52 protein-coding genes and 3 pseudogenes (1 of these 55 running past the window's edge) are annotated in these 55,428 nt (G+C 61.8%); 20 read left to right on the forward strand and 35 right to left on the reverse strand.

Annotation, left to right across the window (positions count from 1 at the left end; all coding sequences use genetic code 11):
• The 4 genes and pseudogenes from AACY13_RS08985 to AACY13_RS09000 all read right to left on the reverse strand — a co-directional run.
• Positions 1–315 carry the 5' portion of a MepB family protein gene (locus AACY13_RS08985; protein ID WP_339460864.1) on the reverse strand. 255 nt of this gene lie to the left of the window's left edge, so the window shows 315 of its 570 coding nt (coding positions 1–315); the start codon lies at positions 313–315; its stop codon lies beyond the left edge, outside the window.
• A gap of 51 nt (positions 316–366) precedes the next feature.
• Positions 367–561: pseudogene (locus tag AACY13_RS08990) on the reverse strand (transporter); the annotation flags it as partial.
• Positions 562–805: 244 nt separating this feature from the next.
• Positions 806–1,480 (reverse strand): DUF3313 domain-containing protein, encoded by a 675-nt coding sequence (locus AACY13_RS08995; RefSeq protein ID WP_339460866.1) that lies wholly within the window; start codon positions 1,478–1,480, stop codon positions 806–808.
• A gap of 40 nt (positions 1,481–1,520) precedes the next feature.
• Positions 1,521–2,786, reverse strand: a complete 1,266-nt coding sequence (locus AACY13_RS09000; RefSeq protein WP_445262546.1) for an OmpP1/FadL family transporter — start codon at positions 2,784–2,786, stop codon at positions 1,521–1,523.
• Between the two features lie 96 nt (positions 2,787–2,882).
• Here AACY13_RS09000 and AACY13_RS09005 point away from each other — a divergent pair, with 96 nt between their 5' ends.
• Positions 2,883–3,011 carry a hypothetical protein gene (locus tag AACY13_RS09005; protein ID WP_339460868.1) on the forward strand — a complete coding sequence of 43 codons (129 nt, stop codon included), beginning with the start codon at positions 2,883–2,885 and terminating at the stop codon, positions 3,009–3,011.
• A gap of 22 nt (positions 3,012–3,033) precedes the next feature.
• The gene (locus tag AACY13_RS09010; RefSeq protein WP_339460870.1) at positions 3,034–4,170 is read left to right on the forward strand and encodes an AraC family transcriptional regulator; all 1,137 of its coding nucleotides are present in this window, start codon (positions 3,034–3,036) and stop codon (positions 4,168–4,170) included.
• 117 nt (positions 4,171–4,287) lie between these two features.
• On the opposite strand, the pseudogene AACY13_RS09015 reads toward AACY13_RS09010, so the two are convergent.
• A pseudogene (locus AACY13_RS09015) lies at positions 4,288–4,577 on the reverse strand (RND family transporter); the annotation flags it as partial.
• A 73-nt stretch (positions 4,578–4,650) separates the two neighbouring features.
• Positions 4,651–5,265, reverse strand: a complete 615-nt coding sequence (locus tag AACY13_RS09020) for a DUF3237 domain-containing protein (protein WP_339460871.1) — start codon at positions 5,263–5,265, stop codon at positions 4,651–4,653.
• Positions 5,266–5,485: 220 nt separating this feature from the next.
• On the opposite strand from AACY13_RS09020, the gene AACY13_RS09025 reads away from it, so the two are divergent.
• From AACY13_RS09025 to AACY13_RS09080, 12 genes are all read left to right on the forward strand, one after another.
• A complete protein-coding gene (locus tag AACY13_RS09025) occupies positions 5,486–6,367 on the forward strand; it encodes a helix-turn-helix domain-containing protein (protein ID WP_339460873.1) in 882 nt (293 codons plus the stop codon).
• Between the two features lie 125 nt (positions 6,368–6,492).
• Positions 6,493–7,389 (forward strand): vitamin K epoxide reductase family protein, encoded by an 897-nt coding sequence (locus AACY13_RS09030; protein ID WP_339460875.1) that lies wholly within the window; start codon positions 6,493–6,495, stop codon positions 7,387–7,389.
• Positions 7,284–7,673 carry a phosphoribosyltransferase family protein gene (locus AACY13_RS09035; protein WP_339460977.1) on the forward strand — a complete coding sequence of 130 codons (390 nt, stop codon included), beginning with the start codon at positions 7,284–7,286 and terminating at the stop codon, positions 7,671–7,673. Before AACY13_RS09030 ends, AACY13_RS09035 begins: the two co-directional genes overlap by 106 nt.
• Positions 7,674–7,831: 158 nt before the next feature.
• Positions 7,832–8,365, forward strand: coding sequence for an iron transporter (locus AACY13_RS09040; protein WP_339460876.1), 534 nt, complete (start codon positions 7,832–7,834; stop codon positions 8,363–8,365).
• 44 nt (positions 8,366–8,409) lie between these two features.
• Positions 8,410–8,736 (forward strand): cupredoxin domain-containing protein, encoded by a 327-nt coding sequence (locus AACY13_RS09045; protein ID WP_339460878.1) that lies wholly within the window; start codon positions 8,410–8,412, stop codon positions 8,734–8,736.
• Positions 8,737–8,758: 22 nt separating this feature from the next.
• Positions 8,759–9,613 carry an FTR1 family iron permease gene (locus tag AACY13_RS09050; protein ID WP_339460880.1) on the forward strand — a complete coding sequence of 285 codons (855 nt, stop codon included), beginning with the start codon at positions 8,759–8,761 and terminating at the stop codon, positions 9,611–9,613.
• Complete coding sequence (locus AACY13_RS09055; protein ID WP_339460882.1) at positions 9,601–10,974, forward strand: 4Fe-4S binding protein; 1,374 nt, start codon at positions 9,601–9,603, stop codon at positions 10,972–10,974. The genes AACY13_RS09050 and AACY13_RS09055 overlap by 13 nt, the downstream gene beginning before the upstream one ends.
• 144 nt (positions 10,975–11,118) lie before the next feature.
• Positions 11,119–11,793 carry a Crp/Fnr family transcriptional regulator gene (locus tag AACY13_RS09060; RefSeq protein WP_339460884.1) on the forward strand — a complete coding sequence of 225 codons (675 nt, stop codon included), beginning with the start codon at positions 11,119–11,121 and terminating at the stop codon, positions 11,791–11,793.
• Positions 11,794–11,885: 92 nt separating this feature from the next.
• On the forward strand, positions 11,886–12,329 hold the full coding sequence (locus AACY13_RS09065) for a putative zinc-binding protein (protein WP_339460885.1): 444 nt from the start codon (positions 11,886–11,888) through the stop codon (positions 12,327–12,329).
• Between the two features lie 172 nt (positions 12,330–12,501).
• A complete protein-coding gene (locus tag AACY13_RS09070; protein WP_339460887.1) occupies positions 12,502–12,642 on the forward strand; it encodes a hypothetical protein in 141 nt (46 codons plus the stop codon).
• A 51-nt stretch (positions 12,643–12,693) separates the two neighbouring features.
• The gene (locus AACY13_RS09075) at positions 12,694–13,377 is read left to right on the forward strand and encodes a Crp/Fnr family transcriptional regulator (RefSeq protein ID WP_238044504.1); all 684 of its coding nucleotides are present in this window, start codon (positions 12,694–12,696) and stop codon (positions 13,375–13,377) included.
• A 32-nt stretch (positions 13,378–13,409) separates the two neighbouring features.
• The gene (locus AACY13_RS09080; RefSeq protein WP_339460891.1) at positions 13,410–13,601 is read left to right on the forward strand and encodes a DnrP protein; all 192 of its coding nucleotides are present in this window, start codon (positions 13,410–13,412) and stop codon (positions 13,599–13,601) included.
• 109 nt (positions 13,602–13,710) lie between these two features.
• On the opposite strand, the gene AACY13_RS09085 is transcribed toward AACY13_RS09080, so the two are convergent.
• From AACY13_RS09085 to AACY13_RS09110, 6 genes are all read right to left on the reverse strand, one after another.
• Positions 13,711–15,552, reverse strand: coding sequence for a nitric oxide reductase activation protein NorD (locus AACY13_RS09085; RefSeq protein ID WP_339460893.1), 1,842 nt, complete (start codon positions 15,550–15,552; stop codon positions 13,711–13,713).
• A gap of 241 nt (positions 15,553–15,793) precedes the next feature.
• Positions 15,794–17,224, reverse strand: coding sequence for a cbb3-type cytochrome c oxidase subunit I (locus AACY13_RS09090; RefSeq protein WP_339460895.1), 1,431 nt, complete (start codon positions 17,222–17,224; stop codon positions 15,794–15,796).
• 3 nt (positions 17,225–17,227) lie between these two features.
• Positions 17,228–17,668 (reverse strand): c-type cytochrome, encoded by a 441-nt coding sequence (locus tag AACY13_RS09095; RefSeq protein WP_339460897.1) that lies wholly within the window; start codon positions 17,666–17,668, stop codon positions 17,228–17,230.
• A gap of 334 nt (positions 17,669–18,002) precedes the next feature.
• Entirely contained in the window at positions 18,003–18,260 is a 258-nt protein-coding gene (locus AACY13_RS09100) for a cytochrome C oxidase subunit IV family protein (RefSeq protein ID WP_339460898.1), read from the reverse strand.
• Positions 18,261–18,273: 13 nt separating this feature from the next.
• Positions 18,274–18,861 carry a cytochrome c oxidase subunit 3 gene (locus tag AACY13_RS09105; RefSeq protein ID WP_339460899.1) on the reverse strand — a complete coding sequence of 196 codons (588 nt, stop codon included), beginning with the start codon at positions 18,859–18,861 and terminating at the stop codon, positions 18,274–18,276.
• The gene (locus tag AACY13_RS09110) at positions 18,845–19,624 is read right to left on the reverse strand and encodes a CbbQ/NirQ/NorQ/GpvN family protein (RefSeq protein WP_339460978.1); all 780 of its coding nucleotides are present in this window, start codon (positions 19,622–19,624) and stop codon (positions 18,845–18,847) included. The genes AACY13_RS09105 and AACY13_RS09110 overlap by 17 nt, the downstream gene beginning before the upstream one ends.
• A gap of 388 nt (positions 19,625–20,012) precedes the next feature.
• On the opposite strand from AACY13_RS09110, the gene AACY13_RS09115 reads away from it, so the two are divergent.
• The gene (locus tag AACY13_RS09115) at positions 20,013–20,333 is read left to right on the forward strand and encodes a c-type cytochrome (protein ID WP_339460900.1); all 321 of its coding nucleotides are present in this window, start codon (positions 20,013–20,015) and stop codon (positions 20,331–20,333) included.
• A 119-nt stretch (positions 20,334–20,452) separates the two neighbouring features.
• Here the strand turns inward: AACY13_RS09115 and AACY13_RS09120 are convergent, their stop codons facing one another.
• The 15 genes from AACY13_RS09120 to AACY13_RS09190 all read right to left on the reverse strand — a co-directional run bounded on the left by AACY13_RS09120 (position 20,453) and on the right by AACY13_RS09190 (position 38,371).
• Positions 20,453–21,196: an SDR family NAD(P)-dependent oxidoreductase gene (locus AACY13_RS09120; protein WP_339460901.1), complete on the reverse strand. Its 744-nt coding sequence runs from the start codon at positions 21,194–21,196 to the stop codon at positions 20,453–20,455.
• A 302-nt stretch (positions 21,197–21,498) separates the two neighbouring features.
• Entirely contained in the window at positions 21,499–22,689 is a 1,191-nt protein-coding gene (locus AACY13_RS09125; RefSeq protein WP_339460902.1) for an NnrS family protein, read from the reverse strand.
• A gap of 194 nt (positions 22,690–22,883) precedes the next feature.
• Positions 22,884–23,054, reverse strand: coding sequence for a twin-arginine translocase TatA/TatE family subunit (gene tatA, locus AACY13_RS09130; RefSeq protein ID WP_339460904.1), 171 nt, complete (start codon positions 23,052–23,054; stop codon positions 22,884–22,886).
• Positions 23,055–23,087: 33 nt separating this feature from the next.
• On the reverse strand, positions 23,088–23,627 hold the full coding sequence (locus tag AACY13_RS09135) for a nitrous oxide reductase accessory protein NosL (RefSeq protein WP_339460905.1): 540 nt from the start codon (positions 23,625–23,627) through the stop codon (positions 23,088–23,090).
• Between the two features lie 85 nt (positions 23,628–23,712).
• Complete coding sequence (locus tag AACY13_RS09140; protein WP_339460906.1) at positions 23,713–24,543, reverse strand: ABC transporter permease; 831 nt, start codon at positions 24,541–24,543, stop codon at positions 23,713–23,715.
• Positions 24,540–25,466, reverse strand: a complete 927-nt coding sequence (locus AACY13_RS09145; RefSeq protein WP_339460908.1) for an ABC transporter ATP-binding protein — start codon at positions 25,464–25,466, stop codon at positions 24,540–24,542. The genes AACY13_RS09140 and AACY13_RS09145 overlap by 4 nt, the downstream gene beginning before the upstream one ends.
• A complete protein-coding gene (locus AACY13_RS09150; protein ID WP_445262558.1) occupies positions 25,463–26,725 on the reverse strand; it encodes a nitrous oxide reductase family maturation protein NosD in 1,263 nt (420 codons plus the stop codon). The genes AACY13_RS09145 and AACY13_RS09150 overlap by 4 nt, the downstream gene beginning before the upstream one ends.
• A 300-nt stretch (positions 26,726–27,025) precedes the next feature.
• Positions 27,026–28,945 carry a TAT-dependent nitrous-oxide reductase gene (nosZ, locus tag AACY13_RS09155; protein WP_445262547.1) on the reverse strand — a complete coding sequence of 640 codons (1,920 nt, stop codon included), beginning with the start codon at positions 28,943–28,945 and terminating at the stop codon, positions 27,026–27,028.
• A gap of 69 nt (positions 28,946–29,014) precedes the next feature.
• The gene (gene nosR / locus AACY13_RS09160) at positions 29,015–31,207 is read right to left on the reverse strand and encodes a transcriptional regulator NosR (RefSeq protein WP_445262548.1); all 2,193 of its coding nucleotides are present in this window, start codon (positions 31,205–31,207) and stop codon (positions 29,015–29,017) included.
• 279 nt (positions 31,208–31,486) lie between these two features.
• On the reverse strand, positions 31,487–32,734 hold the full coding sequence (locus AACY13_RS09165; RefSeq protein ID WP_339460911.1) for an acyl-CoA dehydrogenase family protein: 1,248 nt from the start codon (positions 32,732–32,734) through the stop codon (positions 31,487–31,489).
• Positions 32,735–33,138: 404 nt separating this feature from the next.
• A complete protein-coding gene (locus AACY13_RS09170) occupies positions 33,139–33,579 on the reverse strand; it encodes a CopD family copper resistance protein (RefSeq protein WP_339460912.1) in 441 nt (146 codons plus the stop codon).
• A gap of 169 nt (positions 33,580–33,748) precedes the next feature.
• A complete protein-coding gene (gene hemN / locus AACY13_RS09175; RefSeq protein ID WP_339460914.1) occupies positions 33,749–35,137 on the reverse strand; it encodes an oxygen-independent coproporphyrinogen III oxidase in 1,389 nt (462 codons plus the stop codon).
• Positions 35,138–35,410: 273 nt separating this feature from the next.
• Positions 35,411–36,109, reverse strand: coding sequence for an anaerobic ribonucleoside-triphosphate reductase activating protein (locus AACY13_RS09180; RefSeq protein WP_339460916.1), 699 nt, complete (start codon positions 36,107–36,109; stop codon positions 35,411–35,413).
• Positions 36,106–36,273, reverse strand: coding sequence for an anaerobic ribonucleoside-triphosphate reductase (gene nrdD, locus AACY13_RS09185; protein WP_339460918.1), 168 nt, complete (start codon positions 36,271–36,273; stop codon positions 36,106–36,108). The genes AACY13_RS09180 and nrdD overlap by 4 nt, the downstream gene beginning before the upstream one ends.
• Before the next feature lie 76 nt (positions 36,274–36,349).
• Positions 36,350–38,371 carry a ribonucleoside triphosphate reductase gene (locus AACY13_RS09190; protein WP_339460920.1) on the reverse strand — a complete coding sequence of 674 codons (2,022 nt, stop codon included), beginning with the start codon at positions 38,369–38,371 and terminating at the stop codon, positions 36,350–36,352.
• Positions 38,372–38,724: 353 nt separating this feature from the next.
• Between AACY13_RS09190 and AACY13_RS09195 the strand changes: the two genes are divergently transcribed.
• Complete coding sequence (locus AACY13_RS09195) at positions 38,725–39,186, forward strand: methyltransferase family protein (RefSeq protein ID WP_339460921.1); 462 nt, start codon at positions 38,725–38,727, stop codon at positions 39,184–39,186.
• A 196-nt stretch (positions 39,187–39,382) separates the two neighbouring features.
• Here the strand turns inward: AACY13_RS09195 and moaA are convergent, their stop codons facing one another.
• From moaA to AACY13_RS09235, 8 genes and pseudogenes are all read right to left on the reverse strand, one after another.
• Entirely contained in the window at positions 39,383–40,375 is a 993-nt protein-coding gene (gene moaA, locus AACY13_RS09200) for a GTP 3',8-cyclase MoaA (RefSeq protein WP_339460922.1), read from the reverse strand.
• 213 nt (positions 40,376–40,588) lie between these two features.
• Complete coding sequence (locus AACY13_RS09205) at positions 40,589–41,548, reverse strand: peptidylprolyl isomerase (RefSeq protein ID WP_339460923.1); 960 nt, start codon at positions 41,546–41,548, stop codon at positions 40,589–40,591.
• Positions 41,549–41,870: 322 nt separating this feature from the next.
• Complete coding sequence (gene narI / locus AACY13_RS09210) at positions 41,871–42,674, reverse strand: respiratory nitrate reductase subunit gamma (protein ID WP_339460925.1); 804 nt, start codon at positions 42,672–42,674, stop codon at positions 41,871–41,873.
• Positions 42,667–43,422 (reverse strand): nitrate reductase molybdenum cofactor assembly chaperone, encoded by a 756-nt coding sequence (gene narJ, locus AACY13_RS09215; RefSeq protein WP_339460926.1) that lies wholly within the window; start codon positions 43,420–43,422, stop codon positions 42,667–42,669. The genes narI and narJ overlap by 8 nt, the downstream gene beginning before the upstream one ends.
• Before the next feature lie 2 nt (positions 43,423–43,424).
• On the reverse strand, positions 43,425–44,963 hold the full coding sequence (narH, locus tag AACY13_RS09220; RefSeq protein WP_339460928.1) for a nitrate reductase subunit beta: 1,539 nt from the start codon (positions 44,961–44,963) through the stop codon (positions 43,425–43,427).
• 11 nt (positions 44,964–44,974) lie between these two features.
• On the reverse strand, positions 44,975–48,745 hold the full coding sequence (locus tag AACY13_RS09225) for a nitrate reductase subunit alpha (protein WP_339460929.1): 3,771 nt from the start codon (positions 48,743–48,745) through the stop codon (positions 44,975–44,977).
• A 104-nt stretch (positions 48,746–48,849) separates the two neighbouring features.
• Positions 48,850–50,265, reverse strand: coding sequence for a NarK family nitrate/nitrite MFS transporter (locus AACY13_RS09230; protein ID WP_339460931.1), 1,416 nt, complete (start codon positions 50,263–50,265; stop codon positions 48,850–48,852).
• Positions 50,204–51,548 (reverse strand): annotated as a pseudogene (locus tag AACY13_RS09235) (MFS transporter). The gene AACY13_RS09230 and the pseudogene AACY13_RS09235 overlap by 62 nt, the downstream one beginning before the upstream one ends.
• A 236-nt stretch (positions 51,549–51,784) precedes the next feature.
• Between AACY13_RS09235 and AACY13_RS09240 the strand changes: the two are divergent.
• The 4 genes from AACY13_RS09240 to AACY13_RS09255 all read left to right on the forward strand — a co-directional run bounded on the left by AACY13_RS09240 (position 51,785) and on the right by AACY13_RS09255 (position 55,290).
• Complete coding sequence (locus AACY13_RS09240; protein ID WP_339460934.1) at positions 51,785–53,584, forward strand: HAMP domain-containing protein; 1,800 nt, start codon at positions 51,785–51,787, stop codon at positions 53,582–53,584.
• On the forward strand, positions 53,581–54,219 hold the full coding sequence (gene narL, locus AACY13_RS09245; RefSeq protein ID WP_339460935.1) for a two-component system response regulator NarL: 639 nt from the start codon (positions 53,581–53,583) through the stop codon (positions 54,217–54,219). Before AACY13_RS09240 ends, narL begins: the two co-directional genes overlap by 4 nt.
• 521 nt (positions 54,220–54,740) lie before the next feature.
• Positions 54,741–54,959 carry a hypothetical protein gene (locus AACY13_RS09250; RefSeq protein WP_339460936.1) on the forward strand — a complete coding sequence of 73 codons (219 nt, stop codon included), beginning with the start codon at positions 54,741–54,743 and terminating at the stop codon, positions 54,957–54,959.
• A 64-nt stretch (positions 54,960–55,023) separates the two neighbouring features.
• Complete coding sequence (locus tag AACY13_RS09255; protein WP_339460937.1) at positions 55,024–55,290, forward strand: hypothetical protein; 267 nt, start codon at positions 55,024–55,026, stop codon at positions 55,288–55,290.
• Positions 55,291–55,428: the final 138 nt, after the last annotated feature.

Consider the following 55,428-nt stretch of genomic DNA (forward strand, 5'->3'; position numbering starts at 1 on the left):
GGCGACGCCATCGGCGATATCGAGGGGTGAAATAACGCCGCCCGAGATAGGCCGCTTCCATATCGTGACAAACTGCCCAACCTTGCTCGGCGTTGTTTTAGCCACGCGAAAGACAACCGCATGTCCGTCGAGGCCAAAGCGGGAGGCTCCATACTCGGAGCTCTCAGTCTCGCGTAGCGGCGCAGCCGTCAATCTCATTTCCGCCGGTTTGTATACATGCTCAATGGCAGTTATCAGCTCGCAGGGAAGATGGTTGGGGGAGGAACCTGCCGCGCAGGCATAATTTATCTCTGGCTCAGTTAAATCGAACTTCAACAGCAATAACTCCTAAACCACGTCAGGCTATCCCGTCTCCTTGAAACAGCTTCACTTAGGAAAGAGCAGCGAATACGCCACTCGAAAACCCCAGCCATGCGCCCCATTCTCGGTACTATCCGCCCAATATCGCGGCCCAACCTGAAGCCTCATAGGCTGCTGGCCGACTTTAAAGAGTTGCGTCACGAACAGGTTGATCGGCACGCTCCACTCCCTAGCCTCCCAGTTATAAGTGGACTCTGTATGATCGCGTAGTTCATCACGATAGGCAGGCCGTAGATGTAGCCCTCCTCGGCGATCTGTTTTGCTTCCTGTGCAGAAAGCGTATCGGCAGTTTGGGCGTGAATCTGCATTGGCGATAGAAGCAAGAGCAATGCAAGCGCTGACATGCCCGATTTGAGTGTTGCGGGCCCTATCATCATGGTGTAAGTCCATTTCTGAGCTGTGTTGAATATCGCGCAAGAAATCCCGGCAGCCGCTGGAATGACGGCTACTGGAGGACCGCCTGCATGTCGCCGGTCATCGCTTTGATGGCTGCCTTGAAGTCATTGGCCGTGATCGGCTGGCTGGCGTTCTTCAGCTCTTCGCCAAAGACCTTGCGTACGGCTTTGGCGACCGGCATTCCGCTACCGCTGTCAACAAGATCGGCCTCGATGTACAGCTCGGTATTCTGATCGCGATGACCAGTGGCCGCCTGGGTCGCGCCGATCACGGCAGCTACCGGAACCACTTCGTACCATTTCATGCCTTCATTGGAGGCGCTCACACCAGTGATCGCCGCACGCAGAACCAGGGCACGCTCGCCGCTGCGCACGTCCTGGGCACTCGTAACTACGCGGTAATTCTGCGACAACGCCTCTTTGGCACTCGTGCTCGTATAGGCTTGCAGTTCCTGCAACGTTTTCAGGTCGACGCGCTCATTCGGCTTAGGCTCCGGATACAGTTCGAGGCGCTCGAAGACCACAGCAGAGTAGTCCGACGGTTTGAATCCTGGGGCTTCCCATCGCAACACCTTCACCCCGCTCGCCGAGGTGGCTGCTTGCAAGCCGCTATAGTTGGGCAAGAAGCCGGAGTACTGTTCTTGCTCGGTAATTTTCGAAACGCACCCGGTCAACAGCAAACTGCTCAGTGCAACACCTGCCATCCATTTATGAGACTGGTTCATGTAACGATACTCCTTGCGTTATGAAGTGCTACGAAGTGGCTCAGAAGCGCCAGGTCATGTTACCTGTCAGGGCTTGAATCCAGGCATTGCTGAACTCACCCGACACGCGCTCGCCCGTCAAGGGCTTTTGCTGATCGACCGGCATGTCGCCCATCCAGACGGCGACCCAGCTGAAGTTCAGGTCTGTATCTTGGTCGAGCGAGTAGGTGAGACCGGTCGCAAACCGCCAGGCGTCCCCCATCGGTACCGTCAGGGTCCGATTGCTGTCGGATACCGCCGAAGTGTCGTAGGCAACACCGAAGTTCCAGAGCAAGTCGGGGTTCATCTGGTATTGCGCGCCCAACGCCAACTGATAGGTGTCGTCGTACTGCGCATCGATGCGGGTTGACCGGGAACCCGCCGCGGACGTATCCACCTCCAGGCCGATATCGCCGAATTGCGACCAGTCCTGCCAATTGACCGAGGCCAGCAACGCCCATTGCGGATCCAGTTGCTGGTACAGGCTGAGCGTGGCCGTTTGCGGTACGTTCAAAGAGAGCTTGGTGTTGAGGCCATCGAGCCGGCTTACCAACGGGCTGCTGGCGTTCACATCCAAACGGTCTTCGAAGTCCAGGCTGATCTGACTGGTATAAGTCAGGCCGATACGGGTGCCTGCTTGTGGCGCATAAATCACCCCCACATTGGCCCCATAGCCCCAGGTGCCGTCCTTGAACGTGTATTGGCCATCGGCACGATCCGTCAGACCAAGAGGCGACTGATCGATCGCTGCTTCGGACTCCAGCATGCCGTACATGGCCTTCAACCCGATACCCATGGACCACTGTTCGTTGAAGCGGTACGCCACGCTGGGCACCAATGACAAGCCAGCAATGCTCGCACTTTGCACGAAATAGCGCCCGGACCAATCGTCGTCGTAGTTTTCCGCGAGGCCGAAATCACCATAGGAACCGAAACCAACGGACCACTGCTCATCCAACTGGTGACTGATAAAGAAACTGCCCCCGGGTATGGGATCGAGCACATTGCCGCTGCCGGAACCCGATGTAGTGGTTGCCGAGTCCCGGTTGAATGTTAGGTCGCCAAAAAGAACCTGGGCACCAGCACTGACTTGAGTACCGGCCAGATAGCTCAGGCCAGCGGGGTTGCTGGCGATAGTCGACGGGCCTTGCGCGCGGGCGGCTGAACCGGCATTGGCCAGGCCAGTATTATCGGTGCCGATTTCGTAGAGCATCAGCCCGCCGGCTACTACTTGACCAGGCAGCACCAGGAAAGCCGCCGACAAAACCATATAGAGACGTGAGTGCATCTGGCCTTATCCTTAACTAACGTGGGTGCTTTCGAGCGCCAGTGCAGCCCGCTACCCGACAGCATCCTGGAGCAATCGCCCCTTGAACGAGCCAGGATGACAGACTGGCTGGCTGGCGGACTGGCAGGCAAGTTGCCCCAAGTCTATGGCATCTTCCTCGAAGTACAGCTTGCAATTTCGGACAGCCTGACAAGAAACTACGGCATGGAAGCAACCCAAGAATAGACCACGGATGGTAAGGCAATCCATGCGATCCAAAAATGCTATCCATTCAGTGGCGCAACGTGAGCTCGCCACTGCTGTCGGGGACACGAGCACTGCAGTCGTCCCGTTCGAGTCGCCAGATCAAAGCCCCCTGCATTTCCCCTTGATACTCAGCAATCCCGGTGAGATGCCTACCAGCCCGGTAAAAAGCCTCCCGCACGTCATCACCGCACTGGGCGGCAACCCGCAGCGCGTATTCAGGGCTGCCGGCATAGACTTGGATGCATTCGTCAATGACTACGACCAGCGCCTCGGCTACGACGAAACGATCCGCCTGCTCAATACCGCCATTCGACATACGCAATGCTCCAGCCTCGGCATTCTGGTGGGGCGACGCTTCAGCCTGAAAGACCTGGGGCCAATCGGCCGGCTCATGCTTTCAGCCAGCACAGTGCAAGAGGCCTTGCACGATCTGGTCATGCACTCAACGCTGCATGACCGCGGCGGCGCGCCGTTGCTGCTCCCCTTGACTGACCAGTTCAGCCTGCTCGGTTATGTGATACACCAGCACGATCTGACCGACCCGAGGTCACTCATGGATGCGTTGGTCATGATTGGTTTCCAGACTTTTCGGGAGTTATTGGGGCCCGACTGGACGCCCGTCCGGGTGCAACTGGCCTACCGCAAGCCCTCGGACTCCGCGGCCTATGGCCGAATATTCCGTTGCCCGGTGCAGTTCAATGCGAATGTCTCCGGCCTGGTGGTCAGCAACCAGAAACTGGGCCAGAAGTTGAGCACGGCGAACCCCCGCCTGCATCAGTTGCTCCATGAGGCCATAGCAACGACCACAGCCAGCCTGACAACGTCGGAGCTAATCAAGAACCAGCTGCACGCCATGTTGCTGGCGGGCGAGGCCAAAGCCGAGCTGATCGCCAGCCGAATGGGGCTGCACATACGCACCCTGCACCGTCGGCTCGATGCCGAAGGCACTCATCTGCAACGGCTGGTTACCGAGTCCCGAAAGAGCCTCGCCCTGCAACTACTTACGCACACAGACCTGCCCGTTTCGGCTATTGCCCAATCTTTGCAGTATCAGGATCCGAACGCATTTTCCCGCGCGTTCAAGAGCTGGACCGGATGCTCTGCGCAACACTGGAGAAACACATCGGGCCGTTGCTGAGCGCCGCCCCAGCGATCTCGGTTGCAGGAACAGTCCTCCGCTGGATAGACCAAGGGCCCAACCGCTGCTGCTCCACAACGGAGCGTAGCAGCTTGAGCCCCTCCCCCTAACTCTCCGCTAAGGGGCCTTTTTCAGCAGGAAATGCGACAAGGCCGGAATCAGCACCAGTGCCCCGATCATGTTCCATGATAAACATGAAGGTCAGCGATATGCCCATGTCGGCCTGGAACTTGATCGGCGACCACGCCCATACCCAACCCGACCATCAACGCCTCGCAAAGAATCGAGGTCAGCATCAGTGGCACCACCGCCACCACGCGCCAGCTGCGGAAGGTGACGAAGCACAGCACGATCACTGCCGCATAGACGTAAAGCAACATGTTGCGGTTGGCTTCGCGAACGACGATTTCTCGCCTAAATGGATGTCCGGAATCAGTAGACCACTACACCATAACGCTGATGGCGCATACGTCAGGACGCTTACACACCGTTGGTGCGATAAACACCAATCAACACTTCCTCCTCACTAAGGTAGTCGATGCTGCCAAGGAAGATATAGTCGCTCAGCCACGCATACTTGCCTGGCTGAGTCTTGAACGAGGGCACGGTGCGGCAGTAGGCATCGCTATCTAGCATGTCCTCTAGTGCTACGCCTTTGGCCTGCTTGGCCAGACCCGATTCATTGAGACGCCAGATGCCGGCGTTGTGGATGATAATGATCTGGCCATCATCGGTTTTAAGGCGATATAAGGCGTCGATCATGGTCACCCCGTCATTGCGATCGACCGCCAGATCAGCACCGCCGGGGACGACGATGCCGCGCATGTCCTTACCCACAAAGGTACCGCCAATGATTGGGTAGTTGATGCGGTGCCCATCGGCCCCCGGCCCCATATCCTCAAGCGGGCCAAGCTTGACGTTGATCTGCATCACCAATTCACTGTCGATACGGTTCGGTATGCTTTCTTTCAGTACCTCAGCCGCTGCCAGGGCATTACTGCCCAGGGCAACAAGCAGACCCAGCGCTCCTAGCATACGGCCGGCAGATTTGAGTAGGTTGCGACCTGACAGCAGATTTTTACGGTGAAGGCTCATGTACTCGACTCCAGTTGGTTGAGATGAAAACAGCTCTATTTTGTTAACTCCGTTATCACTAATTTCATCGCCGCAAGGGACATTACAGGACAACTCAACCCCATAATTACTGAATACATACCTGGCCTCTATCCGTATTGCGCAGCGTAGCGTGCCCTGATATGGTGCATTTAGTTAACATGACTAACTAAATTTACCATTGAGTCGAAGGACGTCACCCGTGTCGATCAAGGTTGTAGACACCTCTGATGTGGAGCAGCAGATATCCGCTATCAGCGGCTGGGAGCAACACTACGCCCAAATGTCCGCCGGGCGCTTTCAAGGCCGCACCGTGCAAGCCGATCTGGACGGCGTAACAGCGTACGAAGAACGCATGAACACCCGTGTCGAACAATATTTTCAGGCTCCGGCCAACGCCTTGGCATTCAGCTTCGACATGAGCAGCGGCTGCTTCTACCTGCTCGACAGCCAAAGCCGCAACACCTGGATCACCCCAGAAAATTATCGCGAGGTAGCTGTGGTTATTGACCTCGGACTACTCGTCGACCACTGCAACACCGAGAGCTGGCAAGACCTATCCATGAAGCCCCTGCAGTCGCCACAAGCTCAGTTGTTCGGCTCCTGGCTCAGCCGCCAGTTGGCCAACCTCGCCAGCGCTCCAGATAGCCCGCCTCCACCAACTCTGGCCAGACAGCTGATCGAAGACTGCTTCTTTGTTCTCGAAAGCTCAAACCCCGGCTCAGATTACCGGCAGCAGCAACGAACCAGGAAAAATCGGCAGATCGTCAATCGTATCTGCGAACTGGCAAACAGCCACCCGGAAGAGCACTTCAATGCCCTCCAGATGGCCCAAGCGGCAGGCGTTTCGATCCGCCAACTGCAACAGGCCTTTCTTCATTACACAGGCTTAGCCCCAAGCGTCTGGCTGCGTAGGCACCGCTTGAACGCGGCCTATCAAGACCTGCAGCAGGCATCCCCCGCCCACACTACGGTGACCGAAATCGCCATGCGCCATTCGTTCTGGCACCTGGGCCGCTTTGCCGATGCCTATCGGGGGCTATTCAATGAACCTCCCAGTGCCACCCTGCAGCGCAAACGCTAACAGGCCGTTGAAAGTGCCTCGTTATGAGGCTGGGAAATATCTATTGGAGCGGGGGTAAAACTGTCAGGCTAAAAGCCCCGGTGCTAGCCTGCTAATTGAACCCCCTGAATATATCGGCTTGGTCCATGCGCAAACAAACCAGCAAGAAACTCCAGCGTCCCGCAGCAACGGCTCAGGTCGGGGTTGGGAAAAGCCGGTCCACGGCACCGGACTGGGTACTGTTGTTACTGGCCGTATCCGGCATGTTGCTCAGCGGATACCTGACGTTCGCCGCCTTGAGCGATGCTGCGCCGGCCTTCTGCGATCAGGGCTCGTCTTGTCAGCTGATTCAGCAAAGCCGCTGGTCCTGGGTGCTAGGTGTACCGCTGGCACTCTGGGGATTGGCCCTCTATGCGGTGCTGGCGTTGCATGCCTGGCGGCAGCCGAGCCGCTTGCGACGCTGGCGGCGGCTATGGCTGATTGCCCTGGTCGGCCTGGTCATCAGCCTGTACCTGACCCTGGTCGGCTGGATCGAGCTGGCGGCCTTCTGCGCCTGGTGTCTGCTATCGCTGGCGCTGCTGACGGCGTTTTTCCTGCGTGCCAGCCAGATCTGGCCGAAGTCGGCGACCGTGACCGATTGGCGAAACTGGTTGCTGCGCAGTGGCGTGACGGCCTTGCTGGCTGTAGTTGTGTTGCATCTCTACTACAGCGATCTGTTTTCCCCGCGTGCCGATCCGCAACTGCTGGCCCTGGCCAACCACCTGCAGCACAGCGAGGCAAAATTCTACGGCGCATTCTGGTGCCCGGCCTGTCAGGAACAGAAAAGCCTGTTTGGCCCCGCGGCCGAGCAATTGCCCTATGTCGAGTGCTCGCCGAACGGTCGCAAGGGGGTGCTGGCCCGGGCCTGCATCGAAGAGAAGATCAACGGCTACCCCACCTGGATTATCCGCGGGCGGCGCTATCAAAAGTTGCTCAGTACGGAAGATCTGGCACGTCATTCACGCTTCAAATGGCCGGCCCAGGGCACTGCCGATGCACCTTGAGCCCGGAATTGGCCGCCCTGGACCTGGCCAATACCCAGCTGCTGGTGATCGATGACGTGCTCTACCAAGGCCATTCGCTGCTGCGCACCTGTGCCTATCTGTCCAGCCTGGGCGCGCAGCGGGTGCGTACCGCGGTGCTGGTCGATCGCTGCGTCAGCCAGCAGCCGATACGCGCCGATATAGTCGGTGTGCGCCTGCAGGTGGCCCCGGACGACATCATCGAATGTAATGTACCGCCCTATGAGCCGCAGTTGCGTATCGAAGTGGTGCGCCAGCACTGTTGACGCCCTGCCCTGCGCACAACATCGGCAGCGAGCGCACTCGGCCGATCCGGGCCAATAATCCGGTCGATCAAGCACCAATCTTGATGCAAATCATTATTGTTTGGTTCTTGTTTCCCTAAGCTAGGCCCATCCAAGCCAACGCTCAGAGGAAACCATCGATGCGCGCACCACTGCCCTTTTCACTCGCCCTGCTGCTGGTCGCTACATTCACCCAGGCCAAGGAATACCCGATTGGCGAGCCCCAGCAATGTGGCGGCCTGGAAGTCGGTGCCGTGTACCTGCAGCCAATCGAGATGGACCCGCCGGGCATGATGCGCCCCGCCGCCGAATCCGATGTGCACCTGGAAGCCGACATCAGCGCCCTGGAAAACAACCCCAACGGCTTCCAGGAAGGCAGCTTCGTGCCCTACCTGAATATCGCCTTCGTGCTGCGCAAGGCAGGCAGCGACGAAGTACTCAAGGGCGATTTCCACGCCATGGTCGCCAACGACGGCCCGCACTACGGCGACAACCTCAAGCTGATGGGGCCAGGCAAGTACCACCTGACTTACAGCATCCTGCCGCCAGCCGGTGGCCACGCCATGTTCGGTCGCCACACCGACAAGGAAACCGGCGTCGCCGCCTGGTTCGAGCGCTGCGACCTCAGCTACCAATTCACCTACGCCGGTATCGGCAAGAAAGGCGGTTACTGATCGCAACGGGCGTGGCCTCAGGCCGCGCCTTATTGGAGTTGGCTATGTCACGTGTGTTGTTCGCCCTGCTGTTGGCAACCCTAGGTTCGCCTGGTTTCGCGGCCGGCTTGCCGACCTATGAACTGGTGATCCGCGATGGTCATTTCACCCCGCCACTGCTCGAAGTGGCGGCGGGCCAACGCTTCAAGATCGTGCTGCATAACCAGGGGCAAGGCCCTGCGGAATTCGAAAGCACGCCTCTGCGCGTGGAGAAGGTCATGTCGCCCGGAGTCACCTCGTTCGTGGTGATTCACCCGCTGCGGCCTGGCCATTACCCGTTCTTCGACGAATTCCATCTTGAACTGCCCGAGGGCGGCATAGTCGCCAAATGAACCAGCTGCACCGGAGTATCGAATGAATCAGTCGCTGTTTATCGTCTGGCGGGAAAGCGTCGAGGCGTTGCTGGTGATCGGCATCCTGCATGCCTGGATCAGTCAGCAGGCTGAGCGTGGCCGCGCCATGACTTTTCTCTGGGGTGGCGTGGCGCTGGGCCTGGCGTTGTCCGCGGCGCTGGCGCTGACCATCCTGTTCGCCGGCGAATGGCTGGCGGGCGCGGCCGGCGAATGGTTTCAGGCGGCGTTGGTGCTGCTGGCCAGTCTGTTGATCCTGCAGATGGTCGGCTGGATGCGTCGGCATGGCCGCACTTTCAAGCGCGATCTGCAACAGGCGGCCGACACTCACCTGCAGCGCAATGGCGGCCTCGGTCTGCTGCTCCTGGCGATGCTCGCGGTGGGTCGCGAAGGCAGCGAGACCGTGGTCTTCCTCTATGGTCTGGGCGTGCACAAGCAAGGCGCCGCGCTCTGGCAGTTCGCCCTCGGCGGCGCGGCGGGTTTCGCTCTGGCACTGCTCACCTTCATGCTGCTGCAGGCCGGCAGCCGGTTGCTGTCCTGGCGGCATTTCTTCCTGTTCAGCGAAATAGTGCTGCTGTTGCTCGGTGCCGCCATGTTGATCGCCGGGCTCGACCGCATCAGCGGCCAACTGATGGCGCTGGAACTGCCCGAGCAGGTCTACACCTGGTTCGGCGATGCACTCTGGGACACCTCGGCCGGCCTGGATGACGCCTCGGGCCTGGGGGCGGTACTGGCCAATTTCGCCGGTTACCGCGCCATGCCCTCCCTGGCCACGGTCGCCACCCTCGCCGGTTATTGGGCTGTGGTCGCGCTCTGGCTGCGGCGCAGTTCGCCCGCCGTGTCGCCATGCGCCAGCTAAACGGCCTGCTAGGCGGCCTGGGCGACGCGCTACGGCGTCATGCACGGCTGATTCGTGGGCTGCAATGGGCGGTCGTGGCCTTCTATGGGCTGTTGCTGGTGCTACCGGCGCTGCTGCCATTGCCATCCAGTCAGGCACGTATTCTCGACAACCTGACGCTGCTCGCTCAGTTCATTTTCTGGGGCCTCTGGTGGCCGTTCGTATTGCTGTCGATCGTGCTGTTCGGCCGGCTCTGGTGCGGGGTGCTCTGCCCCGAAGGCTCGCTCAGCGAGTGGATCAGCTGGCGCGGGTTGGGTCGCGGCACGCCACGCTGGATTCGCTGGGGCGGCTGGCCGACCCTGGCGTTTATCCTTACCACTGTTTATGGCCAGCTGATCAGCGTTTACGACTATGCCCAGGCGGCCTTGCTGATTCTCGGCGGCTCGACCCTCGCGGCGATGCTGGTGGGTTTTCTCTACGGCCGCGGCAAACGTGTCTGGTGCCGTTACCTGTGCCCGGTCAGCGGCGTGTTCGCCCTGCTCGCCCGCCTGGCACCCATGCATTACAAGGTCGACGAGCAGCGCTGGCTGGACAACCCGCCGCCGCGTCAGCCGCCGCCGAACTGCGCGCCGCTGCTGGATATCCGCCGCATGCAGGGTGCCGCCGACTGTCACGCCTGCGGGCGCTGCAGCGGCCAACGCGGCGCGGTGAAGCTGAGCGCGCGCTCGCCGAACGCCGAGGTGCTGATCGTCGGCCCGCAGCACGCCAGCCATTGGGACAGCAGCCTGTTGCTGTTCGGCGTGATCGGCCTGGCCATGGGGGCCTTTCAATGGACGGTCAGCCCCTGGTTCGTCAGCCTGAAACAGATGGCGGCGACCTGGCTGGTCGAGCACGACAGCTACTGGTTGCTGCAAGCCGATGCGCCCTGGTGGCTGCTGACCCATTACCCGCAAGCCAATGACTTGTTCAGCTGGCTCGACGGCCTGCTGATCCTGATCTACCTGGCGGCCAGCGCACTGCTGCTCGGCGGTGGCCTGTGGCTGCTGCTGCGCGCCGCGGCGTTGCTGGTGTCGCGCACCGGCAATGTCTTCGAGCACCTGGCCTTGAGCCTGATTCCGCTCGGTGCCTGCGGGCTGTTTCTCGGCCTTAGCGCCACCACCGTCAAGTTGCTGCGTTACGAGGGCCTGGCCCTGACCTGGGTGCAACCAGCCCGCGCCGGGCTACTCGCGGCCGCCATAGGCTGGAGCCTGTGGTTGGGCTGGCAGGTGCTGGGCCGGCATGGCGCGCGCGGACTGAATCGGCTCGCGGCGTTCAGCTGTCTGGCGCTGGGTACCGCCGGGGTCGGCTATGGCTGGTGGCTGCAGTTCTGGGGCTGGAGCTGAGTCGTATCAGCAGACGATGACTGTTCCCTCCTCGCTGCGCGCCCGCCCATCGCGCCCAGACTTGTTTGAGATCAAGGAAGCCCCGGCCATCGACCTTCTAGCATGCAGTCTCGGGCAATCCCGAGCTGCACAGTGGGAGAAACCATGCTGACCGAACCATCGCTTGTCGCACAGTTGCGCCGTCATCACCTGTTCAGCCGGCTACCGGAGGCGGCGCTGCAGGAGGTGTGCGCCTCGGCCAATCTAAAGCGCCTGGCTGCTGGTGCTTCGCTGTTCCACCAGGGCGACAAGGCCGATCGTTTCTATTTCGTCTTCAGCGGCCAGGTGAAACTGCATCGAGTGGTCTGTGATGGTCAGGAGAAACTGGTGGAAATCATCCGCGCCGGCGAATCCTTTGCCGAGGCGCTGCTGTTCACCGGTGTGCCGCAGTACCCGGTCAGCGCCACTGCCCTGAAGACCTGCCAGATGGCCAGCCTGCACGGTGCGCAGTACCGCCGTCTGCTGGAAGAACACCCGAGCATCTGCCTGGATATTCTCGCCACCCTGAGCATCCGCCTGCACCAGCGGTTGAATGAAATCGACACCCTGACCCTGGCCAACGCCTGCCACCGGGTCAGGCGCTTTCTGGTCCAGGCCCACGAAGAAGGTAAGGGGGTGATCCTGCTCGATGTACCCAAACGCCTGATCGCCTCGAGGCTGGGCATTCAGCCGGAAACCTTCTCGCGCATCCTCCATCGCCTGATCGACTCGGGCGTGATTGCCGTACAGCGCCGGAGTATCGAGATCATCGATCTGCAGGGCCTGAGTAACTACGACTAACAGGCCATAAGTGCAGAATTGACTGTGGTCAATGTCAGCCTCTGCACGGTCGTCAAACTGGATAACCTCTTGACATTTTAAGGGTGCACGCAATGTCCAAGCCCCCACAGCCCCTGGTCTACTCCTGCTCCGGCTGCTCCAACGTGGCGCAACTGGCCAATACCCTCGCCGTGCGTCTGGATCGTGCCGGCCTGGCGGAAATGTCCTGCATCGCCGGCGTCGGCGGGCATGTCCAGGCGCTGGTGAGCAAGGCCAGCAGCGGCCGGCCGATCCTCGCCATCGACGGCTGCCCCCTGCACTGCGTCAGCGCCTGTCTGGCCCAGCATGGCGTCAGCGCCGATGTACACATCACCCTCAGCAGCTATGGCCTGCGCAAACGCTACCGGGAAGATTGCAGCGAGGCAGAAGCCGACGCGTTGTTCGCGGACATGAGCCGCATCATCGCCAGCGATCTCGACCAGCCGCGCCGGGCGCAAGCCGTACCTGTCTCGCGCCAGCCGCAGGCCCAGGCTACGGGCGTGCAAGCGACGGACTGAAGGCTGCGCGAGCCGCGTTATGGCTAAAGCGCCCTTTAACCCTGGTCGGCCAGCGTTATTTCCATCATGACCGCCGATTAGAAATATTCAAATTCAACAGGTTGCAGACCATATGCGGCCAGCTATCGATAACCGCGGCATGCATTGCATAACCGCTATGCAGGGAGAATCCATGAAGAAAATTCTGCAACCCCTGGCCTGGTACCTGGCACTGACTGCGATACTGGCCATGGCCAGCGGTGTCGCCCTCGGCCTCGCCACCGATACCTCAGTAGCGCCGCCCTCTACTCCGAGCAAGACCCTCGCGGGCTGACGATCAGCGCCAGGCCATGCCAGCGCCACCCAAACAATCAGGATGTCTTTTATGGTGCTTCATCGCGTTCATCACCAGATTCTCCGTAGTCACCATTTGTTCGAGCCACTGAACGAAGAGCAGATGGATGAGCTGATGAGCACCAGTCAACTGCTCAGCATCGACAAGGGCGAGCCCTTGTTCCGCCAGGGTGAGCCGGCCCATTCGTTCTATTTCGTCATCGCCGGCGCGGTGAAGATCTACCGCCTGACTCCGGACGGGCAGGAGAAGGTATTCGAGGTCATCGGCAACCGGCAGACCTTCGCCGAAGCCATGATGCTGATGGACACGCCCAACTACGTCGCCTCGGCCGAGGCGGTGTGCCCCACGCAGCTCTACCGCATCGCCAACAGCACCTATATGCGCCTGCTGCAGAGCAATAGCCGGCTGACCTTCGCCCTGCTCGGTAAGCTCTGCGTGCGCCTGCACCAGCGGGTCAACGAGATCGAAACGCTGTCGCTGAAAAACGCCACCCACCGCGTGGTGCGCTACCTGATCACCCAGCTCGCGCGCCAGCCGGACGCCGGCAACAGTTTCGAGTTGCCGATGGCCAAGCAGCTGATCGCCGGGCACTTGTCGATTCAGCCGGAGACCTTCTCAAGGATCATGCGCCGCCTGATCGACGAGGAAATCATCAGCCAGGAAGGCCGCCAGATCGTAATTCTCGACCGCCTGCGCCTGGAGCAGTTCGAGTGAAATGCCTGCCTTCGCGTCTATGAGCGGTCGCCATGCCTAAATGCCTGTATTGCCAACGAGACAATCCACCCCAGGAAGTCGAGTGCCGCCACTGCGGCATGCCCCTGCCGGCGCTGGCCGACGGCGCGGGCGAACGCCGACAACGGCGATTTATGTGGTTCTGCATCGGCCTGACGGTGTTTTGCGCGGTGATGATCGTCTGGTTGCCGCGTAGCATCGCCTGAGCTGCCCTCCCCCCAAGAGCCCGCACGGCGCACCCTACCCATCCTCCACGGGCGCACTAAGGCCCTCCCAGCCGTAGGGTGCGCCGCGCGCACCAAGTCTTCGCGGCGTTCAGGCCTGGGTCAGTTGCCGATACAACTGCGGCAGGCGCAGCGGCAATTGCTGCGGCTGGCGGATCTGGGTGTAGCCATTGGCACCGAACATATACGGCAGGTAATCGCCGGCTTCGCTGTCGATGGTGATGCAGAACGGCAACAACCCCTGACGCCGCGCCTCCAGCACCGCTTCGCGGGTGTCCTCGACGCCGTAGCGGCCCTCGTAGAGATCCAGGTCGTTGGGCTTGCCATCGGTCACCAATAGCAGCAGTTTGCGCCGCTGCTTGCAGGCACCGAGCAGCACGGTGGCCTGGCGGATGGCCGCGCCCATGCGCGTGTAATAGCCGGGTTTGAGCGCCTGGATGCGTCCGCGGGTGGTGTCGTCATAACGCTGTTTGAATGACTTGAGCTCCTGCATGCGCACCTGCTGGCGGCGCAGGGATGAGAAACCGTAGAGGGCGAACTCGTCGCCCAGGGCCGACAGGGTCTCACCGAACAGCAGCAGGCTGTCGCTGATCACCTCGATCACCCGGTGCTGGTCGTCCAGGTGGGCGTCGGTGGACATCGACACATCCGCCAGCAGCAGGCAGGCCAGATCGCGGCGGCTGGGGCGCTGCTCCATAAACAGGCCGCGCTCGGCGCACTGACCATGCTGACGCTCGACATGAAAATCCAGCCAGGCCTGCATGTCCAGCTCCGAGCCCTGGGGTTGCTGGCGCAGCCACTGGCGATCGTTGCGCAGGTGCTCGAACTGCCGGCGCAGGCGCTTGGCCAGCGGAGCCAGACGCAAGGGCAGCGGCTGCGCCTCGCTGCCACGCGGCACCATCATCTGCAGGTTGACGAAATCCTCGCGCAGGCTCTGCTTGCGATAGTCCCACTCCGGCAGCTTGATGCCCTCGCCCAGCGGAATATCGTCGACATCCGCCGGCGGCAGATCGAGGTGTAACTTGAGCCCGCCGCCCTTGCGCAGGCGTTGCTTGGACAGGGCCAGTTCGTCGAGATCCTCGGCGACCCGCGCGGCGTCCAGGTCTTCGCTGTCGTCGCTGCAGCGATCCAGCTCGACATGCTCGGACCAGCTGAACAGGTTCTCCAGACGGAAGATCAGCAGGCCGCCCTTGCTGGTGCTTTCCTCGACCCGCTTGGCGCGCTTGGGCCCGACCTTCTGCTCGCCCGGCGGAGTCAGCAGGTTGCCCTCGCTTTCCTCGCCCAGCTCGCAGGCCTGGGGTTCGCCGAGGTTTTCCGCCGGATACAGCCACAGCGGCAACGGCCAGGGGGCCAGCTCGCTGCGCGGAAAATGCTCGACGCTGCCTGGTTCGCGCAGGGCCTGACAGAGCGCAATCTCCAGCTCGGCCTCGCCCTTGCCCAACGAATCCGGATCCGGGCGCAACTGCAGATGGGCCTCGACCAGGCGCTGATAGCGCGGACGCAGGGCCGGGTAGCTCTGCAGCAACTGCCGAGTCCAGCGCTGGTTATCGCGCGCCCAGTGGCGCATCTCTCCCGCGTGCGCGGCCAGCAGCGCCAGCCAGCGATAGAGGTCCTGATTCAGCGCGACCTCGGGGTACACCGCCAGGCTCGGCGGCAGGCGCAGGTTGCTGGCATCGCACCAGGCCACCGGCAGTTGCTTGCAGCTACCGGCCACCTGTTGCAGCAGGGTGCGCCGCAACACCAGGTCGCGGGCGCTGGCGGCCTCCACGCCGACGCCGCTGGCACCGCCCATGGCGCGGAACAACAACGCCAGGGGCCGCTGCATGCTGGCCAGTTCGACCCGCGCCTCGGGAAAATCCGGGCTGGCGCGTCGGGTGATAAAGCGGTGCCAGACGCTGCCCACCCACTCTTCCAGTTCGACGGTAAAAGCCATCTGCTTCACCTTTCTTAATCTTGATTGATGCAATGGCTAACAGGCCGCAAAGGCGGTTTGGCAGTCCTCGTAGGGTGCGCCGTGCGCACCAGCACTGGCTGCATCATCCTTGGTGCGCATGGCGCACCCTACGTATTGCGACCACTCTCGCCACATGCAACACCTAATCGGTACATAACCAAATGCAAAAACGGCCCGCTGTACCAGCCGGGCCGAAATCTATTTACTTACCGCGCACCGCTCAGGCCGAAACGATCAGGGCGGCTTCGTCGCGGGCCGTGGCCCGGGCACGCTGTTTGAAGCTGTACAGGTAGCAGATCAAGCCGCCCAGGAAGACCACACCGGCCGCCAGACGCAGCCAGAAGAACACGGCCAACTGGTCGACGGTATTCATGAACGACAGCGCAGTGCCATCGGTCGGCAGACGTTGCAGTTGTACCTGCACCACGCCAGCGGCGGTGAGGAACAGGGTGATCGCCACCATCGACAGGGTCATCAACCAGAAGCCCCAGATCTCTACGGTCTGCGCCCGCTCGTCCGGCGCTTCGCCCAGACCACGCAAACGCGGCATGGCGTAGCTGATCAGGGTCATCACGATCATCGCGTAGGCACCGTAGAAGGCCAGGTGGCCGTGCGCCGCAGTCAGTTGCGAGCCGTGGGTGTAGAAGTTCACCGGGGCCAGGGTATGCAGGAAGCCCCACACGCCAGCACCGAAGAACGCGGTCACGGTAGTGCCCTTGGCCCAGAGGGTGGCGGCGCGGTTCGGGTGCTGGCGACGCCGCTTGCCAACCATGGTGAAGGCGAACAGCACCATGGCGAAGAAGGGTACCGGTTCCATCGCCGAGAAAATCGAGCCGACCCACAGCCAGACCTCGGGCGCGCCTATCCAGAAGAAGTGGTGACCGGTACCGAGGATGCCGGTGATCAGGGCCATGGCGATGATCACATACAGCCACTTCTCGACCACTTCACGGTCCACCCCGGTGACCTTGATCAGGACGAAGGCGAGCATCGCGCCCATGATCAATTCCCACACGCCTTCCACCCACAGGTGCACCACGAACCACCAGTAGTACTTGTCGCGCGCCAGGTTTTCCGGGTTGTAGAAGGAGAACAGGAAGAACACCGCCAGACCGATCAGGCCGGTCATCATGACCATGCTGATGGTGGTCTTGCGCCCCTTGAGCAGGGTCATGCCGATGTTGTAGAGGAAGCCCAGGGCGACCACCACGATGCCCATCTTGGTGATGGTCGGCTGTTCGAGGAATTCCCTGCCCATGGTCGGCAGCAGGTCATTGCCGGTCATCTTGGCCAGCCCGGCGTAAGGCACGAACAGGTAGCCGAGGATGGTCAGCACGCCGGCGGCGGCAAATACCCAGAACAGGATCATCGCCAGCAGCGGGCTGTGTAGCTCGCGGTCGGCCTCCTCGGGTATCAGGTAGTAGGCCGCGCCCATAAAGCCGAACAGCAGCCAGACGATCAGCAGGTTGGTATGGACCATCCGTGCCACGTTGAAGGGAATCAGCGGGAACAGGAAGTCGCCGACCACGTATTGCAGGCCCATGATCAAGCCGAACAGGATCTGCCCGACGAACAGCATCAAAGCAAACACGAAGTACGGCTTGGCCACGGCTTGCGAGGCGAATTTCAGATGGGGGTTGGCAATGGTCATCTATCAGCCCTCCTTGTTTGGTGGCCAGTCGTTGGTATCGATCTTCGAAGTCCACTTGAGGAACTCCGCCATATCGTCCACTTCCTGCTCGCTGAGGTTGAATTGCGGCATCGCCCGGCGACCAGGAATGCCCAGGGGCTGCGCCTTCATCCAGGCATGCAGGAACGGTTTGAAGGCCGCATCCTCGCCACGCCGGGTGAATACATTGCCCAGTTCGGGTGCGAAGTAGGCACCCTCGCCCAGCAGGCTGTGGCAGCCGATGCAGTTGTTGTTTTCCCAGACCGCTTTGCCGCGCACCACCGACTCGTTCATCTGCGAGGCGTTGCTGCGTTCTGGAAAGGTCTGTTCTGTGTGATAGGTCAGGGCCAGGAATACCAGGAAGAAGAACACGCTCCCCCCAAAGTAGATATTCCGAGCCATGCCCTTGGTGAAGGTCTCTGACATGGTCGCTTCCTCTTTGCTTGGCGTGACCATTCTAGGAAGCCTGCTAACGAAACCTGCTTGATGGCAATCAAGAAAATCCGATGGTTTTGCTCGGGTATGGCAAAGGGGGTGGGAAACGGGGAAGAGCATCGTAGGGTGGATGACGCTTTATCCATCCACCAAATCGCGGCGGTGGATGAGAAAGGCGTCATCCACCCTACAGGCTCCGGCCTTTCAACTATTCGAGCCTGAACGAGTGGCCCAATGTGGGAGGGGCTTCAGCCGCGGGAAGCTCGCCGCTGAAGCGCCTCCCACGGTTCGTAGCCTGGCCTGGATCTGCGTAGGTACATGGGATCTACGAAGAGAAGTGCAACGCCAGAAGCGCACCCAAAGCCATCGTCAGCGGCCAGGCGAGCAGCAGCCCGCGCCATAAGCGCGGGGCATGGCGCAACTCCATGAAGCCGTCGGTGATCAGCCAGGCCTTGCCCAGGGCTGCGAGCAAGACGGCCACGGCCAGCGACAAGGTCGCCCCGCTGCTGCCCAGCTGCACGCTGGCAACCGACAGCACGGCCAGGCCCAGCCAGCAGGCGATCAGGGTAGTCGAAGCGGACATGGCGACCTCCCGGTCAATTGAGCACATAGACCAGCGGAAACAGCAGCACCCAGACCAGATCGACCATGTGCCAATAGAGCACGCCGGACTCCAGTGCGCTGCAATTGCCCGGGCCATAGAGGTTGCGCCGACAGCGTTCGGCCAACCAACCGAGGATGAACAGACCGAGCAGCACATGGACGAAGTGAAAGCCGGTGAGGATCCAGTACAGGGTAAAGAAGGTGTTGTGCTCCATGCCCAGACCCATACTGGCCAGGTGGCTGTACTCGCCTAGCTTCAACCCCACATAGACGCTGGCCGACAGCAGCGCCGCCAACAACAACCAGGCAGCGCGCCGCGCGCGAGCCTGGCGCACCTGCTCCTGGGCCAGCGCGGCGAACAGGCCGGACGTGAGCAGGCTCAGGGTCAACGCCAGGCCGGTGGAGCTGTCGAGCAACTGGCGGCCGTCGTGGAACAGTTGCGGCTGCAAGGCCTGGGCCACCGCGAAGGTGAGGATCAGTAGGGCGAAGACCGTCAGCTCGGCGAGGATAAACAACCACATCGCCAGGTCGCCCGGCAGATGCCGCACCGGGCTGGCGTCGCTTTCAAGCGAAGTGGACATCGACCACGTCCATCAGCGCCGCGACGGTCTGCGGATCGTCCGATAGCGGCTCGGCCAGACAGGCCAGGCAGGCATCACGCGGGCTCATGCCGGAGCCGATCATGCGCGCGGTGAAGATCAGCAGGCGCGTCGAAGCTACCTCCTCCAGGTCGCGTTGCTCCAGTCGGCGCAGGGCCTGACCGAGCTTGACCACCTGCGCGGCCAGCTCGGCACCGACCCGCGCCTCGTTGGCGACGATGCGCTCTTCGTCGGCCACCGCCGGGTAGTCGAAACGCAAGGCGACGAAACGCTGGCGGGTGCTCGGCTTCATACCCTTGAGCAGGTTCTGATAGCCGGGGTTATAGGACACCACCAGCATGAAACCCGGTGGCGCGCGCAGCACCTCGCCGGTGCGCTCCAGGTACAGCTCGCGGCGGTCATCGGCCAGCGGATGGAGGACCACGGCGGTGTCCTGGCGCGCCTCGACCACCTCATCGAGGTAGCAGATACCGCCCTCGCGCACCGCGCGGGTCAGCGGGCCGTCCTGCCACCAGGTGCCCTGGGCACCAATCAGATGGCGACCGACCAGGTCGGCGGCACTCAGGTCGTCATGACAGGCCACGGTGTACAGCGGCAGGTTCAAACGGTGCGCCATGTACTGCACGAAGCGGGTCTTGCCGCAACCGGTCGGACCCTTGATCAGCACCGGCATGCCGTGCTGCCAGGCCTGCTCGAACAGCACCTGCTCATTGCCCAGGGGTTGATAGAACGGCGCATCCAGCACGGCAGTCGTGTCGGCTAGTTTCACAGGCGCATTCACAGTCAGTACCTCACCGCGGTGATTAATCATGCCTGCACGCTACCCGCGACCCGCTACGGCCCTCAAGCCGCGTGCAGGCAACTCTTGATTGCGGTCAAGCCCATCGGCAATCGGCCTGGTTATGCTGCCCCCAGAGTTGAATTGAGTGAGCGTTGGCACAGCTGTCATTACCAGTGTCACGCCTCATATACGAACCCTTTACGAACATCACGGGTCAATACCCATAACTGCTGAGATTAGTGCTCGCAGCGAGAGGCTTGAGCAGCACCTAGAAGAAGACGCAAAACCGTAACTGTAGCGAAATTGGCAGGGTCTTTGCCCTGCTCTCAATAGCCTTGAGGAAATAGTCATCATGAAGAAAGTCCTGATTCCATTGTTCGCCCTGGGGGCGGCGCTGAGCGTGCAACCCGCCTTCGCCACAGACGCTGAAGCCGAAGCGCTGTTCAAGAGCAAGCCCTGCGCGGCATGCCACAACATCGACATGAAGATGGTTGGCCCGGCGCTGAAAGAAGTCGCCGCCAAATACGCGGGCACCGAAGGTGCCGTCGAATTGCTGGCCGGGCGAATTAAGAACGGCACCCAGGGCAACTGGGGCCCGATGCCGATGCCGGCTAACCCGGTCACCGATGAAGAAGCCAAGATCCTTGCCGAATGGGTACTGGGGCTCAAGTAACCAGCTGAGCGGGCAGACTCCCGGTGTCCTGACACTCAGTAACAGCGGCTCTTCCTTCTCAAGTAGAATCCATCAACTGTAGGAGCCCCCTGGCTCCTACAGTTTTTTCGGGCAGCCTTTTAGCTCAAGCCATAGCCGTTATCGACCACCCAATCCTGGCCATAGACACCGCGCGCGCCGGCCGACAACTGGAACAGGATCACGCTGGCGACAGCCGCCGCATCGAGAAAGTGGCCCGGCAGCAAGCGCTGGGCGACGCTGTCGGCGACCTCGTCCAATTGTTCATCGCTCAACCCCAGAGTGCCCCAGATTGCCGTTGCCGTGGGCCCTGGCGAGACCAGGTTGATGCGCACACCGAGTGGCGCGAACTCAACCGCGAGGGTGCGCGCCTGGGCACTGAGCGCCGCCTTGCTGGCGATATAGGCGGCCAGACCGGGAAAGCTCGAACGGGTAAGAAAACTGCTGATGAATACCACCGAACTGGTGGCCGCCAGCGCGTCGCGTAGCGCCGCCAGGGTGTTCAATGCACCGGCACCATTGACCGCCCACTGTCGATCGAATGCAGCCAGATCGAGGCTTTCGGCCAGCTCGGCGATGCCGGCATTGGGCACCAGATAATCCACCGGGCCCAGCTGCGCGGCGCGCAGGCCGAGGCTGGCCAGATCCTCGCTAGAGGTCACGTCACCGGCATGCCAGACCAGGCGTTCCGGGTAGCTTTGTATCAGGTCCTGCAGGCCGCCCAGGCTACGTGACATGGCCAGCACCCGGGCACCGCGTTGCAGCAAAGCCGCGCATAAGGCTAGGCCGATCCCTGAACTGGCTCCGGTGACGACGGCCAGACGATCCTGAAATTCGGTTTTCATCAGCTTCTCCGGTGCTCGGCAATAGCGAGCGGTAAGGCCGCCCACGCACAAGTGGCCTGTGTGACGAGCTCAATTAGTCAATTTCGGCTCCTGAGGCCCTGATACAGCGTTGCTGCTCCTCACCATAGCCAGCTATGACTCGTCGCAGCGCCTTGTCTCAGAACCTCAGTCATCCGAACTTGAATTAACCAACTCGCCGTACAGGCCACTAGGCACAGGCAAGCGGATATCAGTACTTGGGTAACGCGGTGCGGCATGAGCAAGGGCCTGGCGCGTCTGAGTTCAGCGCGCCGCCTGGGCCCTCAGCCCGGGTGACCATCCACCCGTGGCTTGACCAGCATCGGCGCATAGCGCCAGGCATAGATGGCCAGCGCCAGCGACCAGCCGGTTGCCGACAGCCACAGCCCTGCCAGCGGCCATTGCGGGTAGACGAAGACCCGTGCCACGCAAGCCAGGTTGAACAACACCAGGGCCGCCGCCATGCCGGCCGGTAGTTCTAGCGGCCGCCCGGTATGGCCCAGAGTCACGCGGGCGATCATGGCCAGAATCAGCCCACTCATGGCCCCCATGGTCAAACCGTGCAAGGCCGAGCTGGGCGTCGTCAGCAAGCCGGCATGCCACAGCGCCAGACCGATACAGGCAACCACCAGCCAGAGCATCGCCAGGTGCAGCGACCACAGCAGTGGCACCGTCCAGATACCCTTGTCGTACCAGCGCGCCAGACGCAGCAGATGCCCCGCCGCCACCGCCAGGAACAACCCGGCCAGCAGAGCATGTGCCTGCAGGGCCAGGCCGCTGGCGTAGAGTGCGGCGATCAGGGCGGTGCCGAGCAGCAGGGCAATGTCCAGCCACATCCAGGGCTTTACCGCCTCGAGGCGACCCAGACCGCGCTGGGTGAAGAAGGGAATCACTCGGCCGCCGATCAGGCCCATCAGTGCCGCAATCAGCCACAACCCGGCCAACACGCCACGCCGCTGCAGCTCATCGTCGCCCTGAGCCAGGCCGACCAGAAGCAAGGCATTGGCCGCAGCCAGCAGGCACAGCACCACGACGATCGGATAGTTGCGCTTCTGTCGCACCACCCAGAGCATGCGCGCCATCAGGCCGGCCACCGCGAGCAGAAAGCCCAGCTCGAGCGGAATCAGCAGCACCAGGGGCAAACCGAATAACCACCCCAGGCGCGCCGCCAGCCAGAGACTGGCGAGCAGTATCAGGCGCGTGCCGCTCAGGCCCGGTTGACCGGTCCAGGTCTGCACCGCGGTCAGCAGAAAGCCGGCCACTATGGCGGTGGCGAAGCCGAACAGCATTTCGTGGCGGTGCCAGGCGAGCCAGCCACCGACGGGTTGCCAGTCAGGCCCATTGCCGCTCCAGGCCAGCACCCAGAGGGCAATGGCAAATAAGGCGAACAGGCTGCCGGCGAGGAAAAACGGGCGAAAGGCCAGTCGCCAGATGGGCGCAATACTCAGGGCGGTACGCCGGTCGATAATGTTCACTGCAGCCTCCTGAAAAGATCGTCAAGCGCCCGGCAAGCAGCTGTTTGGGTAGCACCAACCGGGACATCGCAGCCACGAGGGTATTGGTAGCCGTTAGGTTCTTTTTACAGGAAGCATGGGCCTGGACGACTTGACCGCGATCAGCTTTGCGCGCCAGGCCAGCGCAAAGCATCAGGTCTGGGCGGCGTAGCGAGCTACGGCTGCTTCGACTCCGGCGGCTGCGGAGCATCGTCGCGGCCCATCGATTTGCGAAAGCCGCCGATTGCGCCACCAATGTCCGAGCCCAGGCTGCGCAGGCGTTTGCTGCCAAACAGCATGACCACGATCAGCAGCACGATCAGAAGTTGCCAGATACTGATACCCATGGGGATTGCCTCTTTTGTGAGTGGTGAAAGTGCTCAGTGCATGCCCATATGCTGCGTGGCCGCGGCCTGTTGCAGCACGTCCTGGTCGATCTGCTCGAAGCGTAACACCCGGGCACCGTGGATGGCGGCCAGTTTGCCGGCCGCCTGCTCATCGGCGAACGAGGCCAGCACCGCGCCCATGGCACCCTTCAACCCGCTGTCGCCGAGGCCGATCACATAAAACGCCTGGGTGGCGTCGATCAGCTGGCTGTCGTCGGGCTTGGTCCAGTCGCTACGGCCCATGTCGTGCACATAGAGCCTGACAGCGCCGACACGGTTTTCCGGTTGCAGCCACCAGCCGAGCATTTCGGCGGCGGAGCAGAATTTCTTCACCCCGGACTTATCCAGCGCCTGGCCCTTGGGCCCGGGGAAATCGGTGATGATCATGCCGCACACATGGCACTCGTCGCCGTTGTGAAAGGCCACCGGAGCAAGGTCTTGCTGCACGGCTTTAGGCTCGTTGCAGGCCGCCAGCAGCAGACCGAGCAGCACTGCGAACAGGGTCCGCGCCGTGCGTATAGACAGGTTGTTCATTGTTGCTTTCTCCATATCCGAAACAGGTCCCGTAGGATGCGCCGTGCGCACCAGGCCAGACGCCGGAGCACGGCGCAGGCAAACATCAGGTCGGCCGGCGCAGAAACAGCCAATAGGCCAACAACAGCGGCGCGCCAACCCACAGCAGCAGGCACAGCCACAGCAAGCCACCGTCAACCGGCAGGTCGCCGCCCAGGGCCATCACGCCGACCGCGCTGCCGCTGCCCTCGAAGCCGGACAGGTTGATCAGCCGGTAGACGTCGGCCGGGTTGAGCAACAGCAACCAGGGCAGCAGATCCGGGTTGAACTTGCCTTCGCTCAGCACCAGCAGTGCCAGCAAAGCCAGGTCGAACACCAGCACGAAGAGGAACCACAGGCCCAGGGCCAGCCCGGCGGCGCTGGATTTTTCACTGACCTTGCTGCTCAGCACATAGGCCATGGCCAGGAATACCCAGCCAAGCAAGGTCGAGGACAACATAAAGCGGCCGAAGGCCCAGGCCAGCAGGCCCAGTTCGACGTCCTCGACCAGTACGCCGATGGCCAAGGCGGCGCAGCCGAAGCCGATCAGGGTGGCCAGCGCCAGAATCAGGCCATGGCCGACGAACTTGCCCAGCAGCAGCTGGCCGCGGCCCAGGGGGTAAGTCAGCAACAACATCAAAGTGCCGCCCTCGTCCTCGCCGACGATGGCGTCGTAGGCCAGCAACAGCGCGATCAGCGGCACCAGAAAGGTGGCCAGGCTGGCCAGACTGGCGATGGTTGCCGGAATAGAGGTAAAGCCCAGTTGCCCGGACGCCGCCGCGCCGAGCCAGGCGATGCCCACCGCCAGCACTGCGAACAACAGGCTGATGGCGAGCAACCAGCGGTTGCGCAGGCCGTCGCTAAGTTCCTTGCGGGCGATATTCCAGACCGTGTTCATCGCGCGCCCTCCTCTGCCTGCCTAGCCTGGGCGTGATCCATATAGTGGCGGTACAGGTCTTCCAGCGACGGTTGATGAATGTCTATGTCCAGGGCACCGCTCTCGCCAAGCAGTTCGCGTAGCAATTCAATCTTGTGGCCGTTGATCGCCACCACCTCGATGCCGTCGGCACCCAGGGTGCGGGCCTTATGCCCGTCGGCGTGCCAGCGCTGCAGCAGTTTTTCGCTGTGCTGCAAACCGCTGGCGCGGATCAACGCGGGCAAGCCGGCATCCGCGCGCAGGCTGGCCAGGCTGCCGACCGCCTGCAAACGACCATGGGCGAGGATCGCCGCGCGATTGATATGCGCCTCGACCCCCGGCAACACATGGGAACAGAGAATGATGCTGGTGCCTTGCTGGCGCAGACGGTCGAGCAGTTGGTAAAGATCCTGGGTGGCGATGGGATCGAGGCCGACCGTGGGCTCGTCGAGCAATAACAGGCGCGGCGTGCCAAGCAGTGCCTGGGCCAGGCCCAAACGCTGGCGCATGCCCTTGGAGTAGGTCTTGACCCGTCGATCCATGGCCGCGGCCAGGCCGACCTGCTCCAGCAACTCGTCCACCTGGCTCAGTGGCGCGCCTTTGAGGCGGGCGAAATGACGCAGAGTCTCGCGGCCACTGAGTTGCGCATAGAAGGTCACGTTCTCCGGCAAATAGCCGAGCTGACGGCGCACCAGCGAGTCGTTCGGACTGCGCCCGAGCACCTGCACCCGGCCGCTGCTGGCCTGCAGCAGGCCGAGAATCAGTTTCATGCTGGTGGTCTTGCCAGCGCCGTTGTGACCGAACAGACCGAGCACTTCGCCCTCGCCCAGGCACAGGTTCAAGTCGTGCAGTACGGTCATGCTGCCGTAGTGATGGCTGACGTCTTCGATTTCGACGGCATTCATGGCGTTGGCTCCTGGCTAGCTTGCAGCAGATCGGCGGTCGGCAGTTGCATCAGCGGGTGGCTGTCCTGCACGCCAGGGGATTTCATCACCGGAAAGGCGCGCTGCACCCAGCGCAGCAACTCGATGCCCGGGCTGTTCATCAACAGGCGCACTTGCGGGTACAGCCACAGCAGACGGTCGACATTGTCGTTGGGTTCGTAGGCGACATCGCCGAGGCCGTCGTCGTCGCGGTCCCAGCCGAGGTAATCGCTCCAGTAGTTGCCGCGCCCCGCCACTGACCATTCCTGGGTACGCACCGCGACGTACTTGACCTGTTGCTGGTTGTCGACGAAGGCGTTACCGACGATGCGGTTGTCCTCGGAGCCGGCGGTCAGGTGAATGCCCAGGGCGCTGCGTTCGAAGTGGTTGTGCTCGATGCTGTTGAACAGCGAGTTGTAAATGAACAGCGCCTTGCCTTCGGCACCGGCGATCATGCTGTCGCCGGTCGAGCCGCTGCGCACGTCGCTGACGAAGTTGTCGCGGATGGTGGAATAGGTGATGTAGTTCATCAGGATGCCGTAGTTCTCGTCCTGTTCGGAGCGATTGCCGATCACCATCAGCTTGCGGCTCTGCATCAGCGCATAACCGGTGCGGGTGCGGCGGGTGGTGTTGCCGAGCACCTGGTTATCGTTGGAGAACATGTAGTGCACGCCGTAGCGCAGGTCTTCCAGGGTGTTGCCTTCGAGCAGGTTGCCGTTCGAAGTATCGATATAGATACCGTCGCGGGCATCGCGCACCTGGTTGTCAATGACCTTGGCACCGCGCACCCCGTACAGGTGGATACCGTTGCCGCGATCCTGCGAGCGGATGCTGGCATCGCCCTGAATGCGGTTGCCGATCAGGCTGACATCCGCCGTGCCGTCGACCCAGATGCCGAAACCCGGACCCTGCATGCGGTTGTTTTTGATCAGCGTGCCGCTGGCCTTGGGCTGGATAAATATGGCGGCGTTCATCGCGGTCATATCGCGGCCCCAGTCGAGCAGCGTGCAGCCTTCGACGGTCACCTCGGGCGCGCTGATGATCAGACCGTTGCCCTGCCCTTGCCCCTGCAACACGGCTCCGGGTTCGCAAAGAATATGCATCGGCTGGTCGATACTGAACGAGCCCTGATACTCGCCGGCGGGCAGCCGCCAGCGATTGTCGCCCTGCGCCTGTAGCGGCAGTGCGGTAATGGGTTGCGGTGCCGCCTGGGCAGCGCCGCAGAAAATAAACAGCGACAGCGCAGCGGCGTAAAGCGAAACGATTGCCTGAGGTCTGAGCACTGCGGTTACCTGGTTTTTGTTAATGGATATGTATCCGTTACCTGTTGCGCGATCGCACGGCTAACTCCGACCAGTCCCCTCGTCCCTCTGGGGAGAGGGTTAGGGTGAGGGGTTGGGTTATCGGTCGGATCATCGACAATGCCGGCCTTGATTACCCTCACAAAGCCCCTCACCCCCAGCCCCTCTCCCGGAGGTAGAGGGGAGCAGACCGCATCCGCCGTGAAGATCCCCGCTAGTTCCCCTTACGGAGCGACGCCATCACGCCGGCTTAACCATCATGCGGCCGACCATTTCCATATGCAGGGCGTGGCAGAACCAGCTGCAGTAGTACCAATGCAGCCCCGGCTTGTCGGCGATAAAGGTGATGGAGGCGGTCTGCTGCGGGCTGATTTCCATGCTCGCACCGTGGTTGACCATGACAAAACCGTGGGACACGTCCTCGATCTGGTCGATGTTGGTGATGGTCACGGTGACTTCATCGCCCTGGTTGACGTTGAACTCGGTCAGCCCGTAGGACGGTGCCATCGAAGTCATGTACACGCGGACCTTGGTGCCCTCGCGGATGACCTTGTTGTCGGTCTCCAGGTTGATGCCGTCCTTCTTCGCCCGCTCGACCGTGGGGGCGAAGAATGGGTCGTTACGGTCCCAGATCTTGCGGGTCTTGATCTGGTCGCGGCGCGCCATGGTGCAGTCGTGCGGTTCGGCAAACGTCGGGCCGTCGTGCACCAGCTTCATTTCGTCGCCGGAGATATCGATCAGCTGATCGTTTTCCGGGTGCAGCGGGCCGGTCGGCAGGAAGCGGTCCTTGGAGAACTTGCTCAGGGCGATCAGCCACTTGCCGTCGGCTTCGCTGGTTTCGCACAGCGAGGCGTGAATGTGCCCCGGGTTGTAGTGCACATCGAGCTTCTGCTTGATGTAGTTGACCTTCTCGCCCTTGTAGGCGCGCACGGCCTCGGCCATGTTCCACTTGACCACCTGGCTGTCGATAAACAGCGTGGTGTAGGCGTTGCCGCGACCGTCGAAGGTGGTGTGCAGCGGGCCCAGACCCAGCTCTGGTTCGGCGGCGATGGCATCGCGCGGGTCCTTGAGCTTGTCGTCGAACAGATCGTCGAGCCTGGCGATTTCGATCATCGACACGGTCGGCGACAGCTTGCCGTTGGCGATGAAGTACTTGCCGTCGGACGAGGTGTTGCAGCCGTGCGGGTTCTTCGGCACCGGGATGTAACGGGTCAGCTGCGAGCCTTCGCGGCCGTCGACCACCGGCGTCTTGGAGTCGCCGAGGGTGGTGAACTTGCCGGCCTTGATCGCCGCTTCGATACGTTCGATGTTGAACACCACCACCCAATCGCGCTCGTTGCGCATCATGCCGCCCAGGTCGTAGGCCTTCTCCGAGTTGTAGCAGGTGGAGGCGGCGTACTTACCGGTATAGTCGGCGTCGGTGTTGTCCAGGTTGCCGTCGACTATGACCTGGAAGGCCATTTCCATGGTCTCGGCGTCGATGGCGTTGAACATGGTGTAGCTGTTCTTGTCCTGCAGATCGTAGGTGCTGCCATCGTTGGGGTGCGGAATAACGAACTCGGCGTTGGCGAACACATATTTGGTGTACGGCACCTTCTGCAGACGCAGGCCGTGGATGGCCTGGACGTTGGGCACGGTGATCATCTTGTCGCACTTCATGATATCCAGACGGATACGCGCGACCCGGCTATTGGCCTTGTCGTTGATAAACAGGTACTTGCCGTCGTATTTGCCGTCGGTCATGGAGATGTGCGGGTGGTGACAATCGCCGTTCTGGAACTTGGCGCTGTCACCCATGATGTGCTTGCTTTCGTTGGTCAGGCCCCAGCCGGTGGCCGAGTCGACGTTGAACACCGGGATGCGCATCAGTTCGCGCATCGAAGGCACACCCACTACGCGCACTTCGCCCTGGTGGCCACCGCTCCAGAAACCGTAGTAATCGTCCAGCTCGCCTGGGCCGACATGAATCTTCGCCTTCGACTCGCTGACCGCAGCGGCCCAGGATTCGCGGGTCATCACAGTACCGCCAAGCGCCGTAGCAGCCACTGCCGCACCGGTGATGGCCGATGCGCCGAGAAATCCGCGGCGACTCAAGCCGGGCTTTTCCAGCTCTTCGGCTGCGCCTTTCGGGGTGTTGTTTTTCGACTCTTTATCGTTCACGGGTTCTGCTCCTTGACTGGATAAAACTGACGGTCGAGCAGGCCGTACCCTGGTTGCCGAAAGGCGCGCTCAGGGGACGACCACTTGTACTACCGGGATCAAATCGGGGGTTTTCGAATCGGGCCGCGACGGCACCGGCTTGCCGCGTTTCTTTTTCTTCAGAATCAGCGGCGGGCACTTGTCGTCGTTGTGATAGGTCATCTGGCAATCGAGGCAGTAATGGCACTCGTTGGCATTGATATGGCCGTCCGGGTGGATCGCCTGGATCTCGCATTCCTTGGCGCACAGCTGGCAGGGGTTGCCGCATTCCTTACGGCGCTTGAGCCAGTCGAACAGGCGAAACTTGCTCGGAATGGCCAACGCCGCGCCCAGCGGGCAGATGTAACGGCAGTAAACCTTGCGGGTGAAGATATTGATCACCAGGAGCAACACCGCGTAGAGCACGAACCACCATTGGCGATCGAACTTGAGGGTGATGGCGGTCTTGAACGGTTCCACCTCGGCGAAGCGCTCGGCGCTGGACAGCGACTCCAGGGACAGGCCGAACAGCAGCAAGAGAATGATGTACTTGATCGCCCACAGTCGCTCATGCACGGCGAAGGGCAGTTCGTACTGCGGCACCTTGAGCTTGCGTGCCGCCTCGTTGATCAGCTCCTGCAGTGCGCCGAACGGGCACAGCCAGCCGCAGAACACGCCGCGGCCCCAGAGCAGAATGCTGGCGGCGGTGAAGGTCCAGAGAATGAAGATCACCGGGTCGGTGAGAAACAGCTCCCAGCGGAAGTCCTGCACCAGGGCGTGAACGAAGGTCAGCACGTTGACCACCGACAGCTGACCCAGGGCGTACCAACCGATAAATACCACGGTGAAGATCAGGTAGCCGCGACGCAGCCAATGCAGGAATTGCGGGCGCTGGGTGAACTTGTCCTGCAGGAACAGGATCACCGTGAGCAGCAGCAAGGCGACCAGAATCACGCCGATCTGAAAGCTCTTCTGGTACCAGATGCTCAACCATAACGGCCGGTTGGCCTCTTCGATCGCGGCCAGCTCGGCAGCGGTCGGCAGCGGCCGTTCGAGGTATTCCTCGGGCATCTGATAGGGCAGCTCGAAGCTGCTGAAGATGCCACTGATCGGGCCGGTCTGGCGCTTCACCAGCAGTTCCAGGGACCATGGCGAGCCCGGATCGAAGCCCGACGGCTCGCGCACGATAAAGATCGCCATCTCCTTGAAGTCCGGCATGCCCTCGGCATAGACATCGCTCAGACGTTCGAAATCACGGTCATGGAAGCTGATGGTTTCGCCGAACTGGCGCAGCTGCACCCGGTCGAAAATGCCGCCGCGTACGTAGCCCGAACCCTTGAACGAATACTCGCCGCTGCCCAGTACGGCAATCGCCTGCTCGCCGGGCTTGAGCTGCTCCATCAGGAAACGGTACTGGTTGTCGCCGAGCAGATTGCGGCCGATGGTCGGCGCATTCAGGTGCGCGGTATAGAGATCGATAAAGGTCTCGTCGACTTGCTCGGGTGCGGCAACGTCCACCCCTTGCGCTTCGGTGCCTTTGAAGGCTTCGTCGATCTGGCCACGGGTCAGGTGCAGGCGGCGGATGGCACCGTTGCCGGTGAGCTGCGGCCAATCGGCGCTCTGGTAGTTATCCATACGCACGGTGGCGGGCTTCTGCGCCAGGCCGGCAGCCTCCTCGACCAGACCGAGCGACACCGCCACCTTGTGCGCGGCGCGCATCACCACCTCGTTGACCACCATCACCGTTACTGTGGCACCGGTCACCGCATCGACGGTCACCGCGTCCGGGTCGCCGGAGCGACCGACTACCACCCGCTGGTTGACCTTGATGCCTTTGTACTTGGCGTTGAAGGCATGCAGCTTGGCTTCGGGGATGCCAATCAGCAGGATCGGCTCATGGTGTTCGAGCACATAGGCGTCCTGAATCACGCCGGCGGTGTCGAGGATCACCTGCATATTGATCGGTTTGCCGGAATAGGCCGGAATATCGACCACATCCAGGCTCTGGAACACATAGCCGAGCACCTCGTCGCCGCTGGACAGGGTGCGCACATTGAATTCGCCTTGCGGCTCGGACGGCGCATCGGCGTCGGGGAAGAACAAGTCGATGCGTTGCTGTTCGATCTCTCCGTAAGGCTTGGCCTGCACGCCGGGCATGGCAGCGAACAGCAGCCCCAGCAGGATCAACAGCCGCACTACCCATGAACACGGCAAGTGGGAGGTAATCGGCAGGTGGCTGGTCATTGGCGGTTCGGCTTATGCAACAGGATTGTGCGGCCATGGTAGGGAGGCTTCCTCGCCCTGCCCTTGACCACAATCAAGTTGCGACAAACCGCCGCTGATGCGCTCCGGGGCGGGGCTGACCACCCGCAGGTCCGGTGGGTTGGGCACCTGCCGCGGTCATCCATTGCATTGCACTTTCAATGATGGCGTAACCCACCATGGCGGCCGGCCGGGCTAACGCATCAGGGCATCGGGTCCAGCGATATCACAATGCTCTTGAATGACACCCGACAACTCCGGTCAAACCCCGTACGGCGTCAAATACGCGGCAGTCGCACCGCGCGTGGCTTCACTGGCTTTAAGCTCCAAACGGGCGATGCTGCGCAGATGCACCTGGTCCGGGCCGTCGGCGAAGCGCAGGGCGCGGCCGGTGGTCCACATATCGGCCAGCGGCGTGTCCGGGGTCAGGCCCATTGCACCGTAGACCTGCATGGCGCGGTCGACCACGCGGGTGTGCATGCCTGGCACCAAGGCCTTGATCATGGCGATCTCCTTGCGCGCGGCCTTGGCCCCGACTTCGTCGATCATCCAGGCGGTCTTCAGCACCAGCAGCCGCGCCTGTTCGATTTCGATGCGCGACTCGGCGATCCAGTCGCCGATATTGGCGTACTGGTGCAGGTACTTGCCGAAGGCCTTGCGCTCCTGACAGCGCTCGACCATCAGCTCCAGGGCCAGCTCGGCCATGCCGATCGAACGCATGCAGTGGTGAATCCGTCCCGGGCCGAGGCGCGCCTGGGCCATCATGAAACCCGCGCCCTCCTCGCCCAGCAGATTGCTAACCGGCACCCGCACATCGCGCAGCAGCAGTTCGCTATGGCCTTCCGGGGCGATATGGTTCATCACCGGGATATTGCGCAGCAGCTCGACGCCGGGCGTGTCGAATGGCACCAGAATCATGCTCTGCTGGCGATGGGCGTCGGCGTCCGGGTCGGTCTTGCCCATGACGATCAGCAGCTTGCAGTCGGGGTGCGAGGCATTGGTGATAAACCACTTGCGCCCGTTGATCACATAGTCGTCGCCATCGCGGCGGATCAGGGTCTGGATGTTGCTGGCGTCCGATGAAGGCACATCCGGCTCGGTCATGGCGAAGGCCGAGCGGATCTCGCCGTCGAGCAACGGCAGCAACCAGCGCACGCGTTGCTCGGGGGTAGCGAACAGGTGCAGCAGCTCCATATTGCCGGTGTCCGGTGCGTTGCAGTTGAACACCTCGGAGGCCCAATGCACACGACCCATGATCTCCGCCAGCGGGGCGTATTCCAGGTTGCTCAAGGCCGTGCCTGGTTCGTCCGCGCCCAGCGCCGGGAGGAACAGGTTCCACAACCCCTCGCTGCGCGCCAGGGCCTTGAGATCGGCCATAAAGGGCACTGGAAACTGCCCGGCCGCCACCGCCGCATGCCATTCGCCGATGCGCGGCACTATATGGGCGTCCATGAAATTGCGCAGCTGCAGACGCAGTGCTTCGGTGCGGGGGCTATAGGCAAAGTGCATGGCGAACCTCGTATCGATCATCGGGTTGAGGCACTACGGTAGGCCGCCATCTGGGCAAAACCCAGGATACTCGCCCGCCTGAATCGCTGCCCATCACAGCCGCTCAGCAGGCGCGCAAGCTTGATCGAAATCATTACCGCAGGCGGGAAAGCTGTTAGGGCTTTTGTAGCCCGGATGCAATCCGGCAGCGGTTTTATGGCTGCTATCGCTGCCCCGGATTTCATCCGGGCTACGGTGGCTATGTAGGGTGGATCGGGGCGCGTAGCTGACGCCGTTTTCATCCACCATCGCGGTTGGTGGATGGGTAAAGCGTCATCCACCCTACGAGGTCGCAGCCTTGCGAATAAACATAGGATCTACCCAACCGTATGCATTTTGTAGCAGCGGCCCTGGCCGCGATCCCGCTACCACTGGATATAGAACATGCCCTTGGCCAGCAGGACGATGCCGAGCATCTGCGCCAGCACGGCCCAGTGCAGCTTGCGGTACAGGCTCGGGGTCATGCGTCCCGAGCGCAGCAGCATGGCGACCAGGCCGAAACTGAGAAATAGGCTGACGGCCAGGACGATCTTCAGGCTGAGCAAGGTGGCGAAGCTGCTGGCGAAGGGATCACTCAGGGCCTGGCGGTGCTGCCAGGCCAGGCCGAAGCCGGCACCGTAGACCAGTAGCACCACCCAGTGCAGCACCGTGCGCGTGCGTTTGCCGAGCGCCTGTTCCAACTCGACCAGCGCGCCGGGAGCGAGCTGCGGCTTGACCTTGGCGAGGATGATCACCTCGAAGAACAGCGTGCCGATAAAGGCGATAGCACCGAGCAGGTGCAAGGTATGCAGGAGTGAATAGCTCATTGCAGATTCCTAGTGAGCCGGTATTGGTAGGAGATTTCCCGCCGTCTTCGATGGAGCGCTGTCGCGCAGCAAACTGTAGGAGCCAGCTTGCTGGCGATGCTTTTTGTTCTGCCAAGATCGCAAGATCGCCAGCAATGACTAGGCGTCCCCCCGGCTCCTACAACCGCATTTACACCGTGCGCGAGAAGTTGCCCTTCTGCGCCTTGCCAAGATAGGCATCGAAGGCCATGGCCACGCTGCGCATCATCAGGTGCCCTTGCGGCAACAGCAGCAACGCGTCGTCGTGGATTTGCACCAGGCGATCGGTCACATGCTCGTCGAGCGCGGTCAGGGCATCGGCGAAGTAGTCCTTGAAGTCGATACCGTGACGCGCCTCGATCCGGGCGAAGTCGATGCGGCCGTGGCACATCAGGTCGCTGATCACCTCGCGGCGCAGCATATCGTCGGCGTTCAGGCGGTAGCCGCGATGCACCGGCAGCAGCCCCTGGTCGATGCGCGCGTAATACTGCGAGAGTTCCTTGACGCTCTGGCTGTAACTGTCGCCGACCTTGCCGATCGAGGACACGCCGAGGCCGATCAGGTCGCAATCGGCATGGGTGGAATAACCCTGAAAGTTGCGCTGCAGCGTGCCGTTGGCGCGCGCCAATGCCAGCTCGTCGTCCGGCAGGGCGAAATGGTCCATGCCGATATACACATAGCCGGCGGCGGTAAGGCGCTCGATGGTCAGTTCCAACAATTCCAGCTTGCGCTCAGGTGGCGGCATGTCCTCGCGGCGGATCAAGCGCTGCGCCCTCACCAGTTCCGGCAGGTGCGCGTAGCTGTAGGCGGCGATGCGGTCCGGACGCAGGGCGATGATCTTGCTCAGGGTGACGTCAAAGCTGGCCACGGTCTGCAGCGGCAGGCCGTAGATCAGGTCGACGCTGACCGACTTGAACTGCGCTTCGCGCGCCGCGGCGACCAGGGCGTAGACCTGCTCCTCGCTCTGCACCCGGTTGACCGCCGCCTGCACATCCGCATCGAAGTCCTGCACGCCGAAACTCAGGCGATTGAAGCCCTGCGCACGCAGTTCATGAATACGCTCGGGGCTGATGGTGCGCGGGTCGACCTCGATGGAAAACTCGTGCTCGTCGCTGTCGTCCATGTCGAACGCCTGGTGCAGGCAGTCCATCAGGTCGGCCAGTTGCTCGCCGGTCAGGTAGGTCGGCGTGCCGCCGCCGAAATGCAGCTGGGTCAGCTTGCGCGTGCCGTCGAACAGCGCCGCCTGCATGGCGATCTCGCGCTTGAGGTAATCCAGGTACTCGACCGCGCGATGGGTCTTCTGGGTGATGATCTTGTTGCAGGCGCAGTAGTAACAGAGGCTCTGGCAGAACGGGATATGGATATACAGCGACAGCGGCTTGGGCGCGATGGCCTGGTTGCTGGCCTGGGCGGCGCTCTGGTAGTCGTCCATGGCGAAGGCCTGGTGGAACTGCGGTGCCGTCGGATAGGACGTATAGCGCGGCCCCGGACGATCGTATTTCTCGACCAGGGCGCGATCAAAACTCAGCGATTGGGCCATGTTCGACCACCTCTAATAGTGAAAGTCGCGTAGCGACGACCTCCTGTTGCCCTTCTCCCTCCGGGAGAAGGTGGCGCAAAGCGCCGGATGAGGGAGGCATAAACAGGATGACCGCAACTGCGGCTGGCGGGGTGCCCGCGCTGCCAGCCGCTATAGCTGGCAATAATGTCGCGATTGTACGGCCCCCCTCCGATGGCACACCTGACGAGAGTCAATTCTCGCGCACAGTCCCGTCCCGTTCGGCGGCTAACGAGGGGAATGTCGGCGTTGCAATCAGTGATCGCGCAACTCGAAATGGGGAAACAGCTGTTCCAGGCGCTGCCACAACTCGCCCGCCTCGTTCGGCGTCGCGCTCATGGGCAGCTCCGGGTCGAGCATGCGCGCGCTGCGCACCAGCTGCACGGCGAAGCGTTCGACGCCGAAGGCGTGCAGGCGCTGGCCGATGCGCCAGAGCTTGTCCACATCCAGCAGGTGCCAATGCACGGTGGTGCGGCATTCGTAGTCCACGCCGCTGGTCAGCAGGTGTTCCAGGCTGCGCCAGTTGGCCTTGCCGCTGCCGCTGACGCCGGTGATCAGCTCGGCATCTTCGGCCAGCGCCTTGATATCGAAACCGACCCAGTCCACCGCTTTCAATGCCCAGGCGAAGGCCCAGGGTTTGATTCCGGCGCTGTGCAGGCCTATGCGATAACCCAACGCACGCGCCTCGTCCATCGCCGGCACCAGGCCGCCTTGCAGGGTCGCTTCACCGCCGCTGAACACCACCGCCTGCAACAAACCCTGACGCCGGCGGAGAAACTCCAGAACCTGCGCCCAGGGGATTTCCTGCTCGCCGCGAGCGCCGATCAGGTCCGGGTTGTGACAGTAACGACAGCGCCAGGCGCAGCCCTGGCAGAACAGCACGCAGGCCAGCAGCCCGGGGTAGTCGAGGGTGGTCAGGGGCACCATGCCCCCGACCCGTAGCGCTCTGCTCACGCAGCGCGTACTCGCGCCGCCGCTTCGGTGAAGTGCTGACGTTCGAGGTGCTCGGACTGCTTGCCCGGGTTGAAGGCGGTGACCGGGCGGTGATAGCCCATCACCCGGGTCCAGACTTCGCAGCGTTGGCGTTGGGCTTCGGGGAGTTGCTGAGTGTTTTGCATGGTGTCGCTCCTTGCTGTGGGGAAACGGAAACATTCAGGCCTGCGCCACGCTTTGTGGGAGGGGCTTCAGCCGCGATCAGCCGCCGGCCTTCTCGGCGCAGCTTTGCTGCTTGTGCAGCAGCACCTCGTCGCATTTCGGGCAGAACTCGTGTTCGCCATCCAGGTAGCCGTGTACCGGACAGATGGAAAAAGTAGGGGTAATCGTCAGGTACGGCAGGCGGAAACGCCCCAGGGCATTGCGCACCAGTTGCTTGCAGGCCTCGGTCGAGGAAATCCGCTCGGCCATATACAGGTGCAGCACGGTGCCGCCGGTGTATTTGCATTGCAGCTCGTCCTGCAGTTCCAGCGCCTCGAAGGGGTCATCGGTGAAGCCCACCGGCAATTGCGAGGAATTGGTGTAGTACGGTGCATCAAAGGTGCCGGCCTGGAGAATGTCCGGGTAGCGCTTGCGGTCTTCCTTGGCGAAGCGGTAGGTGGTGCCCTCGGCCGGCGTGGCCTCGAGGTTGTACATCTGCCCGGTTTCCTCCTGGAAACGCACCAGGGTGGCCCGCACATGGTCGAGCAGCAGCAGGGCGAACTGGCGGCCCTTGGGCGTATGCATGCCCTCCTCGTCGCCGCTGAAGTTGCGCAGCATCTCGTGCAGGCCATTCAGGCCGATGGTCGAGAAGTGATTGCGCAGGGTGCCCAGGTAACGCTTGGTATAGGGGTAGAGGCCGGCGTCCATATGGTGCTGGATCACCTTGCGCTTGACCTCCAGGCTCTCCATCGCCAGCTCCATCAACTGGTCGAGGCGCTTGAGCAGGCCCTGGGTGTCGCCTTTATAGAGGTAGCCGAGGCGCGCGCAGTTGATCGTCACCACCCCCAGCGAACCGGTCTGCTCGGCCGAACCGAACAGGCCGCCACCGCGCTTGAGCAGTTCGCGCACGTCCAGTTGCAGGCGGCAGCACATCGAACGCACCTGGTTGGGCTGCATGTCCGAGTTGAGGAAGTTCTGGAAGTACGGCAGGCCGTAGCGCGCGGTCATCTCGAACAGGCGGTCGGCGTTCTCGCTGTCCCAGGGAAAGTCATGGGTGATGTTGTAGGTCGGGATCGGGAAGGTGAAGACTCGGCCCATGGCGTCGCCGGCCTGCATCACCTCGATATAGGCGCGGTTGATCAGCTCCATCTCGGCCTGCAGATCGCCGTAGGCGAAGGGCATCTCCACCCCGCCGATATAGGGGATCTGCTCGCGCAGGTCTTCCGGGCACACCCAGTCGAAGGTCAGGTTGGTGAACGGCGTCTGGGTGCCCCAGCGCGACGGCACATTGAGGTTGTAGATAAATTCCTGAATCGCCTGGCGCACCTCGGCAAAACCCAGGTTGTCCTTGCGCACATAGGGGGCCAGGTAGGTGTCGAAGGAGCTGAAGGCCTGAGCGCCGGCCCACTCGTTCTGCAGCGTACCGAGGAAGTTGACCATCTGCCCCAGGGCGCTGGACAGGTGCTTGGGCGGCCCCGCCTCGACCCGCCCGGGAATGCCGTTGAAACCCTCGTTGAGCAAGCTGCGTAGCGACCAGCCAGCGCAGTAGCCGGCGAGCATGTCCAGGTCATGGACATGCAGATCGGCCTCGCGGTGCGCCTGGCCGATGGCCTCGCTGTACACCTCGTCCAGCCAGTAATTGGCGGTGACCTTGCCCGATACGTTAAGAATCAGGCCGCCAAGGGAATAGCCCTGGTTGGCGTTGGCCCGTACCCGCCAGTCCTCGCGCGACAGGTATTCGTTCATCGACGCCGCCACATCCACCAGCGCCTTGCGGTCGCGGCGCAAGCGGCCGTGGCGCTCGCGGTAAACGATATAGGCGCGCGCGGTCTGGTAGAAACCGGCCTCCATCAACACCCGCTCGACGCGATCCTGCACCTGCTCGACATCGATACTGGGCAAGTCCAGCAGGCGCAGCAGCACAGCTTCGGCCAACTCCCCCGCCAGCGCCTCGTCGAACTCGCCACTGGCCTCGCCCGCCGCAATGATCGCCTGACGAATCTTGCCGAGATCGAACGCCGCGATGCTGCCATCGCGCTTGCACAACTGCTGAGGATGAAGGGCTTTAACCGGGCTGAGCATGTCGCCTCCTAACACTACATATAGATATTTATTTATCTGAAACCACAATATGCAGTGAAAGTTACCCGATAAACCGCCAGCCGAGCTTGATCTCGATCAAGATCCACGGAACGCTCCGAGCCGGCCAGCTTCAGCGTTGGCAGCAACCCCCGTAGCTCAGCCGGACACCTAACCCGTAGGGTGCGCCGCGCGCACCGGGTACTACAGGCAAACGGTGCGCACGGCATAGCCTGCAAAGCCATACCGTCGTGTCCGAAATTTTGTGCGGGGTGTCGTAGGGCACTGATCGACGCTTTACTGAACCTGCCGGCCCGCCCTACCCTGCAGCCCAGCCCAGTTCAAGGACAGCATCCATGCCAACACTAGAAAAGCGGATTCCGCCACCACTGGTCGCGACGCTGTTCGCGCTTTGTATGTGGGCCCTTGCCGCTGTGCTGCCGAAGGTTGCAGTGAGCGACACGCTGCGCCTGGTCACCACGGCGACCTTGCTGGTGCTGGGCGTGTTCTTCTGCCTGGCCGGTGTGCTGTCGTTCCGCCGGGCCAGAACCACGGTCAATCCGCTGAAGCCGGAAAGCGCATCAGCGCTGGTGAGTTCGGGCATCTATCGGGTTTCGCGCAACCCGATGTACCTGGGCTTTGCCCTGTTTCTCGCTGCCTGGGCGGTGTTTCTGGCATCGCCCTGGGCGCTGGTTGGGGTACTGGGGTTTATCCTCTATATGAACCGCTTGCAGATCGCCGCGGAGGAACGTGCGCTTGCGGAACTCTTTGGTGCTGAATTCGACCGCTATAAATCCACAGTTCGCCGCTGGTTGTGAACCATAGTGCCCGGCTGCAGAGCGCTTACAGGCTGTTGTGCCGACGCGCTGCTAGTGGTCGGTTGGTGCGCACGGCGCACCCTACGGGTTTCGTCTTCAGCGGCGATATAAGCAAAAAAAGGCCGCTCAGCGCGGCCAAAAGGGAGGGTATAAGGGGGACGACCCGCCATTCAGCGGTGCCCGGCATCGGCATGTTTTAACCGCCGCTGGCATTCATAAAGCGCAGGATCTTCACCTCGCCATCGGCGCTGAATTCATGGCGCAGTGGCTTGCGTTGCAGGGCCTGCTGCACCGCCTCGATGATCGGCTGATCGTCCAGCGGGTAGCGGCGCACCAGGGCACGCAGGTCGATGGAGTTCTCGTGGCCGAGGCACAACAGCAGGCGGCCTTCCACGGTCAGGCGCACGCGATTGCAGGTGCTGCAGAAGTTGTGCGAATTCGGTGAGATAAAGCCGATGCGGGTATCGGCATGATCCTTGAGGCGGATATAACGGGCCGGGCCGCCGCTGTGTTCGGCGCTGTCGATCAGCTCATGCTGGCTGGCGATCAGGGTGCGTACTTCCTCGCTGGAGCAATAGGACTCGCCGCGCGAACGGCCGACATCGCCCAGGGGCATTTCTTCGATAAAGCTGATATCCAGCTGACGTGCGATGGCGTAGTCGACCAGGCGCAGCACTTCATCGAAGTTGCGCCCTTTCATCACCACCGCGTTGAGTTTGATTCGCTCGAAGCCGGCATCACGCGCCGCTTCGATGCCGTCCAGCACCTGGCGCAGGCTACCGGTACGGGTGATGCCGCGAAATTTTCCCGGGTCGAGGCTGTCGAGGCTGATATTCAGACGTTTGACCCCGGCATCGGCCAGCGGCTTGGCCAGTTTTACCAGTTGCGAGCCGTTGCTGGTCATCACCAGCTCGCGCAGGCCGGGCAAGGCGGCGACGCGCTGGCACAGGTCGACGATGCCGCTGCGCACCAGGGGTTCGCCGCCGGTCAGGCGAATCTTCTTCACGCCGAGGCCGACGAACAACGCCGCCAGGCGGTAGAGTTCTTCCAGGCCGAGCACCTGCTGGCGCGGCAGGAAGGTCATGTCTTCGGCCATGCAATAGACACAGCGGAAATCACAGCGGTCGGTGACCGACATGCGCAGGTAATCGATAGTGCGGCCGAAGCCATCCTGCAGTTGTGTGTCCATCCGTCCTCCTATGCCTGCTGCTTGTTGCTGTTCGCATCCAGTGTTAGGTCTGCAATTTTGTAGGGTATCCAGCCATCGCGCTGGTGGATGAAAACAGCGTTATCCACCCTACCCACTGGGAACAACCATCGCGGCTAAAGCCCCTCCCGCACGCGGGCCACAGCGATGGTGGATGAAAAAGGCCTTATCCACCCTACCCATTCGCGACTGTTGCTATTGCAGCAGCGGCGAATCGGCACCCTGCAGTTGAATACCGACGATATCCGCCGCGCCGATCAGGGTTTGCAGGTACTGGGCCACGGCTTTTTGCCATACGCCTTGTTCCAGCAACGCGCGAATCGAGTCGGCGACTATTTCGTAGGGCAGCAGCTTGCCTTCCAGACGTTGGTCGATGCTGACCACATGCCAGCCGTAGCGGCTTTCGATCGGTTGGCTGGCCAGCCCGGCCGGCAGTTTGAACAGCTGCCGTTCGAACTCGGGCACGGTCTGGCCCTTGCTGATCTGCCCCAAAGAACCGGCCTGGGCCTTGGACGGGCAGGCCGAATGAGCTTGCGCCAGTTCGGCGAAACGCCCGGCATCTTCCTGCAGCAAGGCCAGCAGGCTGTCCGCCTTGTCTTTCGCCAGGCTACGGGCCTCGGCATCCTCCGGCGCGCACTCGAGCAGGATATGCCGCGCTGCCAACAGCGGCGCGGTGGCATAGCGGGCGCTGTTGTGCTGGTAGTAGCGCTGGCAACTTTCCTCGTCGCACTCGGGCAGCATCACTTCGCGCTCAATCAGCAGCGCAGTCGCGGCTTCTTCTTCGCTCTGCCCGGGTGCGGGCGTCACGCTCAGGCCCAGCTCATTGATGCGCTGCTGCAACAGCTCACGGATCACCAGTGCCTGAGCAGCGAGGAACAATGCCTCCTCGCGGCTTTCAGCCGGGTGATATTGCAGCTCCTGGGCCATGGCTTCAGGGGCGATGGTCACGCCGTTGACCCGAATGCGCGGCCACTCCTGCTCGCTGCTGGCGATCAGCAGCGGTTCGGCATCTGCCGCCGCTTGCTGCTCAACCACCGCGTTCACGGCAGGGGCTGCCAGTTCATGGGCCAGTTCAGTTTCGAGCATTGCGGGCGGCGCTTTGACATCGCCACAACCGCCCTGCCCCGCATTGCTACCACCACATCCACATGCCATGACCTGTTCCTCGATTCGTGGAGCGGCTGCTGTGTTCGGCATCCGCTCGTGTGCTTCTTTGTTGCGACTATTTCGCTTGCTCGGTTTCTACGTTTTCCAGCTCGGCTTCCGGCTCGTCGGCCGAGGGCCGCGATTCGGGTGCCTGTTGCTGCACCACGGGTGCATCTGCCGAATGTTCGACGGGCTGCTTTTGCCCACCGCAACCACCCTGCCCCGCATTACCACCACCGCATCCACATCCCATGATCGTTACCTCGTTAATTGATTATTTGGCTACCTGCCGCGCCCCGGCCTGCGCGTTTGCGCCTGCCAGGGCAAGGGCTCAGGCATCCTTGGCCTTCAAGGCGAAAGCGGGTGCCGTTTGTCCTTGCGCTTCACGAACCGGCTCTTCGAACTGGCGCGCTTTCGGTGGCCGTGCGGCTACCGGGCGTACAGCCTTCTGGCGGACGATCTGGTAGCGCCGGCCCAGGTACCACACCGGTGCGCTGACGATGTGCACCAGACGGGTGAAGGGGAACAGCACGAACAGGCTCAGGCCGAGGAACACGTGCAGTTTGTAAACCAGACCCACCGGCGCGATGGAGGCGGCAGCGGCCACGGGCTGCAGGGTCACGGTGTACTGCGCCCAGTTGGCCAGCATCACCATCACCGAACCATCCATATGGCTGGTCGAAACAACGATGGTCAGCAGGCCGAGGACCAGCTGCGCCAGCAGCACCACCAACACCAGAATGTCCGAGGTGCTGGAGCTGGCCCGTACCCGCGGGTCGCCGAGACGACGCTTGAGCAGCATCAGCAGGCCGATCAGGCAGAGCATGCCGAAGAAGCCACCGGAAACCATCGCCAGCAACTGCTTGTTCTGCGTGCTGATCACCGAGTGGTAGAGCGCCTCGGGCATCAACAGGCCGACGAAGTGACCGGCCAGGACAAACAGCACGCCGACGTGGAACAGGTTGCTGGCGATGCGCATATAGCGTTGCTCGGCCGCAGAACGGGCGAATATCTGGCTCGAGCCGGCCTTCCAGCTGTACTGCGACAGGTCGAAACGCGCCCAGCTGCCGATAATGCAGATGGCCAGGGCGATGTAGGGATAGACCCCGAAGGCCAACAGATTGATGTTAGACATTGCGCACCTCCTGGGGCAGCTCGGTGGCCAACCCATCCTGATTGAAATCCACCCAGTGCAGCGGCACCGGCACTTCTTCGCGGGCCTTGCCCGGCATCGTCGTCTGGCTTGGGCAACGGTCCTGCTGCTCGGCCTGGAGGAAATCCACGGCCTCCTCTTCCCAGATCTTGTCGAGGGCTTCGAGCGAGTCGTCGCGAACCTCGGCGGCGACCTGTTCGCGGATCTCGGCCATGGCCTGTTGCGGCTCCACCCCGGCAATCTGCAGCAGCGCGCGGAAGCAGCTGGCGTAAGCGCTTTCACGCTCATCCAGACGGGTTGCCAACAGGGCCAGCAGATGACCGACATCGGCCAGGCCCTCGCGGGCCTCCAGATCCTCGCGGGTGGAGAGGAATTCCAGGTACAGCGGGATGTAGTCCGGCAGTTCCTTGATGCCGATGGCGAAACCGGCGGCTTCGTACTGCGCCATCATGTCGACCATGGCCTGGCCGCGGTCGCGGGACTCGCCATGCACATGCTCGAACAGCAGCAGCGACAGCGAACGACCACGGCCGAACAACGCGCCGTAGTGTTCCTGGCCATCCATCAGGTCGTTATCGCCGATCAGCGCCAGCAACTCCTGCAGCGCGCTGCGTTGCTGCGGGCTGATCTCGCGCGCGGCATCGATGGCCTGGGCCAGCTCGGCCCGGCCTTCCAGCAACTGCTCGGTCGGGTAATCCAGCAGCAGTGAAATCACTTTAAGAATTTGCATGCTCAGTCCTCCCACAACTGCACGGTTTTAAGGATGTCGCGTTGGTTGGCCTTCTTCGCGCCGAACATGTTGGTGTCCGAGCTGCCGCTGCAACCGCTGCCGAAGCTGAAGCCACAACCGGAACGCTCGGCGAAGGCATCGCTGGTCGCCTCCTCACGGTGTGCGCTGGGGATGACGAAACGGTCTTCGTAGTTGGCGATGGCCAGGTAGCGGTACATGTCTTCGACCTGGGCCACGCTCAGGCCTACATCGGCCAGCACCTGCAGATCCTGCACGCCATCGACCTGCTCGGAGCGCTTGTAGGCGCGCATCGCCAGCAGACGCTTGAGGGCCAACTTGACCGGGCGCACATCGCCGGCGGTGAGCAGATTGGCCAGGTAACGCAGCGGGATACGCAGGCTGTCGACATCCGGGATCACCCCGTTCATGCCCACGGTGCCGGCGGTCGCGGCGTTCTGGATCGGCGACAGTGGCGGCACGTACCAAACCATCGGCAGCGTGCGGTATTCCGGGTGCAGCGGCAGGGCCAGCTTCCAGTCCACCGCCAGCTTGTACACCGGCGACTTCTGCGCGGCGTCGATCACCGACATCGGCACGCCGTCGGCCAGGGCCTGGGCGATGACTTTCGGGTCGAACGGGTCGAGGAACATCTCCAGTTGCTTGTGGTAGAGGTCCTGCTCGTTCGGCGTGCTGGCCACTTCGTGGATGCGGTCGGCGTCGTACAGCAGTACGCCGAGGTAGCGGATGCGACCGACGCAGGTTTCCGAACACACGGTCGGCATGCCGGCCTCGATGCGCGGGTAGCAGAAGATGCACTTCTCGGATTTACCACTCTTCCAGTTGAAGTAGATCTTCTTGTACGGGCAGCCGCTGATGCACATGCGCCAGCCGCGGCACTTTTCCTGGTCGATCAGGACGATGCCGTCCTCTTCGCGCTTGTAGATCGCCCCGCTCGGGCAGGATGCCGCGCAGGTCGGGTTGAGGCAGTGTTCGCACAGACGCGGCAGGTACATCATGAAAGTATTTTCATACTCGCCATAAATGTCGGCCTGGATCTGGTCGAAGTTCTGGTCCTTGCGGCGCTTGGCGAACTCGGTGCCGAGAATTTCTTCCCAGTTCGGGCCCCACTCGATCTTCTGCATGCGCTTGCCGGAAATCACCGAGCGCGGCCGTGCGGTCGGCTGGTGTTCGCCTAGCGGCGCGGTGTGCAGATGCTGATAGTCGAAATCGAACGGCTCGTAGTAGTCGTCGATGCTTGGCAGGTCCGGGTTGGCGAAGATGTTCGCCAACACGCGGAACTTGCCGCCGATCTTCGGGTTGATCGAGCCGTCCTTGTTGCGGATCCAGCCGCCCTTCCACTTGTCCTGGTTTTCCCATTCCTTGGGGTAGCCGATCCCAGGCTTGGTTTCGACGTTGTTGAACCAGGCGTATTCCATGCCTTCGCGGCTGGTCCAGACGTTTTTGCAGGTGATCGAGCAGGTGTGGCAACCGATGCACTTGTCCAGGTTGAGGACCATGCCGACTTGTGAACGAATTTTCATGGCATCAATCCTCAAATGTCTTGTGGCAAGGGTTGTGGCAGGGCTTCGTCGTCTGTGCCGTCAAGCCAGTCGACTCTGTCCATCTTGCGCACCACGACGAACTCGTCGCGGTTGCAACCGACCGTGCCGTAATAGTTGAAGCCGTAAGCCTGCTGGGCGTAGCCACCGATCATATGGGTGGGCTTGAGCACCACGCGGGTCACCGAGTTGTGGTGGCCGCCGCGAGTCTTGGTGGTCTCGCTGCCGGGCACGTTCACGATGCGTTCCTGGGCGTGGTACATCATCACCATGCCGTCCTTGACCCGCTGGCTGACCACCGCGCGGGCAGTCAGGGCACCGTTGGCGTTGAAGCACTCGACCCAGTCGTTGTCCTCGATGCCGGCACGCTTGGCGTCGGTTTCCGAGAGCCAGATGATCGGCCCGCCACGGCTCAGGGTGAGCATGATCAGGTTGTCCGAGTAGGTGCTGTGGATGCCCCACTTCTGGTGCGGGGTGATCCAGTTGAGGACGATCTCGGTGTTGCCGTTGGGCCGCTTGCCTTTGACGTAATCAATGGTGCGGGTGTTGATCGGCGGCCGGTAGCTCATCATCTGTTCGCCGAAGGCCTGCATCCACGGGTGATCCTGGTAGAACTGCTGGCGGCCGGTGATGGTGCGCCATGGGATGAACTCGTGAACGTTGGTGTAGCCGGCGTTGTAGCTGACCTTCTCGTCTTCGAGGCCGGACCAGGTCGGGCTGGAGATGATCTTGCGCGGCTGCGCCTGGATATCGCGGAAGCGAATCGCCTCGTGCGCCTTGTTGATCGCCAGGTGGCTGTGATCCAACCCGGTGAACTCGGACAGCGCCGCCCAGGCCTTGAGCGCCACGTGACCGTTGGTTTCCGGTGCCAGGGTGAGAATCACCTCGCAGGCATCGATGGCCGACTCGATCTGTGGCCGGCCCTGGCTGACGCCTTCGGCGCGCACTTTGTGGTTGAGTTCGCCGAGGAACTCGACCTCATGCTCGGTGTTCCAGTTGATGCCCTTGCCGCCGTTGCCCAGCTTGTCGAGCAATGGGCCAAGGGAGCTGAACTTCTTGTAGACGTTCGGGTAGTCGCGCTCGACCACGGTCATGTTCGGGCAGTTCTTGCCCGGCACCGGTGCCTCGCCTGCGGTTTTCCAGTCGATACCGCCGAACGGCTGGGCCAGTTCGCCGACGCTGTCGTGCTGCATCGGAATGGTCACCAGGTCCTGCTCGACACCGAGTTGGCCGACCGACATCGCGGAGAAGGCCTTGGCGATGCCCTTGTAGATTTCCCAGTCGGAACGCGATTCCCAGGCCGGATCGATGGCCGCGGACAGCGGGTGGATAAAGGGGTGCATGTCCGAGGTGTTCATGTCGTCCTTCTCGTACCAGGTCGCCGTCGGCAGCACTATGTCCGAGTAGACGCAGGTGGAAGACATGCGGAAGTCCAGGGTGGTGACCAGATCGAGCTTGCCGATCGCGCCTTCGTCCACCCACTCGACGTCGTTCGGCTTGAAGCCGCCGCGCTTACCGAGGTCTTCGTTCATCACGCCGTTTTTGGTGCCGAGCAGGTACTTGAGCATGTACTCGTGGCCCTTGCCCGAGCTGCCCAGCAGGTTGGAACGCCAGATAAACATGTTGCGCGGGAAGTTGGCCGGGTTGTCCGGCTGCTCGCAGGAAAAGCGCAGGGAGTCGTCCTGCAGCGACTTGAGCACGTAATCCACTGGCGACATGCCGGCGGCCTTGGCGTCACGGGTGATCTGCAGCGGGTTGCGGTTCATCTGCGGGGCGCTCGGCAACCAGCCGGCGCGTTCGGCGCGGATGTTGTAGTCCAGCGCGTGCTCGGGGAACTGCGACTTGTCGGCCAGCGGCGAGAGCACTTCGTGCATGCTCATCTTCTCGTGGCGCCACTGCGAGCTGTGGGCGTAGAAGAAGCTGGTGCCGTTCATCTGCCGTGGCGGACGGCTCCAGTCCAGGCCGAAGGCCAGGGGCAGCCAGCCGCACTGCGGACGCAGTTTTTCCTGGCCGACGTAGTGGGCCCAGCCGCCACCGGTTTGGCCGACGCAACCGCACATCATCAACATGTTGATGAGGCCACGGTAGTTCATGTCCATGTGGTACCAGTGGTTCATCGCCGCACCGACGATGATCATCGAGCGACCCTTGGTCTTGTCGGCGTTGTCGGCGAACTCGCGGGCGATCTGGATCGCCTTCTCGCGGCTGACGCCGGTGATCAGCTCCTGCCAGGCCGGAGTGCCCGGTACGCTGGCGTCGTCGTAGTCCTTGGCGACGTTGCCGCCACCCAGGCCGCGGTCGATGGCCAGGTTGGCTGCCGACAGGTCGAACACGGTGGCGACCTTGGCCTGGCTGCCGTCGGCCAAAGTAATGCTGCGTACCGGTACGCGACGCAGTTGCACGGCTTCGCCGGCGACATGTTGGAAGTGCTCGTGGGTCTGGCCACCGAAATACGGGAAGGCGACTTCGGCGACTTCTTCACCGATCAGGCTCAGTTGCAGCTTGACCTCGCGGCCCTCACCGCCTTCGCGGGCTTCGATATTCCACTTGCCCTTCTCGCCCCAGCGGTAGCCGATCGAACCCAGCGGCGAAACCAGCTGATTGGTTTCGCTGTCCAGGGCGATGGTTTTCCACTCGGGGTTGTTTTCCTGGCCAAGGTTGTCGGCGAGGTCGGCGGCACGCAGGAAACGGTCCGGCTGGTAGCCGTTCAGCTCAGGCGCGGCACCGACGTGATCCTTGAGCAGCACCAGAACCGGGAAGTCGGTGTAGCGACGCACGTAATCGGTGAAGTAGGCGCTCGGCTTGTCGAGGTGGAATTCTTTGAAGATGACGTGGTTGAACGCCTGGGCCAGCGCCGCATCGGTGCCTTGCTTGGGGTTCAGCCAGAGGTCGGTCAGCTTGGCCACCTCGGAGTAGTCCGGGGTGATGGACACGGTCTTGGTGCCCTTGTAGCGCACTTCGGTGAAGAAGTGCGCGTCCGGCGTGCGCGTCTGCGGCACGTTGGAGCCCCAGGCGATGATGTAGTTGGAGTTGTACCAGTCGGCCGATTCCGGCACGTCGGTCTGCTCGCCCCACACCTGTGGCGAGGACGGTGGCAGGTCGCAGTACCAGTCGTAGAAGCTCAGGCACACACCACCGATCAGCGACAGGTAACGGCTACCGGCGGCGTAGCTGACCATCGACATCGCCGGGATCGGCGAGAAGCCGACCACGCGATCCGGGCCATGCTCCTTGACGGTATAGACGTTGGCCGCGGCGATGATCTCGTTGACCTCGTCCCAGCTGGAACGGATAAAGCCGCCCATGCCGCGCTTGCTCTTGTAGGACTCGGCCTTGACCGGGTCCGTGACTATGCTCGCCCAAGCCTGTACCGGAGCCATGGTGGCCCGCGCTTCGCGCCAGAGTTTGAGAAGGGGTTTACGGACCTTGGGGTATTTAAGGCGGTTGGCGCTGTAGATGTACCAGCTGTAGCTGGCACCGCGCGGGCAGCCGCGTGGCTCGTGGTTGGGCAGGTCGTTGCGGGTACGCGGGTAGTCGGTCTGCTGGGTTTCCCAGGTAATCAGGCCGTTCTTCACATAGATCTTCCACGAGCAGGAGCCGGTGCAGTTCACCCCGTGGGTGGAACGCACGATCTTGTCGTACTGCCAGCGCGAACGGTAGACGTTCTCCCAATCGCGGGACTCGATGCGGGTTTCGCCATGACCATCGGCGAACTCACCCTGCTTACGGTTGAAGAAACGCAATTGGTCGAGTAGATGACTCATCTCTTTTTCCTCTCAGGCTTGCCGCGGGATCTGCGTCCCGCACACGCAATAATTCGATTTGTCAGCAATCCGGCGCTGACGCGCAGCGCCGGATAAGGGCTCCGTTAGCAGGGGATTTCCGCGCCTTTGCGCGAGTACCACCACCAGGTCAGCAGGATGCAGCTGACGTAGAAGCCGATGAATACATACAGGGCCATCTGCGGGCCGCCGGTCAGCGCCATCGAGGTGCCGAAGGACTTGGGAATGAAGAAGGCACCGTAGGCCGCCACCGCAGAACTGAAGCCGAGCACCGCGGCCGCTTCTTTGCCGGCGTTCTTGATCGCCTGCTCCTTGATTGCCGCCGACTGGCCGGCGCTGCTGCGCTCGTGCAGGGTGCGGAAGATCACCGGAATCATGCGGAAGGTGGAGCCGTTGCCGATGCCGGTGGTGACGAACAGCAACATGAACATGGCCAGGAAGCCGTAGAAGTTGCCCGCGGTGCCGGCTACCGGAATAAAGGCCAGCACGCCGAACACCGCCGCGATCATCAGCACGAAGTTCCACAGGGTCACGCGCGCGCCACCCAGCTTGTCGGCCAGCCAGCCACCCAGCGGGCGCACCAGGGCACCGACCAAGGGGCCGAGGAAGGCGAACTGCAGCGGATCGACGCCAGGAAACTGGGTCTTGATCAGCATCGGGAAGCCGGCGGCGAAGCCGATAAAGGAGCCGAAGGTGGCCAGGTACAGCCAGCACATCAACCAGTTGTGCTTGCGCTTGAAGATCACCGCCTGTTCGCTGAAGGACGCCTTGGCGCTGGTCAGGTCGTGCATGCCGAACCAGGCCGCCACGGCCACCGCGAGGATGAACGGCACCCAGATAAAGCCGGCGTTCTGCAGCCACAACTGGCTACCTTCGCCGAGCTCCTGGGCCTGGCCGCCGACCGCGCCGAACAGGCCGACGCCGATCACCAGCGGCACGCTGAACTGCATTACCGAGACGCCGAGGTTGCCCAGGCCGGCATTCAGGCCCAGAGCGGTGCCCTGCTGCGACTTGGGATAGAAGAAGCTGATATTGGCCATGCTCGAAGCGAAGTTGCCGCCGCCGAAGCCACACAGCAGCGCGATGATCACGAACACGCTGTAGGTGGTACTGGTGTCCTGCACCGCAAAGCCCATCCACAGTGCCGGCAGCAGCAGCGAGGCGGTGCTCAGGGCGGTCCATCTACGGCCACCGAAGATCGGCACCATAAAGGAGTAGAAAATCCGCAGGGTGGCACCGGACAAACCGGGCAGCGCCGCCAGCCAGAACAGCTGGTCGTTGCTGAAGGTGAAGCCGATGCTGTTCAGGCGCACGGTCACCGCGCTCCAGACCATCCACACGGCGAAGGCCAGCAGCAGCGCCGGGATCGAGATCCACAGGTTGCGGGTGGCGATCCGCTTGCCGATGCTGCCCCAGAAGTGCGGGTCTTCCGGCCGCCAGTCATGAATAACCGGTCCCTGGCTGGGCAGCCCGATGACCGGGGGATTCTTGGTTGCGGACATGCTCATTCTCCTTCAAGCGGCAGGAAAGCAGGAACCGTGGCCTTTTCGGAGGCCAGGCCCATAACGGGAGTTTTGCGAACTTCGCTGAAGTACATCCAGATCAGGGAGACCCAGACCACGCCGTACATCAGCATGAAACTGGAGGAGCGCACGCCGGTCAGGTCGACCAGGGCACCGAACATGATTGGCAGGATGAAGCCGCCGAGGCCGCCGGCCAGGCCGACGATGCCGGAAATGGCACCCATGTTTTCCGGGTAGTCGTCGGAGATGTACTTGAACACCGAGGCCTTGCCGAAGGCGAAGGCGATGCCGACGACGAACAGCAGCGCGGTGAAGGCCCAGGCATTGAGGCCAATGCTGTAGGTCTGCGGGCCGTTGACGGTCTGCACGATCAGTTCGGTCTGCGGGTAGGACAGCAGGAACAGGCACACCCAGCTCACCCACATCACCCACCAGGTCACGCTCTGCGCGCCCCACTTGTCCGACATCCAGCCACCCATGGCGCGCAGGATGCCGCCCGGCAGGGAGAAGCAGGCAGCCAACAAGGCAGCGCTCTGCAGGTTGAAGCCGTATTCCTCGACGTAGTACTTGGTCATCCACAGGGCCAGGGCCACATAGCCGCCGAAGACGATCGAGTAGTACTGGCAGTAGCGCATCACCTTGGGGTCTTTCAGGCTGCGCAGCTGATCGGCCAGAGACACGTTGCTGCGCACCCGGTGGCCCTTGTTCTCGTAGGTGCAGAACCAGAACAGCAGCGCGGTGATAAACATGATCAAGGAGTAGACCTTGGGCACCATCTGCCAGCTGGCCGCGGCGATGATCGCCGGCGCGACGAACTTGGTCAGCGCGGCACCGGCGTTACCGGCACCGAAGATGCCCATGGCGAAGCCCTGGTTGTGCTTTTCGAACCACTTGGCGACATAGGCGATACCGACCGAGAAGGAGCCCCCGGCCAGGCCAACGAACAGGCCCAGGACCAGGAAGTGCCAGTACTCGGTGGCCAGGCTGATCATGTAGATCGGCAGCACGCAGACCAGCATCAGCAGGAAGAACACGATGCGCCCGCCGAACCTGTCGGTGAGCATGCCCAGCGGCAGACGCACCAAGGACCCGGTGAGCACCGGCGTGGCGGCCAGCAAACCGAACTGGGTATCGTTGAGTTGCAGTAACTCCTTGATCGGAACGCCGAGTACGGCGAACATCATCCAGACCATGAAGCAGATGGTGAACGCCAGGGTGCTCATGCCCAGAACCAGACCCTGTTGTGTTCTCTGACTTGCCATAGCGGACCCCCTCAATCGCTTAACCATGGCGGCACACTAGATAGGCAAGGGGGCGATTCACTTGACCTGGGTCAATTAACTCAGAGCGGTTTTGGCCTGCCTTGGCCCCGCCTACCTCTTAAGTGGTAGCCCGGTTTTATTGATAAAAATCCTTTTAAAACAGATAGTTACCAACAATACAAATCCGTGCCGGCATCCCCGCTGGCCGTCTGGGTTCTTTAGAGGTAGTCAGTGCGATGTTGAGATGGATGCGCAGTTCACTGCCGGTCAGAGCCGGTTTGGCAGTGACCCTGATCGCCATATTGGCGCTCGGCAGCTCGCTCAGCGCCGGGCTGATCGCCTGGTTCAGCGAGGACGATGCCGCAGCGATCAATACCGCCGGCTCGCTGCGCATGGCCACCTACCGCCTGAATTGGCAACTGGAGGCCGCGGCACCGCCGCAAGACATCGCCGTGCTGCGCGACGACCTGCAGCAGCGCCTGGACGGCAGCCTGCAACAGCACATCAGCGGCCACTCAAACGCCCCACTGCCCGTCGCTTACCGCGATATCCATCGGCTGTGGCAGGAACAGCTGCGTCCGGCCCTTGATCGCGGCGACAAGCGCGCCTTCCAGCAGCACAGCGAAAGCTTCGTCGCCCAACTGGAGCATTTCGTCATGCTCCTGCAGAAACAGAGCGAGCGCCGACAGGGCTGGCAACAGAGCATCCAGGGCGCGGCCCTGCTGATTACCGTGATCATCCTGCTGGTGGGCATGTACGAACTGCAGCTCAACGTGATCAGTCCACTGCAGGAGCTGGTGCGGGCCGCCGAACGCTTTCGCAACGGCGATCATGGCGCGCGGGTCGAGTTCCGCTCGGATGACGAGCTGGGGCAGATGGCCGAGAGCTTCAACGCCATGGCCGAGACCATCGAGGAATCGCACCGCACCCTGGAAAGCCGGGTGGCGCAGAAGACCCAGACCCTGGCGCAGACCAATGCGGCGCTGGAACTGCTCTACCAGAGCAGCCGCAGCCTGGCCACCCGCCAGGCCAACGCCGAGCGCCTCGACGAGCTGATCAACCGTTTCCAGCAGCGCCTGCCCGGCCTGCGTCTGACCCTGTGTCTGGAGGACAATATCCAGGCCCCCGCCGAGCATTTGCTGGCCCTGCATGGCAGCGAAACCCGGGAAATCTGCGCACGCATCGATTGCGACACCTGCGAACGCAAAAACAACCCCGACCAGGCCACCTTCGTCATCAGCAACCAGGGCATTAGCCTGGGCGAACTGAAAGCCTACTTCCGCGACGGCCACAAGCCGCAGACCTGGGAAACCGCGTTGATCCAGGCCCTGGCCAACCAGGTCGGCACGGCACTGTCGCTCAAGCGCCAGCGCGAGCAGGAACACCGCCTGTTGCTGCTGGATGAGCGCACCATCATCGCCCGCGAGCTGCACGACTCGCTGGCCCAGGCATTGTCCTATATGAAGCTGCAAGTCAGCCGCCTGCAGACCCTGATCCGCCGCGGCGAAAGCGCGCAAACCCTGGAGACGGTCAGCGACGAACTGCGCGACGGCCTGAATACCGCCTACCGGCAGCTGCGCGAGCTGCTGACCACCTTCCGCCTGCAGATCCAGGACGGCGGCCTCGACCAGGAACTCAAGGACACCCTGGAGGAATTCGCCAAACGTGGCGACTTCAGCGCCGAGCTGCAGATCGACCGCCTGGCCTTCCAGCTCTCGGCCAGCGAGCAGATCCATCTGTTGCAGATCGCCCGCGAGGCGCTGTCCAATTGCGCCCGGCATGCCCAGGCCAAACACGCCTGGCTGCACCTGCGCCAGGTCGGCGAACAGGTCGAGCTGTCGGTCGAGGACGATGGTTGCGGCCTGGTTCCTGGCTTCGATCCGCGTCAGCACCACGGCCTGACCATCATGCAGGAGCGTGCGCGCAGCCTGCATGGCCAACTCGATATCGAACCCCGGCTGCCCACGGGCACCCGTATCCATTTGCAGTTCCGCCCCGAATTTCTCGGGCGGCAAGAAGAAGGTAGCGTTGCATGAACTCGCCGATTCGCCACAGCATCCTGCTTGTCGATGACCACCCGATGATGCGCCGCGGCATGCGTCAGCTGCTCGAACTCGAAGCTGACCTGGAAGTCATCGGCGAAGCCGGGCATGGCCAAGAGGCCCTGGAGCTGGTCGAGCAGCTACAGCCCGAGCTGATCCTGCTGGACAACAACATGCCGCAGATGAACGGCCTGCAGACATTGAAGCGCCTACGCGAGCTGAATTTTGCCGGCAAGATCCTGATCTTTACCGTGTCCGACTCCGAGGACGATATTCGCGATGCCATGCGCCTGGATGCCGACGGCTACCTGCTCAAGGACATGGAGCCGGAGCTGCTGATCCAGTCGATTCGCGATGCCCTGCAAGGCAACCTGGTGGTCAGCCCTACCCTCACCCGCATCCTCGCCCAGGCGCTGCGCTCGCCCCACACCAGCTCGCAGGTCGACCTCACCGACCGTGAACGCCAGGTACTGAAAACCATCGCCGCCGGCCATAGCAACAAGGTTATCGGCCACAAACTCGGCATCACCGAAGGCACAGTCAAGGTTCACGTAAAAAACCTGCTGCACAAACTCGGCCTGCGCTCGCGAGTCGAGGCAGCGGTTTGGGCGATGGAGCATTTGCGCTAGGGATTGCATAGGTGGTTGGAACATCGTTGTCTTCTCTCTTTACAACGTGAAGGCCTGCCCCTCCTCTACTTAGCGTCTGACAATCACGCCCCAGCCGCCGGTGGAAGTCATGCAATCCTGCAACACATAGCCGGTATATAGCCGATCCCAAAGCCCGCAGCCAAACCTGCGTACTCAGCGTAGGGCGGCAAACCGCAAAGCGGTTTCCAGCACGGGCAGGCGCGCTCAAAGACCTGCCATCCTTTTGCCACTTTGGCGGTGACTGCTGCGATAAAAACCGATATAACAAACCTCAACTCAGTCTCGACTCAGGTGAACCTGGCCGAGTAACCGAGGCTTTCCGGTCTTGGTGCATAACTCCCTTTTGGGATCACTCATCCGCTGCAAGGCCCAGTCTAGAGGCCCGCCAGAAAGGACAAGGAATGTTATCCACCACGCCCGTAAAAGCGTTATCACACCATTTGGTGTCTATTTAACGTTAGGCAAAATCACAAACCCCGTAACCTCACAAGGAAAAGTCCATGACCAAGTTAATTAGAGACTACGAAAACGTAGACATGACCGCATTAGAAGACCTGCTTATGGTAATGGCGAAAACCGTCGAAAATTCATTTATTCAAGCAGGCGGAGTTGCCGGAAAAGACTATACACTCCTTGATTGCTACAAACTCGGTCAACCATTCGCTCTTGAAATATTCAAGCGCGAAGATAGCAAAATTACATTTAGCGCCGGAGCGTAATACCGCTTAAAAAAAATCGAAATCCACGCACAAAACCAACACTATAAAAGGCACATGAAAATTTATGAGTCGTCAAATTTCTTTCGAACGCAACATTAACCAAGTTTTGGCTTCCGCCGACAATCTCGGAGTATGGATCGTTGCAGGCTGGACAATTGGAATCCCGAAAGAAACCGCAATGAAGTACGTAAAAAACTACGACAGCAGCCCCGCTGAAGGTTTTTATAAACATGAAGGCGAAGTCATACTTAGCCACGGGGCAGGCAAAATTTATCTTTCCGAAGCGGAAGCAAACGCTATTGTTGAGCTTATCAAAGCAGCGTACATGTAATGCCTAACAACTGTATATGGACTCTCCCCACAAGTAGTGGGCAAAGCTTTTCTTTTGCACCTGTCGTCAGCGCGGTTGCATTCGTATATCCGGCCTGTTGTGGGCTTTACCGCCCTGGCCATTCTGTAGTTCGCGCAG

The organism is Pseudomonas sp. EA_105y_Pfl2_R69 (assembly GCF_963970915.1).
Classification (GTDB): Bacteria; Pseudomonadota; Gammaproteobacteria; order Pseudomonadales; family Pseudomonadaceae; genus Aquipseudomonas.

What these genes read in the sequence shown, in the direction of transcription:
- AACY13_RS08995 (WP_339460866.1), bottom strand. Translation starts at nt 1,480, where the DNA reads ATGAACCAGTCTCATAAATGGATGGCAGGTGTTGCACTGAGCAGTTTG.
- AACY13_RS09000 (WP_445262546.1), bottom strand. Translation starts at nt 2,786, where the DNA reads ATGCACTCACGTCTCTATATGGTTTTGTCGGCGGCTTTCCTGGTGCTG.
- AACY13_RS09005 (WP_339460868.1), top strand. Translation starts at nt 2,883, where the DNA reads ATGACAGACTGGCTGGCTGGCGGACTGGCAGGCAAGTTGCCCCAAGTC.
- AACY13_RS09010 (WP_339460870.1), top strand. Translation starts at nt 3,034, where the DNA reads ATGCGATCCAAAAATGCTATCCATTCAGTGGCGCAACGTGAGCTCGCC.
- AACY13_RS09020 (WP_339460871.1), bottom strand. Translation starts at nt 5,265, where the DNA reads ATGAGCCTTCACCGTAAAAATCTGCTGTCAGGTCGCAACCTACTCAAA.
- AACY13_RS09030 (WP_339460875.1), top strand. Translation starts at nt 6,493, where the DNA reads ATGCGCAAACAAACCAGCAAGAAACTCCAGCGTCCCGCAGCAACGGCT.
- AACY13_RS09040 (WP_339460876.1), top strand. Translation starts at nt 7,832, where the DNA reads ATGCGCGCACCACTGCCCTTTTCACTCGCCCTGCTGCTGGTCGCTACA.
- AACY13_RS09045 (WP_339460878.1), top strand. Translation starts at nt 8,410, where the DNA reads ATGTCACGTGTGTTGTTCGCCCTGCTGTTGGCAACCCTAGGTTCGCCT.
- AACY13_RS09050 (WP_339460880.1), top strand. Translation starts at nt 8,759, where the DNA reads ATGAATCAGTCGCTGTTTATCGTCTGGCGGGAAAGCGTCGAGGCGTTG.
- AACY13_RS09055 (WP_339460882.1), top strand. Translation starts at nt 9,601, where the DNA reads ATGCGCCAGCTAAACGGCCTGCTAGGCGGCCTGGGCGACGCGCTACGG.
- AACY13_RS09060 (WP_339460884.1), top strand. Translation starts at nt 11,119, where the DNA reads ATGCTGACCGAACCATCGCTTGTCGCACAGTTGCGCCGTCATCACCTG.
- AACY13_RS09065 (WP_339460885.1), top strand. Translation starts at nt 11,886, where the DNA reads ATGTCCAAGCCCCCACAGCCCCTGGTCTACTCCTGCTCCGGCTGCTCC.
- AACY13_RS09070 (WP_339460887.1), top strand. Translation starts at nt 12,502, where the DNA reads ATGAAGAAAATTCTGCAACCCCTGGCCTGGTACCTGGCACTGACTGCG.
- AACY13_RS09075 (WP_238044504.1), top strand. Translation starts at nt 12,694, where the DNA reads ATGGTGCTTCATCGCGTTCATCACCAGATTCTCCGTAGTCACCATTTG.
- AACY13_RS09080 (WP_339460891.1), top strand. Translation starts at nt 13,410, where the DNA reads ATGCCTAAATGCCTGTATTGCCAACGAGACAATCCACCCCAGGAAGTC.
- AACY13_RS09085 (WP_339460893.1), bottom strand. Translation starts at nt 15,552, where the DNA reads ATGGCTTTTACCGTCGAACTGGAAGAGTGGGTGGGCAGCGTCTGGCAC.
- AACY13_RS09090 (WP_339460895.1), bottom strand. Translation starts at nt 17,224, where the DNA reads ATGACCATTGCCAACCCCCATCTGAAATTCGCCTCGCAAGCCGTGGCC.
- AACY13_RS09095 (WP_339460897.1), bottom strand. Translation starts at nt 17,668, where the DNA reads ATGTCAGAGACCTTCACCAAGGGCATGGCTCGGAATATCTACTTTGGG.
- AACY13_RS09100 (WP_339460898.1), bottom strand. Translation starts at nt 18,260, where the DNA reads ATGTCCGCTTCGACTACCCTGATCGCCTGCTGGCTGGGCCTGGCCGTG.
- AACY13_RS09105 (WP_339460899.1), bottom strand. Translation starts at nt 18,861, where the DNA reads ATGTCCACTTCGCTTGAAAGCGACGCCAGCCCGGTGCGGCATCTGCCG.
- AACY13_RS09115 (WP_339460900.1), top strand. Translation starts at nt 20,013, where the DNA reads ATGAAGAAAGTCCTGATTCCATTGTTCGCCCTGGGGGCGGCGCTGAGC.
- AACY13_RS09120 (WP_339460901.1), bottom strand. Translation starts at nt 21,196, where the DNA reads ATGAAAACCGAATTTCAGGATCGTCTGGCCGTCGTCACCGGAGCCAGT.
- tatA (WP_339460904.1), bottom strand. Translation starts at nt 23,054, where the DNA reads ATGGGTATCAGTATCTGGCAACTTCTGATCGTGCTGCTGATCGTGGTC.
- AACY13_RS09135 (WP_339460905.1), bottom strand. Translation starts at nt 23,627, where the DNA reads ATGAACAACCTGTCTATACGCACGGCGCGGACCCTGTTCGCAGTGCTG.
- AACY13_RS09140 (WP_339460906.1), bottom strand. Translation starts at nt 24,543, where the DNA reads ATGAACACGGTCTGGAATATCGCCCGCAAGGAACTTAGCGACGGCCTG.
- AACY13_RS09145 (WP_339460908.1), bottom strand. Translation starts at nt 25,466, where the DNA reads ATGAATGCCGTCGAAATCGAAGACGTCAGCCATCACTACGGCAGCATG.
- nosR (WP_445262548.1), bottom strand. Translation starts at nt 31,207, where the DNA reads ATGACCAGCCACCTGCCGATTACCTCCCACTTGCCGTGTTCATGGGTA.
- AACY13_RS09165 (WP_339460911.1), bottom strand. Translation starts at nt 32,734, where the DNA reads ATGCACTTTGCCTATAGCCCCCGCACCGAAGCACTGCGTCTGCAGCTG.
- AACY13_RS09170 (WP_339460912.1), bottom strand. Translation starts at nt 33,579, where the DNA reads ATGAGCTATTCACTCCTGCATACCTTGCACCTGCTCGGTGCTATCGCC.
- hemN (WP_339460914.1), bottom strand. Translation starts at nt 35,137, where the DNA reads ATGGCCCAATCGCTGAGTTTTGATCGCGCCCTGGTCGAGAAATACGAT.
- nrdD (WP_339460918.1), bottom strand. Translation starts at nt 36,273, where the DNA reads ATGCAAAACACTCAGCAACTCCCCGAAGCCCAACGCCAACGCTGCGAA.
- AACY13_RS09190 (WP_339460920.1), bottom strand. Translation starts at nt 38,371, where the DNA reads ATGCTCAGCCCGGTTAAAGCCCTTCATCCTCAGCAGTTGTGCAAGCGC.
- AACY13_RS09195 (WP_339460921.1), top strand. Translation starts at nt 38,725, where the DNA reads ATGCCAACACTAGAAAAGCGGATTCCGCCACCACTGGTCGCGACGCTG.
- moaA (WP_339460922.1), bottom strand. Translation starts at nt 40,375, where the DNA reads ATGGACACACAACTGCAGGATGGCTTCGGCCGCACTATCGATTACCTG.
- AACY13_RS09205 (WP_339460923.1), bottom strand. Translation starts at nt 41,548, where the DNA reads ATGGCATGTGGATGTGGTGGTAGCAATGCGGGGCAGGGCGGTTGTGGC.
- narI (WP_339460925.1), bottom strand. Translation starts at nt 42,674, where the DNA reads ATGTCTAACATCAATCTGTTGGCCTTCGGGGTCTATCCCTACATCGCC.
- narJ (WP_339460926.1), bottom strand. Translation starts at nt 43,422, where the DNA reads ATGCAAATTCTTAAAGTGATTTCACTGCTGCTGGATTACCCGACCGAG.
- narH (WP_339460928.1), bottom strand. Translation starts at nt 44,963, where the DNA reads ATGAAAATTCGTTCACAAGTCGGCATGGTCCTCAACCTGGACAAGTGC.
- AACY13_RS09225 (WP_339460929.1), bottom strand. Translation starts at nt 48,745, where the DNA reads ATGAGTCATCTACTCGACCAATTGCGTTTCTTCAACCGTAAGCAGGGT.
- AACY13_RS09230 (WP_339460931.1), bottom strand. Translation starts at nt 50,265, where the DNA reads ATGTCCGCAACCAAGAATCCCCCGGTCATCGGGCTGCCCAGCCAGGGA.
- AACY13_RS09240 (WP_339460934.1), top strand. Translation starts at nt 51,785, where the DNA reads ATGTTGAGATGGATGCGCAGTTCACTGCCGGTCAGAGCCGGTTTGGCA.
- narL (WP_339460935.1), top strand. Translation starts at nt 53,581, where the DNA reads ATGAACTCGCCGATTCGCCACAGCATCCTGCTTGTCGATGACCACCCG.
- AACY13_RS09250 (WP_339460936.1), top strand. Translation starts at nt 54,741, where the DNA reads ATGACCAAGTTAATTAGAGACTACGAAAACGTAGACATGACCGCATTA.
- AACY13_RS09255 (WP_339460937.1), top strand. Translation starts at nt 55,024, where the DNA reads ATGAGTCGTCAAATTTCTTTCGAACGCAACATTAACCAAGTTTTGGCT.